The sequence below is a fragment of the Amycolatopsis sp. NPDC004079 genome, assembly GCF_040610415.1.
In the GTDB taxonomy this organism is placed as follows: Bacteria; Actinomycetota; Actinomycetes; order Mycobacteriales; family Pseudonocardiaceae; genus Amycolatopsis; species Amycolatopsis halotolerans.
Genome location: NZ_JBEXMH010000002.1, coordinates 1 through 57671 on the forward strand (window position 1 = coordinate 1; position 57671 = coordinate 57671).

The 57671-nt window shown below is 69.6% G+C and carries 29 protein-coding genes (1 of these 29 running past the window's edge); 13 read left to right on the forward strand and 16 right to left on the reverse strand.

Annotated elements, in window-relative coordinates; all coding sequences use genetic code 11:
• Positions 1 to 169: 169 nt before the first annotated feature.
• The gene (locus tag ABZX37_RS02170; protein ID WP_354735140.1) at positions 170 to 9619 is read right to left on the reverse strand and encodes an SDR family NAD(P)-dependent oxidoreductase; all 9450 of its coding nucleotides are present in this window, start codon (positions 9617 to 9619) and stop codon (positions 170 to 172) included.
• 248 nt (positions 9620 to 9867) lie between these two features.
• Here ABZX37_RS02170 and ABZX37_RS02175 point away from each other — a divergent pair, with 248 nt between their 5' ends.
• The 3 genes from ABZX37_RS02175 to ABZX37_RS02185 all read left to right on the forward strand — a co-directional run bounded on the left by ABZX37_RS02175 (position 9868) and on the right by ABZX37_RS02185 (position 12944).
• A complete protein-coding gene (locus ABZX37_RS02175; RefSeq protein ID WP_354735141.1) occupies positions 9868 to 10551 on the forward strand; it encodes a PIG-L family deacetylase in 684 nt (227 codons plus the stop codon).
• 65 nt (positions 10552 to 10616) lie between these two features.
• Positions 10617 to 11909 (forward strand): nucleotide sugar dehydrogenase, encoded by a 1293-nt coding sequence (locus ABZX37_RS02180; RefSeq protein ID WP_354735142.1) that lies wholly within the window; start codon positions 10617 to 10619, stop codon positions 11907 to 11909.
• A 75-nt stretch (positions 11910 to 11984) separates the two neighbouring features.
• Entirely contained in the window at positions 11985 to 12944 is a 960-nt protein-coding gene (locus ABZX37_RS02185; protein WP_354735143.1) for an NAD-dependent epimerase/dehydratase family protein, read from the forward strand.
• Between the two features lie 71 nt (positions 12945 to 13015).
• Here ABZX37_RS02185 and ABZX37_RS02190 read toward each other — a convergent pair whose 3' ends face one another.
• Positions 13016 to 13159, reverse strand: a complete 144-nt coding sequence (locus ABZX37_RS02190; RefSeq protein ID WP_354735144.1) for a LuxR C-terminal-related transcriptional regulator — start codon at positions 13157 to 13159, stop codon at positions 13016 to 13018.
• 23 nt (positions 13160 to 13182) lie between these two features.
• A complete protein-coding gene (locus ABZX37_RS02195; RefSeq protein WP_354735145.1) occupies positions 13183 to 15771 on the reverse strand; it encodes a LuxR C-terminal-related transcriptional regulator in 2589 nt (862 codons plus the stop codon).
• A 289-nt stretch (positions 15772 to 16060) separates the two neighbouring features.
• Here ABZX37_RS02195 and ABZX37_RS02200 point away from each other — a divergent pair, with 289 nt between their 5' ends.
• The 3 genes from ABZX37_RS02200 to ABZX37_RS02210 all read left to right on the forward strand — a co-directional run bounded on the left by ABZX37_RS02200 (position 16061) and on the right by ABZX37_RS02210 (position 18743).
• Positions 16061 to 17386 (forward strand): DUF222 domain-containing protein, encoded by a 1326-nt coding sequence (locus ABZX37_RS02200; protein ID WP_354735146.1) that lies wholly within the window; start codon positions 16061 to 16063, stop codon positions 17384 to 17386.
• Positions 17387 to 17581: 195 nt separating this feature from the next.
• Entirely contained in the window at positions 17582 to 18364 is a 783-nt protein-coding gene (locus ABZX37_RS02205; RefSeq protein WP_354735147.1) for an alpha/beta fold hydrolase, read from the forward strand.
• A 109-nt stretch (positions 18365 to 18473) separates the two neighbouring features.
• Positions 18474 to 18743, forward strand: coding sequence for a hypothetical protein (locus ABZX37_RS02210; protein ID WP_182891233.1), 270 nt, complete (start codon positions 18474 to 18476; stop codon positions 18741 to 18743).
• A gap of 185 nt (positions 18744 to 18928) precedes the next feature.
• On the opposite strand, the gene ABZX37_RS02215 is transcribed toward ABZX37_RS02210, so the two are convergent.
• Entirely contained in the window at positions 18929 to 19531 is a 603-nt protein-coding gene (locus ABZX37_RS02215; protein ID WP_354735148.1) for a TetR/AcrR family transcriptional regulator, read from the reverse strand.
• A 90-nt stretch (positions 19532 to 19621) separates the two neighbouring features.
• Between ABZX37_RS02215 and ABZX37_RS02220 the strand changes: the two genes are divergently transcribed.
• Genes ABZX37_RS02220 through ABZX37_RS02230 form a run of 3 tightly spaced genes read left to right on the forward strand, consistent with a single transcriptional unit; the run spans position 19622 to position 21803 of the window.
• Positions 19622 to 20443: an MBL fold metallo-hydrolase gene (locus tag ABZX37_RS02220; protein WP_354735149.1), complete on the forward strand. Its 822-nt coding sequence runs from the start codon at positions 19622 to 19624 to the stop codon at positions 20441 to 20443.
• Between the two features lie 8 nt (positions 20444 to 20451).
• A complete protein-coding gene (locus ABZX37_RS02225; RefSeq protein ID WP_354735150.1) occupies positions 20452 to 20781 on the forward strand; it encodes a MerR family transcriptional regulator in 330 nt (109 codons plus the stop codon).
• Between the two features lie 41 nt (positions 20782 to 20822).
• On the forward strand, positions 20823 to 21803 hold the full coding sequence (locus ABZX37_RS02230) for a glycosyltransferase (protein ID WP_354735151.1): 981 nt from the start codon (positions 20823 to 20825) through the stop codon (positions 21801 to 21803).
• A 38-nt stretch (positions 21804 to 21841) separates the two neighbouring features.
• Here the strand turns inward: ABZX37_RS02230 and ABZX37_RS02235 are convergent, their stop codons facing one another.
• From ABZX37_RS02235 to ABZX37_RS02270, 8 genes are all read right to left on the reverse strand, one after another.
• Positions 21842 to 27328: a type I polyketide synthase gene (locus ABZX37_RS02235; protein ID WP_354735152.1), complete on the reverse strand. Its 5487-nt coding sequence runs from the start codon at positions 27326 to 27328 to the stop codon at positions 21842 to 21844.
• Positions 27325 to 43092, reverse strand: a complete 15768-nt coding sequence (locus ABZX37_RS02240) for a type I polyketide synthase (protein WP_354735153.1) — start codon at positions 43090 to 43092, stop codon at positions 27325 to 27327. The genes ABZX37_RS02235 and ABZX37_RS02240 overlap by 4 nt, the downstream gene beginning before the upstream one ends.
• 108 nt (positions 43093 to 43200) lie before the next feature.
• Positions 43201 to 44397, reverse strand: coding sequence for a cytochrome P450 (locus ABZX37_RS02245; RefSeq protein WP_354735154.1), 1197 nt, complete (start codon positions 44395 to 44397; stop codon positions 43201 to 43203).
• Positions 44394 to 45671 carry a methylaspartate mutase gene (locus tag ABZX37_RS02250; protein ID WP_354735155.1) on the reverse strand — a complete coding sequence of 426 codons (1278 nt, stop codon included), beginning with the start codon at positions 45669 to 45671 and terminating at the stop codon, positions 44394 to 44396. Before ABZX37_RS02250 ends, ABZX37_RS02245 begins: the two co-directional genes overlap by 4 nt.
• Entirely contained in the window at positions 45668 to 46144 is a 477-nt protein-coding gene (locus ABZX37_RS02255) for a cobalamin B12-binding domain-containing protein (protein WP_354735156.1), read from the reverse strand. Before ABZX37_RS02255 ends, ABZX37_RS02250 begins: the two co-directional genes overlap by 4 nt.
• A complete protein-coding gene (locus ABZX37_RS02260) occupies positions 46141 to 47355 on the reverse strand; it encodes a type III PLP-dependent enzyme (RefSeq protein ID WP_354735157.1) in 1215 nt (404 codons plus the stop codon). The genes ABZX37_RS02255 and ABZX37_RS02260 overlap by 4 nt, the downstream gene beginning before the upstream one ends.
• A complete protein-coding gene (locus ABZX37_RS02265) occupies positions 47352 to 48821 on the reverse strand; it encodes an AMP-binding protein (RefSeq protein ID WP_354735158.1) in 1470 nt (489 codons plus the stop codon). The genes ABZX37_RS02260 and ABZX37_RS02265 overlap by 4 nt, the downstream gene beginning before the upstream one ends.
• A 175-nt stretch (positions 48822 to 48996) precedes the next feature.
• On the reverse strand, positions 48997 to 50493 hold the full coding sequence (locus ABZX37_RS02270; RefSeq protein ID WP_354735159.1) for an AMP-binding protein: 1497 nt from the start codon (positions 50491 to 50493) through the stop codon (positions 48997 to 48999).
• A gap of 234 nt (positions 50494 to 50727) precedes the next feature.
• Between ABZX37_RS02270 and ABZX37_RS02275 the strand changes: the two genes are divergently transcribed.
• Positions 50728 to 50973 carry a phosphopantetheine-binding protein gene (locus ABZX37_RS02275; RefSeq protein ID WP_101438236.1) on the forward strand — a complete coding sequence of 82 codons (246 nt, stop codon included), beginning with the start codon at positions 50728 to 50730 and terminating at the stop codon, positions 50971 to 50973.
• On the opposite strand, the gene ABZX37_RS02280 is transcribed toward ABZX37_RS02275, so the two are convergent.
• Together ABZX37_RS02280 and ABZX37_RS02285 are read right to left on the reverse strand one after the other, a co-directional pair.
• Positions 50966 to 51925 (reverse strand): ACP S-malonyltransferase, encoded by a 960-nt coding sequence (locus ABZX37_RS02280; protein WP_344272038.1) that lies wholly within the window; start codon positions 51923 to 51925, stop codon positions 50966 to 50968. The two genes, ABZX37_RS02275 and ABZX37_RS02280, sit on opposite strands and share 8 nt — an antisense overlap.
• The gene (locus ABZX37_RS02285; protein WP_354735160.1) at positions 51918 to 52850 is read right to left on the reverse strand and encodes a proline iminopeptidase-family hydrolase; all 933 of its coding nucleotides are present in this window, start codon (positions 52848 to 52850) and stop codon (positions 51918 to 51920) included. The genes ABZX37_RS02280 and ABZX37_RS02285 overlap by 8 nt, the downstream gene beginning before the upstream one ends.
• A gap of 232 nt (positions 52851 to 53082) precedes the next feature.
• On the opposite strand from ABZX37_RS02285, the gene ABZX37_RS02290 reads away from it, so the two are divergent.
• Genes ABZX37_RS02290 through ABZX37_RS02300 form a run of 3 tightly spaced genes read left to right on the forward strand, consistent with a single transcriptional unit; the run spans position 53083 to position 56128 of the window.
• Positions 53083 to 54345 (forward strand): nucleotide disphospho-sugar-binding domain-containing protein, encoded by a 1263-nt coding sequence (locus ABZX37_RS02290; RefSeq protein ID WP_354735161.1) that lies wholly within the window; start codon positions 53083 to 53085, stop codon positions 54343 to 54345.
• Entirely contained in the window at positions 54336 to 55451 is a 1116-nt protein-coding gene (locus ABZX37_RS02295; RefSeq protein WP_354735162.1) for a sensor domain-containing protein, read from the forward strand. Before ABZX37_RS02290 ends, ABZX37_RS02295 begins: the two co-directional genes overlap by 10 nt.
• A 23-nt stretch (positions 55452 to 55474) precedes the next feature.
• The gene (locus tag ABZX37_RS02300; RefSeq protein WP_067580506.1) at positions 55475 to 56128 is read left to right on the forward strand and encodes a response regulator transcription factor; all 654 of its coding nucleotides are present in this window, start codon (positions 55475 to 55477) and stop codon (positions 56126 to 56128) included.
• Between the two features lie 366 nt (positions 56129 to 56494).
• Here ABZX37_RS02300 and ABZX37_RS02305 read toward each other — a convergent pair whose 3' ends face one another.
• Positions 56495 to 57190, reverse strand: a complete 696-nt coding sequence (locus ABZX37_RS02305; RefSeq protein ID WP_354735163.1) for an acyl-CoA carboxylase epsilon subunit — start codon at positions 57188 to 57190, stop codon at positions 56495 to 56497.
• A protein-coding gene (locus tag ABZX37_RS02310; protein ID WP_354735164.1) for an acyl-CoA carboxylase subunit beta crosses the window boundary here: on the reverse strand, positions 57190 to 57671 show its 3' end. The gene runs 1087 nt beyond the window's last position; only the last 482 of its 1569 coding nucleotides appear in the window; the start codon falls outside the window, past its right edge; it ends in the stop codon at positions 57190 to 57192. Before ABZX37_RS02310 ends, ABZX37_RS02305 begins: the two co-directional genes overlap by 1 nt.

Consider the following 57671-nt stretch of genomic DNA (forward strand, 5'->3'; position numbering starts at 1 on the left):
CTTGCGGATACCTCGACGAACCAGACACAAACACATCCTTCCCCAAGCCGAAGCCAAGGATCAGGGTGTCCGGCACACCGGGGGAACCTCACACACTCAAACTTCGGGGTGGTGGCCCGCCGCCCGGGCGCAATGTCGCCGCCAGGCGACGAGCCACCCGAGAGAGAACTCAGAGACTACCCACCCACCCCTCCACAGCCTTAGCCGTAGTCTCCACATCCGCATCAACAATACTGAAATGGTCCCCGGGAACAGTAACCACAACATCCGCCCGGTCCCAGGTAGTCCGCCACGACCCAGGATCCTCCTCAGCCCGATCCGCGGAATCCCCAGCGATGACAAACCGCCGATCCGGCCGAACCAACACCACCGGCGCGGAAACCTCAGGCAACCGAACCCCGTCCAGCAACCCGAGATAATAAGCCATCGCAGTCAACTTATCCCGATCAAACGGCCCGAACTGCTCCTCCCGCTCAACCATCCCCGCGGCCATATCCCGAACGGTGTCCCCGGCATCCCCACCGTCATCCATCGCATAGGTGTCCAGCAGCACAACCCCAGCCGCCCCCACCCGGGAAGCCAGCGCATAAGCAAGAACCCCACCAGACGAATGGCCCACCAAAACAAACGGCCCATCCCCGGAAAGCCGGACACTCTCCGCCAAAACATCCAGCAACGAATCCAGATCGGCAGGCAACAACTCCCCAGCCACAAACCCAGGCGTAGGCAGAGCAGCGACCCCCCGAACCCCCCGGAACCGAGCCGCCAGCTTCGCGTACTGGTAAGCCCCGCCCATCCCAGCCGGAGTAGGAACCGCCAGCAACCTCACCCCAGCAGGCCCCTCAGCCAACTCCACCGGCCGAGGCGCCTCCGAAAGCTCAGCCACACCATGGAAAACCGGCCGCAACTTCGCAGCCGCGCCCAGCAACGCGAGACCATTCTCGACCTGCCCGCCCCGGACAGCCTCGAAGAACATCTCCGTAACCGGATCCCCGCCAGTCTCAACCGCGGGCCCGGTCAACACGCCGAGCAAATGCTTCGCCAACCCCGCCGGCGTCCGATGATCGAACGCAACAGACGCGGGCAACGAAACCCCCGCCACCCCACCGATCCGATTCCGCAACTCAACCGCGGTCAGCGAATCGAACCCGATCTCCAGGAAGTGCGCGTCCTCGTCAAGCTCGGCAGCGTCGGCATACCCCAGCAGCCCAGCGACCTGCTCCAAAACGAACGCCAGCAGTCCCTTCTCGGTGAGCTCCAACTCCGAGACATCGTCAGCCACCGCACGCCGCTTCTTCACCACGGCCTGCCCCGCTGAGGCAGCCTCCGGAGTCATCAGCTCCCGCACCGTCACCGACTCAGCCGCGGCAACCGCCCGCCCAGAACGATCAGCGAACAACACCGCCACCCGATCGTCGGCAACCGGAGTCACCCGAACCCGAAGCTTCACCGCCCCGGTAGCGAACAACCGGAAGTCCCGCCATTCCACCGCATCCCCGCCCACAGCGGACAGCGCGGCGTCAAGCACCACCGGCGACAACCCGAACCGCTCGTCCGGAGCGACTTCGATCTCCCCGAACACCACCCCGTCAACAGTCCAAGCAGCGTCCAGCCGCCCAGCACTCACCGGCTCCGCCCCAGCAGGCGGCCACTGGCCAATGCCCTCCGGCTCACCACCGTCGTCCACTGCCAGCACCCCCTCGGCATGCCGTGTCCACGCACCGTCGTGTCGCGAGTGGACAGTCACCGGACGCTGCCCGGCGTCATCCGGCTCGCCCACCACGATCTGCACGTGCGCAGAAGCCAACGGCGACTCAACGGTCAACCGCACCACGCGTCCGCAGCCGACCTCGTCCCCAGCCCGAGTAGCCAACTCCACAAAGCCCGCTACCGGGAACGCTTCATCGGCAGGCAACGTCCCGCTCAACACCACAGTGGACGATCCAGCGACAGTCAACGCAGGCCCGAACAACGTCGCGAGCCCAGTCCCATCGGCCCGCCGAGCCTCCATGTCCACCGACGGCCAGTACCGAGTGCGGTGGAACGCGTACGGCGGCAAAGGAACCGTAGCCGCGGCTCGGCCGGAGAACATCCGCCGAACATCCAGCCCCGCGCCGAGGACGTGCAGCTGCCCAGCCGCCAGCAGCGTCGAAGCGACCTCACCGCGATTGCGTCGAAGCACCGGAACGAACTCCGCGTCCTCGATCACAGCCTCAGCAGCCGCCGTGAGCACCCCATTCGTACTCAACTCGACAAAACGAGTCGCCCCCGAAGCCTTGACCGCGTCCGCGAACCGAACCGTGTTGCGGCAGTTAGCCACCCAGTGAGCCGGATCGGACAACTCGTCCGTCACCTCAGCACCGGTGACCGTCGAGACCACCGGCACAGTCGGCGTCGCGAACGTCAACTCCTGCGCGATCTCCTCCAGCTCTTCGAGAATCTCGTCCAGCAACGGCGAGTGAACCGCACAATCGATCGCCAGCCGGTTAGTACGCCGGCCAAGCTTCTCGAAGTGCTCAACAATCGCCTGGACGGCACCGTCCACACCGGACACCACCACCGACCGCGGCCCGTTCACCGCAGCCAGCGCAACGTCCTCGCCCAGCAACGGCCGCACCTCGTCCGCACTGGCCTCGACCGCGACCACCGCACCAGTCCGAGTCTCCGCCATCAGCTGACCCCGGTGCGCGACAAGCTTCACCGCGTCGTCCAAAGAGAACACCCCGGCCAGATGCGCGGCCGCGATCTCTCCGACCGAATGCCCGACGAGTACCTCCGGCCGCTGCCCCCACGATTCCAGCAGCCGATACAACGCCACGGAGAACGAGAACACCGCGGCCTGGCTGAACTGAGTCCGGTCGAGCAACTGCGCGTCGACCGATCCAGCCTCAGCGAACATCACCGTGTGCAACGACCGCCCGAGATGCTGATCGAACTTCGCCGCAACCCGCTCCAGTTCATGCGCGAACACCGGGAACGCAGCGGACAGTTCCGCACCCATCCCAGCCCGCTGGCTGCCCTGGCCCGGCAAAAGGTACGCAGTCCGCCCACCAGAGCGAGCACGTCCCGTCACCGCAGAGTCCGAAGTAGACAACGCCGCCAGCGCCGCACGGAGCTCAGCCGCGTCCGAACCGACCACTGCTGCCCGATGCGAGAACAACGGCTGACGATTAGCCTGCGAGTAAACGACATCCAACGACGGATGCGCGTCGAGGTGCGCCAGCAACGCCCTCGCCTGATCCGGAAGCGCCGCCGCAGTGCGAGCCGAGAACACGAGCGGCGGCAACACACCACCGGAATCAACCGTCTCAGCCGCTTCCGCCACCGCCTCCGGAGCCTGCTCCAGAATCACGTGCGCGTTGGTCCCGCTGTACCCGAACGCCGACACCGCAGCACGCCGCGGCCGATCCACCTCGGGCCAGTCCCGAGACTCGTCCAGCAGCCGCACAGTTCCGGCAGCCCAGTCGACATCGCGCGTCGGCTCGGTGACGTGCAAGGTCGACGGCAACACTCCGTGCCGCATCGCCTGCACCATCTTGATCACCCCGGCAACACCCGCCGCCGCCTGAGTGTGCCCGATGTTCGACTTCACCGAGCCAAGCCACAGTGGACGGTCCGCCGACCGCTCCCGACCGTAAGTGGCCAGCAGCGCAGCGGTCTCAATCCGGTCGCCCAGCGGAGTACTCGCGCCATGCCCCTCGATAGCGTCCACATCGGACGCCACCAGGCCAGCCGCCGTCAAAGCCCGCCGGATCAACTTCTCCTGAGCCGGAGCACTGGGCGCGTTGAGACCGTTGGAAGCACCATCCGCGTTGACCGCGCTGGACTTCACCACGGCCAGCACGTCGTGCCCGTTGCGCTGCGCGTCAGACAGCCGCTCGATCACAAGCACCCCGACGCCCTCGCCCCAGCCAAACCCGTCGGCCGCGGCTGAGTACGGCTTGCACCGGCCGTCCCGCGCGACAGCACCGTCAAGGAACTGCGCGAACGGTGCCGGCGAAACGAGCGCCGAGACACCCGCGACCAAGGCGAGCGAGCAGTCCCCACCGCGCAACGCCTGGGTCGCCTGGTGCAGGGCCACCAACGACGACGAGCACGCGGTATCCACCGACACCGCCGGCCCTTCGAGACCGAACGCGTACGCGACCCGCCCGGAGACCACGCTGCTCAGCGCACCGGACCCGCGATATGCCCCGCCGCCCTGTTCGAGCGCGTCGCCCGGGTCGTAGTCGGACTGCATCACGCCGACGAACACCCCGGTCGTGCTTCCCTTGAGCGCCAGCGGATCCACCCCGGCGTTCTCCAGCGCGACCCACGACGACTCCAGCAGCATCCGCTGCTGCGGGTCCATCATCACGGCCTCGTTGGGGCTGATGCCGAAGAACGCCGCGTCGAAGTCGGTGGCGTCCGGCACGAACCCGCCGCGCGGCGTGCCGCCGTCGGGCGCGACCTGCTCGAGCCAGTGGTCCATGTCCCAGGCGCGGTCGGCCGGGAAGTCGCTGGTCCCGTCCTGACCGGCGGCGACCAGCTGCCACAGCTCGTCCGGCGTGGTCACCCCGCCGGGGAACCGGCAGGCCATGCCGACGATCGCGATCGGCTCGTCGCTGCCCACGACGGTGGTCTCCGGCCCGGCCGCGTCCGTGTCCAGGTCGCCGAGCAGCTCGTCGTGAAGGTGCGCGGCGAGGTCGCCGGCGGTCGGGTGGTCGAAGACGAGCGTCGCGGTGAGGCTGAGGCCGGTGACCTCGTTGAGCGTGTTGCGCAGCTCGACCGCGGTCAGCGAGTCGAAGCCGAGGTCCTTGAACGCCCGGTCGGCGTCGATCATGTCCGTCGACGTGTGCCCCAGCACCGCCGCCGCGTGCTCGATGACCAGGTCGCGCAGGTGGTCAAGCCGCTTGTCGGCGGGAAGGCGGACCAGCTTGCCCAGCAACGAGTCCGTCCCGGCCTCCCGGTCGGCGACGGTACGCCGAGCCGCCGGGACCAGACCGCGCAGCAGGTCCGGCACCGCGCCAGCCTCGCGCCACGCGGGCAGGTCGAGCTTCACCGGCACGAAGACCGTGCCCGTCGAGCTGACCGCGGTGTCGAACAGCGCCAGCCCCTCCGCCGCGCTGAACGCGCCGAGCCCGCGCTTGCCGTTCGTTTCGCCAGCCATCCCGGCCGCCGATTCCCACATGCCCCAAGCCAGCGAGTGCGCCGGTTTGCCTTCGGCGCGGCGGTGCGCGGCGAGAGCGTCGAGGAAAGCGTTTGCGGCGGCGTAGTTCGCCTGGCCAGGAGCACCGAGCACGCCAGCGGCCGACGAGAAGGTGACGAACGCCGAGACATCGCCAGCCAGTTCGTGCAGGTGCCAGGCGGCGAGTGCCTTCGGGTTGAAGACTCCGTCGATCCGCTCCGGCGTCATCGACGGCAGCACACCGTCGTCCAACACACCGGCAGCGTGCACCACCGCGGCGACCGGGTGCTTCTTCAGCAGCCGCGTCACCGCCCGGCGATCGGTGAGGTCGCACGCGGCGACGGTCGTCTCCGCGCCGAGTTCGGTCAGTTCCGCGACGAGTTCCGCAGTGCCCGGTGCCTGGTCGCCACGACGGCTGACCAGCAGCAACCGCTTTGCGCCCTGCTTCGCGAGGTGCGTGGCGACGATCCGGCCGAGCGCCCCGGTACCGCCAGTGAGCAGCACGGTCCCGGCCGACCAGTCGACCGGCTCCCCCAGCTCCGGCGTCGCCCGGACAAGACGCGGCACGCGCACCTCGGCGCCGGACACCCGGACCGCCGATTCGTCCGCCGCCGCGATGGCCGCGAGCTGCTCGTCGCTGGCGTCGCCTTCGACGAGCACGATCCGGCCCGGATTCTCGACCTGCGCGGACCGGACGAGGCCAGCCACCGCAGCCCCGGCGAGGTCGTTGCCGGTCACTACGAGAAGCTTTTCTTTGCCGTCCGACTGCAGTTTGGACAGTGCACTGTGGACGGCCTTTTTCGCCTTCGCCGCGTCATTCCCGGCCTTCGCCCGGTAGACCTCGTAGGCCTCCTGCGCGTCCGGCAGAGTCGTCGGCACCCAGTCCACTTCGTACAGTTCGTCCGAACCAGTCGGAGCCGCAGCTGCCAGCTGTTCCTCGCTGATCTGCCGCAACTTCAACGCACCGACCCGCGCGACCGGCGCGCCCGCGCTGTCGGCAAGACGCAGCTCGACAGCCTGCTCACCGGTCGGTCGCACGTGGACTCGCAGCGAAGACGCACCGGTCGCGAGAAGCTCCACTTCGGACCAGGCGTACGGCAGCGTCGTCCCTTCCCCGGCCGCCGCGCTGAGCCCCACGGCGTGCAGAGTCGCGTCGAACACCGCCGGGTGCAGGCCGAACGCCTCGGCCCCGATCCGTTCCTGCTCAGGCAGCGCGACCTCGGCGTACACGTCCTCGCCGCGCTGCCACGCCGCCTGCAGCCCCTGGAACACCGGCCCGTACGCCATTCCGTGCTCGGCCAGCAGGTCGTACATCCCCTCGACGTCCACCGTCTCGGCACCGGCCGGCGGCCATTCGCTGAGGTCGAAGTTCGTCCCGGAAGCAGCGGACGCGAGCGTCCCGTCCGCGTGCCGGGTCCAGCCGACAGCGGTGGCAAGATCGTCGGGTCGCGAGTGGACACTGATCGGCCGGGACCCATCCGCAGCCGGAGTTCCGATGCGCACCTGGATCCGCGCCGCACCCTTCGCGGGCAGCACGAGGGGCGCGTGCAGCGTCAACTCCTGGACGCGACCGCAGCCGACCTCGTCACCGGCGCGCACGGCAAGTTCCACAAACGCCGTGCCGGGCAACAAGATCGAGCCGCCGACGGCATGGTCGGCCAGCCACGGATGCGTCGCCGTGGACACGCGACCGGACAGCACCACGCCGTCCGCGTCGGCGAGCAACGTCGCCGCGCCGAGGAGCGGGTGGTCGACCGGGTCGAGGCCCATCGACGAGACATCCCCGGATTCGGACGACACCTCCAGCCAGTAACGCTGGTGCTGGAAGCCGTACGTCGGCAGGTCAGCCCGGCTCGCACCCCGCGAGGCGAAGTGCGCGGCCCAGTTCGGCACCACGCCGCGGACGTGCAGCGTCGCCAACGCGGTCAGCAGCGCCACGTCCTCGGGAACGTCACGACGCTGGCCCGGCACGGCGACCGCGTCACCGGCGGACTGCGGGACCACGGCGGTCAGCGGCGCGTCCGGACCCAGCTCGAGGAACCGGTTGACCCCTTCGGCAGCAAGCGTGCGGACAGCATCAGCGAAACGGACCGGCTCGCGGACATTGCGCACCCAATACTCGGGGTCGGTCAGCTCGGCGTAGACCTCTTCGCCGGTCACGCTGGAGATCACCGAAATGGTCGGCTGCGCGTAAGCGATGCTCTGCGCAACCGCCCGGAACTCGGCAAGCATCGGCTCCATCAGTCGTGAGTGGAACGCGTGCGAGACCTTGAGCTGCGTCGTCCGCCGCCCGGCGTCGCTGAACTTCGCGGCCACCGCTACGACGGCGTCCTCAGCACCGGACACCACCACGGAACGCGGCCCGTTCACCGCGGCGACATCGACCGTCCCTTGTGGATCGTGCTCCGCGACCTCCTCCGGAGTTCCTTCGACGGCCACCATCGCGCCGCCCTTCGGCAACGCCTGCATCAACCGTCCGCGAGCGGCGACCAGCTTTGCCGCGTCAGCCAACGAGAACACGCCCGCACAGTGTGCGGCAGCAAGCTCGCCGATGGAGTGTCCACACAAGGCAGCCGGAGTAAGGCCCCACGATTCAACCAGCCGGAACAGCGCGACCTCGAACGCGAACAGCGCGGCTTGGGTGTTCGCGGTCTGCGCCAGCACGTCCGCGGCACCGTCGATCACTTCACGGATCGGCCGGTCGAGATGCCGGTCCAGCTCCGCGCACGCCGCCGCGTAAGCCTCAGCGAAGACCGGGAAGACCTCCAGCTGACCGCCCATCCCGACCCGCTGAGATCCCTGGCCGGAGAACAGGAACGCCAGCGACGCCTCGCCGCGCGCCAGGCCGCTCACCGCGCCCAGCTCACCGTTCGCGAGCGCGTTCAACGCGGGCAGAACGTCCTCAATGGACTTCCCGATCACCGCAGCCCGGTGGTCGAGATGCGTCCGCGACGCGCCCAAGGTGGCGGCGACGTCGAGCAGGTCCAGTTCCGGTTGTGCCGCAAGGTGTTCAGCCAGTCGCGCTGCCTGCGCCCGCAATGCCTGCGGCGTCCGACCGGAAACGACCACCGGAATCGCCGCCTCGTCGCGCGGACTTTCCACCGCATCTGGCGCCGGTGCTTCCTCGATAATGATGTGCGCGTTGGTCCCGCTGAGCCCGAAGCACGACACCGCACCGCGCCGAGGCTGTTCCCCGCGCTCCCACGGCCGGGCCTCGGTCAGCAGCTCGACCTTGCCCGAGGCCCAGTCCACGTGCCGAGTCGGCTTGTCGACATGCAGCGTCTTCGGCAGCAGGTCGTTGTTCAGCGCCAGCACGATCTTCAGCACGCCAGCAACGCCGGACGCGGCCTGTGTGTGTCCCACGTTCGACTTGATCGACCCCAGCCACAGGGACTCTTCGCGCTCCTGGCCGTACGTCGCGAGCAGCGCCTGCGCTTCGATCGGGTCGCCCAATTTGGTCGCGGTACCGTGCGCCTCGACGACGTCGATCTCGTCCGGCCGCAGCCGCGCGTTCGCCAGCGCCTGCCGGATCACGCGCTGCTGCGCGGGCCCGTTCGGCGCGGTCATGCCGTTGGACGCGCCGTCCTGGTTGATCGCGGTGCCGCGGACGATCGCCAGCACCGGGTGCCCGTTGCGCCGCGCGTCGGACAGCCGCTCGACCAGCAGCATGCCGCAACCCTCGGACCAGCCGGTACCGTCCGCCGAGTCGGCGAAGGTACGGCAGCGGGCACTGCGGGCGAGCGTGCCGTCGAGGGAGAACTCGACGAACGTGCGCGGCGTCGACATCACCGAGACCCCGCCGGCGAGCGCGAGCGTGCATTCACCGTTGCGCAGCGCCTGCACCGCCAAGTGCAGCGCGACGAGCGAGGACGAGCACGCGGTGTCGATGGTCACCGCGGGTCCTTCGAGCCCGAAAGTGTAGGCGAGGCGGCCGGAAATGACGCCGGAAGAACCGTAGCTGCCCTGATAGTTGTGGTACATCGTGCCCGCGAAAACGCCGGTCGGACTGCCCTTCACCGAATGCGGCGCGATCCCCGCGCGCTCGAACGCCTCCCAGGACGTTTCGAGCAGCAGCCGCTGTTGCGGGTCCATCAGCAGCGCCTCGCGCGGGCTGATGCCGAACAGGTCGGCGTCAAAATCGAGCGCGTCGTGCAGGAATCCGCCCTCGCGCACATAACTCGAACCCGGCCGCTGCCCGGTCGGGTCGTAAAGCCGTTCGAGGTCCCAGCCCCGGTTCGACGGGAACTCGCCGATCGCGTCGACGCCCCCGGACAGCAGTTCCCACAACGCTTCCGGGGTGCCCGCGCCGCCGGGAAGCCGGCAGGCCATCCCGACGATCGCGATCGGCTCCCGTGCGGCTTCGGTGAGCTTGCGGTTCTTCTCGCGCAACCGCTCGGTTTCCTTCACCGAAGCCCGGAGCGCACCGACCAGCTTCTCCTCGGAGTTGCCCACGTGCCCACGTTCCTTCCGCGTCGCATGCTCGCCCGACGTCGTGACGATACGAGCGCGCCCGCGCGGCGACCCACCCCTAACGGCCCCTGCCGCGCCCGTCCGCCCGCCCGGCCAAGGTCCGCTTTAGACGGTCTTTAGGGGTTGTCGCCCGCACCGGCGGATGTCAGATTTTGCTGGCGTTCCAAGCCATTTCGCACGGCTCGTTTCCGCTGGGGGTTTCACCGCCCGGACAAGGACTGGGGAATCGTATGCACACGTTGACACGCAGGCTGCTGGTGGTGGGAGCCCACGGCGACGACGAAACGCTCGGCGCGGGCGGGACTATCGCCCGGCTCGCCGACGAGGGCGTCACCGTTTCGCTTTGCATTCTCACCAACGACGACGGTTCGCGTTCGGCCGCCGGCGCCGAGGTCACCAATCGCGCCGACGCGATCGAACTGGCCGCGAAAACGCTCGGCATCGAGCGCGTGCGAGTCCACGAATTCGGCGACAACCGGCTCGACACGGTCAGCCACCTCGAACTGAACCAGGTCGTCGAGCGCGAGGTCCGCGAATTCGAGCCGGACACCATTTTCGCCACGAGCATGTGCGACCTGAGCACCGACCACGCGCTGGTCAGCCGCGCCGCGCGGGTCGCCGGACGGCCGGGCAAGGGCCCGGTGCGCGAGGTCCGCACCTTCGAGATCCGCTCCGCCACCGACGTCGGAGAGGCCTCCGGGCTGCCGGTCACGTTCCGGCCGAACTGCTGGCAGATCCTCGACGAAAGCCACCTCGAACGCAAAATCGAAGCGCTGCGCGCCTACGGCAAGGAACTCGAGCCGTGGCCGAATCCGCGCAGCGAACGCGGCGTCCGCGCCCTGGCCGAATACCGCGGCTCGCAGGTCAGCGCCGGCCTCGCCGAGGCCTTCGAAATCGTCCGTTCGGTCCGATGACCGCGTTTTCCTCCGCTTTTTCCACTCACTTTTCCCACAGCCCATCCAGAAACGGGTGACCAGGAATGACCAGTACTGTCGCTGAATTCGAGACCATCGCCGAACGGAACGAACTGACGTCGGTCGCGGTGATCGGGATGGGCTACGTCGGCCTGCCGACCGCGCTCGGCCTGCACGCCGGCGGCGTCGGCGTGATCGGCATCGACCTTTCGCAGAACCGGCTCGACTCGATCCGCACCGGCGAGGTCGACCTCATCGAGGCCGACCACCGCAGGCTCGAGAAAGCCGTGCACCAGGAGGACTTCCAGCTCACCACGGACTCGGCGCGGATGGCGGAGGCGGACGCGGTGCTGGTGTGCGTGCCGACCGGGCTCGACGAGTACCTGATGCCGGACCTCGGCCCGCTCGAGGCGGCGTGCGCGGCACTGGTCGCGAACGCCCGCCGCGGCCAGACGTTCATCCTGACCTCAACCAGCTACGTCGGCACCTCCAACCGGCTGCTGGTGAAACCGCTGGTGGCCAAGGGATTCACGATCGGCCGCGACCTGTTCGTGGCGTCCAGCCCGGAGCGGATCGACCCCGGCAACGTCACGCACACCCAGTCCGAGACGCCGCGCGTGCTGGGCGGCGTGACCCCGGTGTGCACCGCGATGGCGCAGCGCGTGATCAACGTGCTCACCCCGAGCGTGCACTGCGTCAGCTCGCCGGAAGCGGCGGAGATGACCAAGCTGTACGAAAACACGTTCCGCGCGGTGAACATCGCGCTGGCCAACGAGTTTGCCGAGATCAGCGACGGCTTCGCGATCGACCCGATCGAGGTCATCGACGCGGCGGCCAGCAAACCCTACGGCTTCATGGCCTTCCACCCCGGCCCCGGTGTCGGCGGCCACTGCATCCCCTGCGACCCGCACTACCTGCTGTGGCAGCTGCGCGCGACGCAGAGCAACGCACCGCTGGTGACCCAGGCGATGCACGCCATCGCGGAGCGGCCGAAGCAGGTTGTCGACCGCGTACTGAACACACTGTCGCGCGAAGGCAAGGGCATGGCGGGTACGCGCGTGCTGGTGGTAGGCGTGACGTACAAGCCCGGTGTGCAGGACGTGCGTTCTTCGTCCGCGCTCGACATCCTCGACCTTCTCGCCGCGAAGGGCGCGAAGGTCGGCTACTACGACCCGCTGGTCCCGAACGTCCGGGTCACCGGCGGTTCGCTCGACACTGTCCCTGAGCCGGAAGGCCAGGACTGGGACGTCGCGCTCATCCACACCGTCCAGCCGGGCCACGACTACGAATGGCTCGCCGACTGCCCGACTGTCATCGACGCCACTTACCGCTTCGACCGCGCGCTCTTCGCGAACTGATTCTTTGCGGGGGTTCCGGGTGGCGGAGCCCCCGGCCTGGGGCGCAGCCCCACATGACACTGAAAGGAAATCGCTGTGCGTTACCTCATCACCGGAGGCGCCGGGTTCATCGGCTCCCACCTCACCGAGCACCTGCTGGCCCGCGGCGACGAGGTCGTCGCACTCGACAACCTCAGCACCGGCACCCTGGACAACCTCACCGGCTTCGCCGGACACCCCGGATTCCGCTTCGTGCGCGGCTCGATCACCGACCCGAACGCGGTCGAATCGTGCATGGCGGGCATCGACGCGATCTTCCACCTCGCCGCCGCGGTGGGCGTGTTCACCATCCTCGACAAGACCATGGACAGCCTGCGCACCAACCTGCACGGCACGGAGAACATGCTCGACGCGGCATTGCGGCACGACGTGCCCATCCTCGTCGCGTCCACGAGCGAGATCTACGGCAAGAACACCGCCGACGGGCTGCGCGAGGACGACGACCGGATCATCGGGTCGCCGCTGAAGAACCGCTGGTCCTACGCCGAGGCGAAGGCGCTGGACGAGACGTTCGCCCATCTGTACGCGGTGGAACACGGCCTGCGCACGGTGATCGTGCGGCCGTTCAACACCGTCGGCCCGCGCCAGACCGGGCGCTACGGCATGGTCATCCCGCGCTTCGTGACGCAGGCGCTGGCCGGCGAGCCGATCACGGTCTTCGGCGACGGACAGCAGACCCGCTGCTTCTGCCACGTGCAGGACGTCGTGCCCGCGCTGGCGGACCTGCTCGCCGACGAATCCGCGTACGGCAAGGTGTTCAACCTCGGCAGCAACGAGCAGACCACCATCTCGCAGCTGGCCGAGCGCGTGATCGGCGCGACCGGTTCGAGCAGCACCATCACGAAGGTGCCGTACGAGGAGGCGTACGGCGACGGGTACGAGGACATGCAGCGTCGCATTCCCGACTGCACCCGCGCGTACAACCAGATCGGCTTCGTGCCGACGCGTTCGCTGGACGACATCATCGAAGCGGTGGTTGCTGACCGCCGATCCTGAGCTGTTGCCGGTTCTGGTTCCTGCTCCGGTTCCGGTGAAGGGCCTCTCGCGGAGTTCGCGCGGGAGGCCCTTCACACGTTTCGGAGCTTGACGTAGACGGCTGTCAGGTGGCTGGCGGCGGTGTTCGCGGACACTCCCAGTACCTCCGCGATCACCGCCACCGGCGTGCCCTGCGCGGCGAGCTCCGCGACTCGCAGCTCTACGTCGGTCAGCACCCTTGCTCCCGTGAGTTTTTCCATCACTGCCCGGCACCGGCCAGCTCTCCGGCTAGCGCACTCCGCCCCGCCACGCCGAGTTTCCGGTACACCCTGGTCAGGTGTTGCTCCACAGTGGACACCGTGATGTACAGCGTTTCGGCGATCTGGCGGTTGGTCCGCCCGTGCGCCGCGAGCTCCGCGACGCGCAGTTCGGCCTCGCTGAGCGCGGTCGCCGCCACTCCCTCCGGATCCGCGCGAGGCGGCTCGGGTCTCGACGCGACCGGACGAGGCGCGAGCGGACGCATCGGCTGCCGCGGCACCTGCACCGGTTTCACCAGGCCCGCCGAGCGTTCCGCGCGCTGGCCGAGCTGGTTGATCGCGCGGACCGTGCGGGCCAGCTCGAGCCGGTCGCCGGATTCCTTGAACGCCTCCGCCGCCCGGTTCAGCAGACCGGACCGCGCACCGGTGTCCCCGGCGAACGCCAGCACCCGCAGCGCCACTGCCTGCGAGAACGCGTCCGTCGTGTCCGCCAGCTGCTGCTTCGCCAGCTCGACCGCCAGGGTCGGGTTGCGCAGCCGCAGATTCGCCTCGGCGAGGTCGGTCCGCCACGGTGCCACCGCGGGCAGGTCGAGGTTGCGGTCACGAAGAATGCGTTGGCATTGCTGGAAATCGCTCACCGCGGAGAGCCCGCGGTTCGTGGCCAGGTGGAACTGCCCGCGCGCCCTGAGGAACCGTACGCCGCCGAGTGTCGTGTACACCGTTTCAGGCAGAGCGTGTCGCAACACCGCTGCTGCGGCCTTGAACGCGCCTGCCGCGGTGTACGCGGTCAGCATCGTCGCCAGCGGGTACGTGATCGCGACGCCCCAGTTCGGTTCGTCAAGCAGCGCGAGCGCACGGCTCGCCGCTTCAGCCGCTTCGGCCGGTTCGCCGCGACGCAGCAGCAGACTCGCGCCGATAGCGTCGAGCATCGCCTTCCACGTCACCGCGCCGCGATACTCGGCCTCCTCGGCCAGCGAAGAGCACCAGCCTTCCGCGCGGTCCGCCTTGCCGTCGTACGCGAGCGCGAGAATGGCCGTGGCCAACGCTTCCAGCGAAGTGTCCGAGAGTCGGCAGTTCTGCAGAATCCGCTCCGCGCACACCGAAGTCTCTTCGCTGCCGCCCACCTGCCATACCGACGCGAGCGTGGTGGCCGTGCGCATCCAGGGATCCGACGCGTCGACCGACAGCTGCGGTGCCGTGCCGTAATGCCAATGCGCGGCGAGAGTCAGTTCGGCGGCTGTGCGCGGGTGCAGCGGTTCGAGGTCGTCGCCCAACCGGACCAGCGCGGACTCGAACGTTTCCCGGTCACCGAACCACAATGACTGGCGCACCAGCGCGATCCGGTCCGACTGATCGAGCGAACCAGCGTCGCGCAACGCTGCGAGATGCGGTGCGGCCGCCGCCGGGTTGACCCGCCAGGTGATCTTGGCCAGCAGCTGCGAAATCATCTGCTGCTCCCAGGACGCGGTGGTCGTCGATGCCGCGAGATGCAGGCAGCGGGTGGCGAAGTCGACGTCGTCGCCGAGCATCACCTGCTCCGCCGCCGCGACCAGCACCGGCAACGCCCACTCCGCCTGAGCTTCGCCCGCCGCCACAAGGTGCCGCGCGACCTCCGGAGCCGACAACCCGCGTGCGTGCTTCACCTCGGCGGCCCGGATGTGCAGCTGCACCTTCTCGGACCCGCGCAACCCGCCGACGACCGCCGCCGCGGCCGGCTGCTGCCGGAAGCGCACCCCGTCGACCAGCCCAGTCTCCACGAGCAGCCCCGCGGAAGCCTCCGCCTCGACCGGGTCGACGCCCGCGACCGTCGCCACCGCGTCCGTGGTCACGTCGGTGTCCAGCACCGCGATCGCCGTCGCCACTTCCCGCAGCGGCGAACCGTAGCGACGCAGAAGCCGTTGCACCGCATCGGAGTACACCGCGCCGTCGTCCACCGAGCTACGACATGCGTCGACCAATGCGCTGACCAGCAACGGATTCCCCGCGCTCAGCCCGTGGATCCGCTCGGCGTCGCCGTGGTCCGCGACCAGCTGCGCGATCGCCTCCACCGTGAACGGCGTGAGATGCACATACCGATGCGGCTGCGCGGCGAATTCGACGCCCTCGCCCGAGTACCAGCCGTCCGGCTGCGTCAGCACCAGCAACATCGCGGCCGACCGCGCCCGCCGCTGCAGCCGCAGCAACAACCGCGCCGACGTCTCGTCCACGTGCTGCAAATCGTCGACCGCGATCAGCAGCGACCGCTCCCGCGCCAGCCGGTGCAACGCACTGCACAACGCAGCGATCCGGTCCTCGCCGTCGGCCGCAGCCAACACTTCGCGCGGCAACGCCGGACTGGCCAGCAACTGGTCGAGCACACCGCCGTCGACGTCGCGCTCGTCGGCCGCCCCCGCCGCGGTGAGCGTCAAAACGCCCAGTTCACGGGCTCGCGCCACCACTTGGTTCTGTACCTGTGTTTTCCCGCTGGCCGGTCCTCCGCCGACCAATACCGTGTCTCCTGCCCCCGCATCGCATTCGATCAGCAGGCCCTCAAGGAGGGACACTGCTTCGTTCGGCTCGGTGCGGCGGTTCTGCCCCCAGTTCACGCCCATCGCAAGCTCCTCGACCCAACGGTCATCTTCCTGCGTGTGCCACAGTCGCAGCCGCCCCCTAAGCACAGCCAACCGCGATCTAAAGTCACTCAATCAGGTGATCACGACTACTTTGCGTTTTTGGCGGCCAGGTTTTTCTTGCGGCGCCTGCTGCGCGCGAGGGGCGGCTTTTCTGGGGTGAGCTTGCGTTTTGGCTCCGGACAGTGATCTTGCTTCGCTTGCTTCCACAGTTGGGGTTGACCAATTCGAGCGATGGCGTAATCGAACGTGCGTTCGAGAAAATAGAGAGGTGTCCACGACTACGACGCTCCCGGCCTGGCAACTGTCAGACCAGGACCTGACCACCAGACTCCTGACCACCCAAAGACAGCAGAACACCGCGTATGCCGCGCAACTGGAGACAATCCGGGAAGTGGAATCCCGCGGTGCCATACCCGAGGGCTATTCCTCGACCGCGGCCTACCTGGCGACGATCCTGCACGTGACGCCCCGCGAGGCCCGCGCTCGGCTCGCCCAAGCCACCGGCTCTCTGCCGCTGACCTGGAAAGCCTTGACCGAGGGCGAAATCACCGCCCAGCACGCAGCCGTGATCGCCGAGTTCCTGGCCGACGCACCGAGATGGCTGACCCCCGAGGACTACACCGTCGCCGAAGACACCCTGGTGACCCTCGCCGCACAGGCCAACCCCGGCACGGTCCGCCGAGCCGCGACCCGCCTGAAGATCTACTGGGACAACGATCCTGCCGAGATGCCCGGCTCTTCACCCGCGCCCGGTTTGGACCCGGACGCGGACGCGGGCTCGGATGCGGCCTCCGCGCGCCCGTGGCGAGAATTCCGCTGGCACTGGACCCGAACCGGCCGCTTCCGCTTCACCGGCAACGTAGACCAGGAAACCGGCACGTTGATCGAGCAACTGCTGGTCCCCCTGGCCGCACCAGACCCCGCGACCACGCCGGACACCCCCGACCCCCGCACCCCAGCAGAACGCCACGGCGACGCCATCGCCGCGATCGTCGACCTGGCCGCCCGCACTCCCGACCTGCCGTCCAAAGCCGGCGAACGAGCAGTCGCCACCGTGACCGTCGACCTGAAAACCCTGCAAAGCAGAGCCAAAGCGGTCTTCACCGACGACGAATCCGTCCTGCCCGCCTCCCACCTGCGCCGCATCCTGTGCGACGCCAAGGTCTACCCCGCCGTCCTGGGCACCGAAGGCCAAGTCTTAGACCTAGGCCGCTCAGCCCGCACCGCCACGAACGCCCAACGACGGGCCCTGGCAATCCGGGACCGCGGCTGCACCTTCCCCGGCTGCGACCGCAGTCCAAAGTGGACAACCCCGCACCACATCGTCCACTGGGCCAACGGAGGCGCGACAGACCTTGACAACCTCGCCTCATGCTGCGAACGCCACCACCGCCTCCTGCACCACAGCGGCTGGCAAATCCTCCTCCGCGACGGCGTCGTGTACTGGATCCCGCCGTCCATCCTCGACCCCGAGCAAAAACCTCTGCGCAACACCGCCCACAACCCACCACCCACCCCGCTGGGCCACTCACGACGGCAAGCCGCGACACCACGCCCGGCTGCCGCTCCACACCCGTCGGCCGCAGCCTCATGACCGCCACACCCGACGCCACCTGTACCCGGACTCGCACCCGCCCCAGCGAGTCCGGGCGATGGCCCCTGCCTGGGCGCGCTCAAACCCGACGCTCAGTGCACCTTCGCCAACGCCACCCCTCCTCAGCCCAGCCCCAGGCCACTAGGGGTTGTCCCACGCTGCCCCGCCCCGAACACTCCTGGTTTTGTGACTGCAGTGGACGAAACACCCGCGAACGCACGCACAAGCCGGTGGATCCGCCGTTTCCACCCGACCGACCAGGCACGGGTGCGTCTGGTGTGCCTCCCGCACGCCGGCGGCTCGGCGACCGCCTACTTCCCGCTCTCCGCAACCGCAGCGGGGCAGGACTTCGAGGTGGTCGCCGTCCAGTACCCCGGCCGCCAGGACCGGCGCACCGAACCATGCCTGGACACAGTCGCCGCCATCGCCGACGCGATCACCGACGACCTGTCCGACTGGTCCGACCTGCCAGTGGCCCTGTTCGGCCACAGCATGGGCGCCACCGTCGGCTACGAGGTGGCCCGCCGGCTGGAGGCGCAAGGCCATCCGCCGCTAGGGCTCTTCGCCTCCGCCTGCCGGGCCCCGTCCGCGCAACGGATCGAGTTCATCCACCAACGCGACGACGACGGCCTGATCGCCGCGCTCAAGCAACTCAGCGGCACCGACGCCGGCGTCCTGGGCGACGACGAGTTGCTGCGCATGGTCCTGCCCGCAATCCGGGGCGACTACACCGCCGTCGAAACCTACCGGCATGAACCAGGTCTGGAGCCAAGCTGCCCGATCCAAGTCCTCGTCGGCGACGCGGACCCGGTAACCGACCTGGACGAGGCCGGTGCCTGGCGCGACCACACCACCGGCGCCTGCCAGGTCAAGATCTTCCCCGGCGGCCACTTTTACCTGAACGACCAGCTCAACGCCGTCCTGAAGACGATCACCACAACCCTGGCCGGATGGCAACCGGGAATCTGCCGGGGATAAGGGTGGGGAAACCCCAGGGAAGCTTCAGGAGCACACCCCATGGTTCCGGCCCGCCGGTTCCGAGAAACTAGGTACATCAAGGAAACACCCCCTCAACCAGGAGGCCATCATGATGGCGATCACCACCGCCCCCGGCGTCACCCAGCGCATGCTCGCCAACGGCCACCTGGAGCTGACCTGCCGCACGACCAACCGCCACATCGAATGCGAGCCGGTGGCCGCCGCGATGTGGATCGCCCTGAAGCAGCACAACGGCGACGTCGACCAGGCCGCCACCACCCTCTCCGCCCTGTGGGAAACGAACGAAGACGACACCCGCTACGACCTGATCGCCCTGGCCGGTTCGCTGTGCTCGCTGGGCATGGCCACCGAGTCGTAACCGGAATCGGCTCAAGGCCAGCGGACAGCGGGCCAACCGCAGCGGTTCACAGCCGAACTTCGCTGCTGCGCCGCAATAAGACGCGCACCGCGGAACCCCAGCCCTGCGCGGGAGACACCGGCAGCCGCTGCCCAAACGCGGTCTCGCCCTCCAGAAGGATCAAGCGTCCCCGCCAAACCCAGGCCTCAGGACTGCTCCAAAGCCCGCTCGATCGCCCGACGAGCCCGCCCCGCGGCCGCCCGGTCATGCTGCAGCTGCATAGCCGCGTTCAGCGCCAGCCCTGCCGCGATGATCTCGAACAACGCCTGCTCGACGTCGAATCCAGCAGGCAACTCCCCGTTCTCCACCGCCGCCGCCAAGTCGGCCCGCAGCTGCTCCCGCCAGCGCGACCACACCTCGGCTACTGCATCGCGGACCCGCCCGGGGCGGCCGTCGTACTCGGTGAGCGCCGCGGTCATCAGGCAGCCGCCGGGGAGCAGCGGCGTTTCCAGGTAGTCCACGGAGTTGGCGCACACCGCGCGCAGCCGCCGCAGTCCTGGCGGTTCGGGCAGCGCGGGCTCCACCACCCGGTGCCAGAAGTCCACGAATGCCTTGTCCAGCGTGGAGATCTGCAGCGTCTCTTTGGTGCCGAAGTGCTTGTGCACCCCGGACTTGCTCATCTCCAGCTCGTCGGCGAGCCGGCCGATCGTGATCCCGTCCAGCCCTTCCTCGGAGGCGATCTCGGCCGCGCGCTCGAGAATCCGACCCCTGGTGGCCTGCGCTTCGGCCGCTGAACGTCGCGGTGACATGCGCCAAGGATAGCGTACGGACGTTCACTATTGATTAGCGAACGTCCGTACGCTAAATTTCCGGTGACCACCGAGACCAAGGAGCATGAGATGCGGTTGCGACGACTGGGCTGGGCCGGGCTGGAGATCGAGGCGGGCGACGGGCGCCTGGTGATCGACTACGTCCGGGACCTGTCACCGCTGTTCACCGGATGGAAGTCCGGCGAAGGACTGGCGGCGCCGAGCGGGAAAGTCACTGCCGCGCTGGTCTCCCATCTGCACCGCGACCACACCGACGCCGCCGCACTCGCGGACGTGCTGGCACCCGCAGCGCCAGTGCTCCGACCAGCACCCGGCCACGGCGACGACGTGGACAACGTCACCACCCTGCCCGCCGAACACGAGCTGACCCTGCACCGATTAGCCGCCGAAGTCGTGGATCCCTGGTCCACTCGCGAGATCGGACCGTTCCGCGCCACCGCGGTCCCCGCCGTCGACGGACTGGGCGACCCGCAACTGAACTGGGTCGTCGAGGCCGACGGGCAGCGCGTTTTCCACGGCGGAGACACGATGTTCCACGGCTACTGGTGGCTCATCGCGCGCCGCTTCAGCCCCTTCGACGCGGCATTCCTCCCTGCCAACGGCGCAGTGGTCGACGCGCCGCACCTCCAGCCGCCGAGTCCGCTGCCCGCCGCGATGGACCCCAGGCAAGCCGCAGCGGCCGCGGAAATCCTCGACGCTCGGTACGCGGTCCCGATGCACTACGAGGCCGAGCAGCCGGACAAGATCGCGGGCTACGTCGAGGTTTCCGACCCGGAGGCCGAGTTCCGCCTGCATGCCGGACGGCGCTCACGGGTGCTGCCCGTCGGGGAATGGCTGGACCTGGCGGACACGGCCGGTCCATCGGGGACTTCTCCCGCGCAACCCATCTGACCGTCAAAATGCTGCGCCACTACCACCAGGCCGGGCTGCTCGAACCGGCCGACGTGGATCCGGACACCGGTTACCGGCGCTACACCGCCGACCAGTTGCCTGCCGCCCAGGTCATCCGCCGGTTCCGCGAACTGGGCATGCCGCTGGAGGAGATCCGCGCGGTGCTGGCCGCGCAACATCTGAACCACACTGGTCCCGCTGGCGGGATCTACGCCGACGAGACCCAGTGGCAAACGGAGGCCAGCCGGTCTTCCTTACCGGTCCCGGCGACGCGGCTCGCTGAAAGAGGCTGGCCACGCGGACTGCGAGCAGGCTACTATCCTTTCAGATGTTCATAACATCTGATTGTGGCATCGGACTCGAAGGGAGTCGGTCAGCGGTGCGCGTGCTCTTTGCCAGCCTCGCGTCGGTAGGTCACACCTACCCGCTCATCCCGCTCGCGGTCGCCGTCAAGGAGGCCGGGCACGAGGTGCATTTCGCAGCAGGTGAGAACGTCCACGCGTCCTTGCGCCGCAACGGGTTACGGCCTTTCCGGCCCGCGGATTCGTTCTACGAGATCTACGCCGAGGACCTCGAACCCGACCTGGCGCGGCTGCGGCCCGACCTCGTCGTCCACGAATGGGGGCAGCCGGGTCCGGCGATCGCGGCGCAACGGGCGGGGATTCCCGGTCTCTGGCACGGGTTCGGCCGCCTGTTTCCCGACGGGATCGGGCTGGAGCGGCCTGCTCTGGATCGGCGGCATCTCGACATTTGTCCGCCGTCCTTGCAGGACAAGGACTTTCTCGCGACCGCTGAGCGGATTGAGCTGCGGCCGGTTGCCTATTCCGAACCGCTGCCGGGGTGGCGCGTCGGGAGAACGTCTCGGCCGCTGGTCTATCTGACGCTCGGCACTGCATTCGGCACGGCGGAAGTGCTCACCACCGCTGTCCAGGGCTTGGCGACGCTCGGCATCGACGTGGTGGTCGCGGCGGGGAACGTCCAACTCGGGGCGATGCCGAAAGATGTCACGGTCCATCGTTGGGTGCCGCAGGCGGAGTTGTTGCCGCATGTCGACGCGGTCGTGCATCACGGCGGTAGCGGTACGACGCTCGGCGCGCTCGCGGTCGGGGTGCCGCAACTGGTTCTGCCGCAGGGAGCGGACCAGTTCGCTAATGCGGAGGCCCTCAGCGTTACGGGAGCTGCGTTGAGCATTCTGCCCGGAGAACTGAATGCGGACGGCGTTGCCGAGGGCGTACGGAAACTGCTGTCGCGGCGCAGCGGGCACCGGGACGCGGCGCGGGCGATCGCCGAGGAGATCGCGCGCATGCCGTCGCCAGGAGAGGTTGCCCGCGATCTGCCGCGGTGGGCGGAGGACAGGTAGCGGCCGCCCGCGCGGGTCGGCGGGCGGCCCCCAAAGGACTACCTGGCTTCCAGTTCCTCGTCCAGCAGTGCGAACAGCTCGTCCGCGCTGGCTCCTTCCACTTCCTCGTCCGGGATCAGCGACGCCAGCACTGCCTTCAACCTCGTCACGACTCCGGAGACCTCGTCCGGTTCCAGGGCTCGCACGACGTTTTCCAGCGCGTCCAACTGGATCTCGACTGCCGACGGAGCGCCGTCCGCGACGAGGTGTTCTCCCAGGACCTGCACGGACGGGTAGTCGAAGATCAGCGTCGCGGGCAGGCGCATGCCGGTGAGGACGTCCAGGCGGTTGCGCAGTTCGATCGCGGTCAGGGAATCGAAGCCCAGTTCGATGAAACCCTTTCGCGGGTCTACCGCGTCCCGTCGTTCGTGGCCCAGGACTACGGCGGCGGTGCCGCAGACCAGGTCGACGGCGGCCCGTACGCGTTCGGCACCGGACAGGCGCAGTACCTGGTTCCAGGAATCGTCGACGACCTCGACGCGGCGGCGGCCTCGGATCAGGCCGCGCAGCATCGCGGGGACGCTGTGGGCGTCGGCGCGGAGGCCGGACATGTCCAGCCGCACCGGTACCAGCGACGGCTGGCCGGCGGCGACTGTCGCGTCGAACAGTTCCAAGCCGTCGGCGAAGGACAGGCCGAAGACGCCGGACCTGGCCATGCGGATCAGGTCGGTGTCGGCCAGATCGTTGGACATGCCGCCTTCGGACCACAGGCCCCAGGCGAGCGACACGGCTGGCAAGCCTTGTGCCGCACGGTGGTGCGCGAGGGCGTCCAGGAAGACGTTCGCCGCGGAGTAGTTGGCTTGGCCTGCCGCGCCGAGGGTTCCGCCCGCCGAGGAGTACAGCACGAAGGCGGCCAGGTCCAGGGACGCGGTCAGTTCGTGCAGATGCCACGCGGCGTCGACCTTCGGGCGGAGTACGGCGTCCATCCGTTCCGGGGTCAGCGACAGCAGCACGCCGTCGTCGACGACACCGGCGGTGTGGATTACCGCGGTCAACGGGTGGTCGGACGGAACGTCGGCGATGAGGTCTGCGACGGCATCTCGGGAGGCCAGGTCACAGGCCACCAGCGAGACTGACGCGCCCAGTTCGGTCAGGGAGGCGACGAACTCGTCGGCTCCGGGAGCGGCGGGGCCGCGGCGGCTCGTGATGAGCAGGTTGCGGACGCCGTGTTCGGTGACCAGGTGCCGGGCGATCAGCTGGCCGAGCACGCCGGTGCCGCCGGTGACCAGGACGGTGCCGTCCGGGTCGAAGCTGACGGTGCCGGACGGGACGTACTTCGCCAGGCGGTGCACCAAAACCGCGCCGTCCCGGACTGCGACGCCAGGTTCGTCGGCGTACATCGCGCCGAGCACTGAGCCGATCGGGAGCGGGCCGTTGTCGAGGTCTACCACCATGAATCGGTCTGGGTACTCGAGTTGCGCGGTGCGAATCACGCCCCACAGCGCGGCGTGGGTGAGGTCGGGCGGGCCCTCGTCGGGACGAGTGGCGATCGCGCCGGAGGCGACGACGACCAGACGCGAAGCGGCCAGGACATCCTCGGCAACCCAGGATTGGGTTAGGGAAAGGAGGTTGTGGACGGCTGCGCGAGCGGCTTCCGGAGTTCCTGTCTCCGGGGCGGCGAAGGGCACGTAGACGACGTCCGGCACCAAGGCGCCGTTGTGGATAGCGCCCAGCAGTGCGTTGAGGTCCACATAGGACTCTCCGCCGAGGTTGAAGGGGTCGTTGCCCAGGATCGCGGTGGTGACTGCGGTGACGTCGTCGCCCTGCCACGGGATCCAGTCGACGCGGAACAGCGAATCGTCCACCGCCGAACGCTCGACCGAGGCGAACGCGTCGTCCGCGATGGGGCGCAGCGCCAGCGAGTCCACGCGCAGCACGGGTGCGCCGGACGCGTCCGTCGCGGTGAGCGAGACGGTGTTCTCGACGTCCGACGAGATCAGCACGCGCAGGGTCGCCGCGCCGCCGGCGTAGAGCGAGACGCCGGACCACGCGAACGGCAGGACCGGCTTGTCCTCGGTCGGCCCGGCGAGGCCGATCGTGTGCAGGGCCGCGTCCAGCAACGCCGGGTGCAGGCCGAACGCGCTGCCGTCGGCGTGCTCGGGCAGCGCGACCTCGACGGCCAGCACGTCGCCCGCCTGCCAGGCTCGACGCAGGCCCGCGAAAACCGGGCCGTAGTCGAAGCCTTGCGCGGCCAGCTCGTCGTACCGGGAGGTCACGTCGATCTCCGTGGCTCCGGCCGGCGGCCACGCCGCGGCGACCGCGGACGGCTCACTGGCTGGGGAGAGCCGGCCGCTGCCGTGCTGGACCCACTCGTCGGCGTCCTCGGCCTGGGAGAAGATCCCGAGCGCGCGGGTGCCGTCGTCTTCCTCGGTGCCGACGGTCACCTGCAGCCGCACCGCGCCCTGTTCGGGCAGGATCAGCGGGGCGGCCAGAGTGAGTTCGTCGACCCGGCCGCAGCCGACCTCGTCGCCCGCTCGCACGGCCAGCTCGACGAACGCCGTGCCGGGGAACAGCGCGTTGCCCTGGACGACGTGGTCAGCCAGCCATGGCTGCGCGGCCAGCGAGAGCAGTCCGGTGAGGACGACGCCGCCGGAGTCCGCAGTGCCGACCACCGCGCCGAGGAGCGGGTGCGCCGCTTCGCGCTGCCCGACCTCGGCCACGCCGCGAGCCCGCGCGCCGGTGGGGTTGTCCAGCCAGTAGCGCTTGCGCTGGAAGGCGTAGGTCGGGAGTTCGACCACGTGCGCGCCGGAGTAGAACGCGTCCCAGTCGACGGTCCCGCCGAGCGTGAACAGAGTCGCGACCGCAGCGGCGGCCGACTCCGCTTCGGCTCGGTCCTTGCGCAGGACGGGGACGAAGGTGGCGTTGGCGAGTGCCGGGCCGTTGGCGAGTGCGGTCGCGTTGGCGAGCGCCGTGCCGCTGGCGAGCGCCGTGCCGTTGGCGAGTGCGGTGGCGTTGGCGAGGCTGGCGGTGTCGGCGAGGCTCGTGGCGTCGGCGGAACCACCGGCGGGCCCGCCCTCCCCTCCCACCACAGCACCAGCGCCATCGACACAGCTCTGCCCCATCGCGGTCAGCACCGCGCTCGGGCCGACTTCGACGAAGGTGTTCGCTCCGGCCTCGGCCAGCGCCCGGACGCCGTCTGCGAAGCGCACTGCTGAACGGACCTGGCGCACCCAGTAGTCCGGCGTCGCCACATTCGCCGCAATGTCCACTGTGGACATAATTGGCACCGATGGCTCAGAGTACGTCAGCGTGCGCGCCACCGCGGCGAACTCGTCCAGCATCGGGTCCATGAGCGGCGAATGGAACGCGTGCGACACCCGCAACCGCGAAGTTCGATCAAATTTCCCAGCAACCGCAAGTACTTCTTCTTCTATCCCCGACACTACCACCGACCGAGGGCCGTTCACGGCGGCGATTCCTACACCGTCGGTTAGTAGCGGAAGCACCTCGTCCTCGGTAGCCTGCACCGCGACCATCGCCCCGCCGGTGGGCAGCGCTTGCATCAGCCGAGCGCGGGCGACTACCAGTTTTCCGGCGTCCGCAAGGGAAAGCACCCCGGCGACGTGAGCGGCGGCGATTTCTCCGACGGAATGTCCCAGCAGGTAAGCAGGCTGGATGCCCCACGACTCCAGGAGCCGGTACAGGGCGACTTCGACCGCGAACAGAGCGGGTTGCGTGTAGCCGGTCTGGTCGAGTCGGTCTGCGTCGGCTAGCAAGGTACGCAACGGAATATCTAGGTCCAGTGCGGCACCGACCTCGTCCAGGGCGGCGGCGAAGACCGGGTACGCGGCGGCGAGGTCTAGGCCCATGCCAGCCCGTTGCGCGCCTTGGCCAGTGAAGAGGAAGGCCACGCGAGGAGCAGAAGCCACGCCTTCGACCACCGAGGAAGGAGCGCGGCCTGCTGCATAATCTCCCAGAGCGCGCGCCGCAGCTTCCCGATCAGCGGCCACCACCCCGGCCCGGCGTTCGCTGAGGGTTCGCGTCGTGGCAAGGGAAAGTCCGACGTCCGCGGCGGAGCCCGAAGGAGCAGAACCAGCCAGCTGGGAAGCCTGCGCCCGCAAAGCTTCCGGGGAAGAAGCCGAGAGCAACCAGGTAACCGGCCCCGAAGAAGAGGAAGGCGCAGAAACCGGATCGCCTTCCTCAACGATCACGTGCGCGTTCGTTCCGCTGATGCCGAACGACGACACCGCGGCCCGCCGGGGGCGGTCGGTCGACGGCCAAGGTGTCGATTCGTTCAGCAGCGCGACGGTGCCATCCGCCCAGTCAACGTGCGGCGAGGGCTCATCCGCGTGCAGCGTCGGCGGAAGGACGCCCCGCCGGAGGGCCTCGACCATCTTGATGACCCCGCCGACCCCGGCGGCAGCCTGGGTATGTCCGACGTTCGACTTGAAAGAACCGACATACAAGGGGCGTGAAGGGGTGGCGACCTTGCCGTAGGTGGAGATCAGGGCCTGAGCCTCGATCGGGTCGCCCAGCTTGGTGCCGGTGCCGTGCGCTTCCACGGCGTCCACATCGGACAGTTCCAGTGCGGCATCGGCCAGAGCGGCACGGATTACCCGCTGCTGAGCTGGACCGTTGGGCACAGTGATCCCGCTCGAAGCACCGTCCGAGTTCACCGCGCTGCCGCGCAGCACCGCGAGCACGTGGTGGCCGTTGCGTCGAGCGTCCGAAAGCCGTTCCAGCAGAAGCATTCCGGCACCTTCAGAACACCCGACGCCGTCCGCGCCGCTGCCGAAGGCCTTGCACCGGCCGTCCGAGGACAGGCCGTGTTGTTCGCTGAAGTACACGAACATGTCCGGCGTGACCATCACCGTCACGCCGCCCGCCAAGGCCAGCGAGCATTCCCCGCGCCGAAGTGCTTGTGCGGCAAGATGCATCGCGACCAGCGAGGACGAGCAGGCGGTATCAACCGACACGGACGGGCCTTCGAGGCCGAGCGTGTACGAGACGCGCCCGGAGATCAGGCTGCCGTCGCTGCTGCCCGCGCCGTAGTCGTGGTACATGACGCCGGTGAACACCCCGGTCGCGCTGCCCTTCAGCGTGGACGGCACGATCCCGGCGCGTTCGACGGCTTCCCACGCGGTCTCGAGCAGCAACCGCTGCTGCGGGTCCAGCGTGACCGCCTCGCGCGGGCTGATGCCGAAGAACTCCGGCTCGAAATCGGCGGCGTCGTAAAGGAAACCGCCTTCGTTCGAGTAGGTCGTGCCGGGCCGGGCGCCGGTCGGGTCGTGCAGGGCGGCGGTGTCCCAGCCGCGGTCGGCCGGGAACTCGCCGATCGCGTCGACGCCGCCGGCCACCAGGTCCCACAGCTGCGCGGGCGTGGTCACCCCGCCGGGGTACCGGCAGCCCATGCCGATGATCGCGATCGGCTCGGACTGCCGCGCGGCCAGCCGCTGGTTGTCCGCACGGAGCCGTTCGTTGTCCGTCATGGACTGCCGCAGCGCGGCGACGATCTGCTCGGTCGAAGGAGCGGACTTGTCGGTCACTGGGATTCACCCCGTTCGTCGGTGCCGCCCATCGCGGAGCGGACCAGGTCGGCCAGGTCCATCGAGGCGACTGCCGCCGCCGCGTCGTCGGTGCCGTTCAGTTCTTCCGCGGAAACCTCAGGCTCGGCAGGTGCCAGTTCCGCCAGCAGGTGCCGGGCCAAGGGCAGCGGGCTCGGGTAGTCGAAGATCAGCGTCGCGGGCAGCCGCAGCCCGGTCGCGGCGCCGAGCCGGTTGCGCAGTTCCAGCGCGGCGAGCGAATCGATGCCCAGGTCGGTGAAGCCCTTTTCGACCCCGACCGCCGACGCCTCGTCATAGCCGAGAACTGCCGCCGTGTGCTCGCACACCAGGTTCAGCGCCGCCGAGTCCCGCTCGTCCGCCGGGAGCGTGGCGAGCTTGTCGGCGAACCCGGCCTCCGGTGCTGCGGCCGACGACGAGGCAACAGCGGCCCGTCGCGGTCCGGCAGTGACGAGACCCTTCAGCAGCGCCGACGCGCGGTCGGCGTCCTTGAGGTCGAGCTTCACCGGCACCAACGCCGCCGCCGAAGCAGCCAGCGCCGCATCGAACAGCTCCAACCCCTCAGCCGCAGTCAATTCCGCGACGCCGGACCGAGCGATGTGCGCCAGGTCCACCTCGCCGTCGGTGCCTTCCCACGGACCCCACGCGAGCGAGGTCGCCGGGAGGCCAAGCGAAGAGCGGTGCTCGGCCAGCGCGTCCAGGAACACGTTCCCGGCCGCGTAGTTCGCCTGCCCCGCCGCGAGCAGCAGGCCGCCCGCCGAGGAGTAGAGGACGAACGCCTTCAGGTCCCGAGCAGCCGTCAGCTCGTGCAGGTTCCAGGCCGCGTCCACCTTGGGCCGCAACACATTCTCGACCTGCTCCGGCGTCAGAGCACTCAGCACCGCACTGTCCATCTGCCCGGCCGCGTGCACCACGGCGGTCAGCCGCGGCAGCGTGTCGAGCAGCTTCGCCAGCGCGTCCCGGTCGGTGACGTCGCACGCGGCGACAGTCACCTTCGCGCCCTCGCCGGCCAGTTCGTCGACCAGTTCCCGCGCTCCCGCCGCGTCGAGACCGCGACGGCTGGTCAGGACCAGGTCACGGGCACCGCGAGCGACCAGGTGCCGCGCCAGCAGCCCGCCGAGCAGACCCGCGCCGCCGGTGATCAGCACCGTGCCGTCCGGATCCCACTCGACCGTCTCGCCGACCTCGGTGACCCGGGTCAGCCGCGGCACGCGCACCTCGCCGTTCCGCACCCGGGCCTCCGGTTCGCCGGAAGCGACGACCGCGGGCAGCGCCCGGGCCGACTCGGCCGAAGCGTCGAGGTCCACGACCTGGATCCGGCCGGGATTCTCCGCCTGCGCGGCCCGCACCAGACCCCAGACCGGAGCCTGCGCCAGCTCGTCGCGAGTGACCACGATCAGCTTGCCGTCCCCAGTGGACAGCCAGTTCTGCAAGTGCCGCAACGTTTCCTGGACAACCTCGTGCACCCGAGAAGGCACCGAGCCAGCACCCGAACCGACCGGCAGCACCAGCACATCCGCATCGACCGGCTCAGCCTTCAACGGCACCCCGAGACCGAGGTCGTCGGTGCCGAGCACGGCCCAACCGTCCAGCGAAGGCACCAGCCGCACGCCCGAAGCGGGCTGCCATTCGATCCGGTACAGCGAGTCCGGCACCTTCGCGCCGAGCTGGCCTTCCGACACTGGCCGCGTGACCAGCGAAGCGATCTGTGCCACTGGAGCACCAGCGGCGTCCGCCAGGTCGAGCGACGAGCCGCTGTCGGTCTTCCGGACCCGGACCCGCAGCGCGGTCGCACCGCTGGCCTGCAGCGACACCGAGTTCCACGCGAACGGGATGGTCGTCTCGGTCAACGCCTTCGGACCGCCCGGGATCAGGAAGTCCGTCGCGCCGAGCGCCGAGTCGAGCAGGCCCGGGTGCAGGCCGAACTCGTTCGCCGCAGTGCCTTCCGGCAGTGCGACCTCGGCGTACACCTCGCCTTCGCACAGCCAGATCGCCCGCAGGTTGCGGAACGTCGGGCCGTAGCCGAAGCCGAGCCCGGCCAGGTCGTCGTACAACCCGGTCAGATCAACCTGTTCCGCACCGGCTGGCGGCCACTCGCTCAGCGAGAAGTCCGCGGCCGCACCGTTGGCCAGCGTGCCCGCGGCGTGCTGGACCCAGCCGGACTCGGTCCGCGAGTGCACCGACAGCTCCCGGCGACCGCTGCCGTCCGGCGCGCTGATGACCACGCGCAGGTCGACCCCGTCGTCGGTCAGCAGCAGCGGCGCTTGCTGCGTCAACTCCTCCAGGAGGTTGCACCCGACCTGGTCGCCGGCGTGAATCGCCAGCTCGACGTACGCGGTGCCGGGCAGCATCGTCCGCCCCATCACCACGTGGTCGGCCAGCCACGGCTGCGTCGCGACCGACAGCCGTCCGGTCAGTACCGCGCCGCCGTCGGGCAGTTCCACCAGCGCACCCAGCAGCGGGTGTCCGGCGGACTGTGCGCCCAAAGTGCTGACGTCGCCAGTCGGCTTCGTCGCATCAAGCCAGTACGACTTGTTCTGGAACGCGTAGGTCGGCAGGTCCACAGTGGACGCACCCTGGCCGGCGAACAGCGCCTTCCAGTCGATCTTCGCGCCCCGGGAGAACAGCGTCGCCAGCGCGGTGAACACGGTCGGCACCTCGGCCCGGCCGCGCCGCATCGCGGGCACCTGGACGACCCGGTCCGGCCGGTCGGCCACCGCGGTGTCGCATTCGCGCGCCATCCCGGTGAGCACCGCGTCCGGCCCGAGCTCCACGAAGCGCGTCACGCCCGCGGCGAGCAAAGTGCTGACTCCGTCGGCGAACCGGACGGCCTCCCGCACGTGGCCCACCCAGTACTGCTGCGAGCACAGTTCGGCGGCGGTCGCGATCTTGCCGGTCACGTTCGACACCACCGGGATCGACGGCGCGGAGTAGGTCAGTTTCTCCGCCACCACCGCGAACTCGGCCAGCATCGGCTCCATCAGCGACGAGTGGAACGCGTGCGACACGACCAGCTGCTTCGTCCGGCGACCGGCTTCCTTGAAGGCCGCCATCGCCGCCTGCACCGCCTCTTCCGGACCCGAGATGACCACCGACCGCGGCCCGTTCACCGCCGCGACGTCCACCCCGTCCGGAAGCGAGGCTCGCACCTCGTCCTCGGTGGCCGCGATCGCCGCCATCGTGCCGCCGGTCGGCAGCGCCTGCATCAACCGCCCGCGAGCGGCGACCAACGAGCAGGCGTCAGCCAGCGAGAACACTCCGGAGACGTGCGCCGCGGCGAGTTCGCCGATGGAGTGCCCGGCGACGTAATCCGGCGTGACGCCCCAGGATTCGACCAGCCGATACAGCGCGACCTCGATCGCGAACAGCGCGCATTGCGTGTACGCGGTCTGGTTGAGCAGCGGCGAGTCTTCCCAGATGACCTGCTTGAGCGTGGTTTCCAGCTCGGTGTCGAAGAGTCCGCAAATCTCGTCGAACGCTCCGGCGAAGGCCGGGAACGCCTCGTACAGTCCGCGTCCCATGCCCGGCTGCTGCGCGCCCTGTCCGGTGAACAGGAACGCCGTCAGGTCGGCCGCGCTGACCGTGCCCGCCACAGTGCCCGCCGGGGTCCGGCCTTCGGCCAGTCCGTCGAGCGCCTTCAGCGCTGCTTCACGGTCAGCCGCCAGGACCACCGCGCGGTGGTCAAGCGCGGCGCGACCGGTGGCCAGCGAGTAGCCGATGTCGGTCAGGCTGACGTCCGGGTTGGCCCGCAGGTGCGCGGCCAGCCGGGCGGCCTGGTCGGCGAGCGCCGACGCGACCGAACCGGCCAGCGGCAACGGGATTGCCGGGAGTTCCGGTGCGGTGCGCCGGGTTTCGGTGGCCGGAGCGGGCGGTGCCTCCTCGATGATGATGTGTGCGTTGGTGCCGCTGATGCCGAACGACGAGACACCAGCGCGACGCGGGTGCCCGTTCGGCAGCCACGGCCGCGGCTCGGTGAGCAGCTCGATGTTGCCCGTGGTCCAGTCGACGACCGGCGACGGCGCGTCGACGTGCATCGTCTTCGGCAACATGTTGTGCCGCAACGCTTGCACGACCTTCATCACGCCAGCCGCACCACCGGACGCCTGCGCGTGCCCGATGTTCGACTTCACCGAACCCAAGTACAGGGGCCGCTCGCGGTCCTGGCCGTAGGTGGCCAGCAGTGCCTGCGCCTCGATCGGGTCTCCGAGCTTCGTGCCCGAACCGTGCGCCTCGACAGCGTCCACATCGGACGGTTGCAGCCCTCCAGCCGCGAGGGCCGCGTGGATCACGCGTTCCTGCGACGGGCCGTTCGGGGCGGTCAGGCCGTTGGACGCACCGTCCTGGTTGACCGCGCTCGACCGGACCACCGCGAGCACCTCGTGGCCGTTGCGCTGCGCGTCGGACAGCCGCTCCAACAGGAGCAGACCCGCGCCCTCGGCCCAGCCGACGCCGTCCGAAGCCGCGGAGAACGACTTCGACCGGCCGTTGGGCGAAAGCACGCCCTGGCGGCTGGAGTCGACGAACAGATCCGACTGCGACAGCACTGTGACACCGCCGGCCAGCGCCAGCCCGCACTCCCCCGCCCGCAGCGCCTGCACCGCGAGGTGCAGCGTGACCAGCGAGGACGAGCACGCGGTGTCCACCGTCATGCTCGGGCCCTCGAGGCCGAGCAGGTAGGAGATGCGGCCGGAGACGACCGCGCCGGAGCTCCCGTTCGGGATGTAGGCGGCGACGTCGGCCGGGGCGCCGGGAGCGCGGCTGCCGTAGTCGTCGTACATCGCGCCGGTGAAGACGCCGGTCAGGCTGCCGCGCAGCACGGTCGGGTCGATCCCGGCGCGCTCGATGGCCTCCCACGCGGTCTCCAGCAGGAGCCGCTGCTGCGGGTCCATCGCCATCGCCTCGCGCGGGCCGATGCCGAAGAACGCCGGGTCGAACTCCGCCGCGTCGTGCAGGAAGCCGCCCTGGTTGGCGTAGGTCTTGCCGCGTTTGCCACGTTCCGGGTCGTAGATGCCTTCGGTGTCCCAGCCGCGGTTGGTCGGGAAGCCGGACACCGCGTCGACCTCGTCGACCAGCAGCCGCCACAGGTCCTCCGGCGACCGGACGCCGCCCGGGTAGCGGCAGGCCATGCCGACGATCGCGATCGGTTCCTGCATCGACGCGTTCGTCCGGGCCGCCGTCGCCGGGGTCTTCGCGACCGCGCCGAGCAGCTTGCCCTTCACGAAGTCCGCGACGGCCTTGGCGGTCGGGTGGTCGAAGATCAGCGTCGCGGGCAGCGTCAGGCCGGTCGCGGTGCCGAGGAGGTTGCGGAGTTCGACCGCGGCCAGCGAGTCGAAGCCCAGCTCCTTGAACGCCCGCGTTCCGTCCACTTCGGACTTGTCCGCGTAGCCGAGCACGGTGGCCACCTGCGTGCGGACGAGGTCGAGCAGCACCCGGTCCCGTTCGCTTTCGACCAATGCGGCCAGTTCGTCGGCGAGCGCGTTGTCCGCCGCCTTGGCCGCCTTCGCCACGCGACGCGCCTTCGGCGGCACGAAACCACGCAGCAGTGCGGGCAGTTCGTCGGTGCGTGCCCGCAGGGCCGGGACGTCCACGCGAAGTGGCGCGATGACCGCGTCTTCCGTGGCGACGGCGGCGTCGAACAGGGCCAGGCCCTGCTCGGCGGTCACCGCGGGCAGGCCCAGGCGGGCCATCCGGGCGAGGTCGGCTTCGGCGAGGTCGCCGCCGAGTCCGGTGTTCTCCGCCCACAGACCCCAGGCCAGCGCGGTTGCCGGAAGCCCGGCCGCGCGCCGGTGTTCGGCGAGTCCGTCGAGGAAGGCGTTGGCCGCCGCGTAGTTCGCCTGTCCGGCGGGCAGCACCTGGCCGCCAGCCGAGGAGAACATGACGAACGCGGACAGCTGCCGGTCGGCGGTCAGTTCGTGCAGGTGCCAGGCTGCGTCAACCTTCGGCCGCAGGACCTTGTCAAGCTGTTCTGCGGTGAGGGAATCGAAGACGCCGCTGTCGGCGGTACCGGCGGCATGCACCACCGCGCCGAGGTCCGGCAGACCGTTGACCAGCTGCTCGACCGCCTCGCGGTCCGAGACGTCGCAAGCCGCCACCTGGACCGTCGCGCCCAGGTCAGTCAGCTCTTCGACCAACTGCGCGGCGCCCGGTGCGTCGAGGCCGCGGCGGCTGGTGAGCACCAGGCTCTGCACGCCGTGCTCGGCCACCAGGTAACGCGCCAGCAGGCTGCCGAGACCGCCGGTGCCGCCGGTGATCAGGACGGTGCCGTCCCACGAGGTCGTGCCGGTCGATTCGGTGCGGGTGTAGCGCGGGGCGAGCACCGAACCGGCGCGGATCGCCGCTTCCGGCTCACCCGAGGCGACCACCGCGGCGATCGTCTCGACCTTGGTATCCGTGTCGGCGTCGATCAGGAACACGCGGCCGGGGTGCTCGGCTTGCGCCGCCCGGGCGAGGCCCCACAGCAGACCCTGCGTGACGTCCACAGTGGACTCGCCAGCCGGGACCGCCGACTGCGTGACGATGGCGAGTTTCGTCTCGGTCAGCCGCGATTCGGCCAGCCACGCCTGGATCTCGGCAAGCAGCCAGGTCACGTTGGCCCGCGCCGCTTCTGGCACCGTGCCATCCGCGGCAGGCACCGAGAGCGTCACGAGACCGGGCACCGGCTCGCCGCGGTCCACCGCACCGAGCAGGTCCGCGAACCCGCTGTAGGTGGCGGCCACGCCGACTCGGCCACGGCCGATCGCGACGACATCGCCCGGCTCCGCGGCCGGGACCGGCACGGACTGCCAGCCGATCTTGAGCAGCGAACCGTCCGTGGTTTCCGCCTGCGCGGCCAACTCAGTCCGCACCGGCCGCGAGACCAGTGACTCGACCGAAGCGACCGGATTGCCCTCACCGTCCGCGACCTCGATGGAGGACAGCTCGTCGCCGTCGATCCGCACGATCCGCACTCGCAGCACGGAAGCGCCGACCGCGTGCAGCGTGACGCCGTTCCACACGAACGGAAGCAGCGTCGAACCGCTCGGGTCTCCGAGAAGGTCGGCGTGCATCGCAGTGTCGAGAAGCGCCGGGTGCAGGCCGTAGGAACCCGCCGTGGACGCGGCCGGCTCCGGCAGCGCGACCTCGGCGAACACCTCGTTGCCTCGCCGCCACGCGGCCTGGAGGCCTTGGAACGCCGGGCCGTAGCCGTAGCCACGTTCGTTGAGCAGTTCGTACGCGCCCTCGACCGGGATCGGGGTCGCGCCCGCCGGCGGCCATTCGGTGAGACCAGCCGGTTCCGGCCGCGCGGCGGCGGACAGGGTGCCCAGCGCGTGCTGGGTCCAGTCGCCGTCCGATTCGACCGGGCGGGAGAACACGGTGACCGGGCGGCGGTCGCCGTTCGCGGGGCCGACCACGACCTGGAGCGCGACCGCGCCGTCCGGCGGCAGGATGAGCGGCGCTTGCAGCGTCAACTCCTCGACCACCGGGTGGCCGACTTGGTCACCAGCCGCGACGGCCAGCTCGACGAACCCGGTGCCGGGCACCAGGATCGCGCCCTTCACCACGTGGTCGGCCACCCACGGCACCGACGAGGCGGACAACCGTCCAGTGAGGACAGTGGTGTCCGAACCGGACAGTGCCACGACCGCGCCCAGCATCGGGTGTGCCAGCGGCTGCTGGCCGACCGAAGCGACATCGCTGGACGGGGTCGCGTCGAGCCAGTAACGCTTGTGCTGGAAGGCATACGTCGGCAGGTCAAGCCGGACCGGACCGTCGCCGAGCAGCGGGCCGAGCTTCGCCGCGCCGCGGATGTGCAGACGACCGGCCGCGGTGAGCGCGGTGCGCACCTCGTCCTGGTCGCGCCGTCCGAACGGGACGAACTCCGCTTCGACGCTCTGCGGGCCGAGCGCGGACAGCACGCTGTCCGGGCCGATCTCCAGGAACGTCTGGACGCCGCTCTCCGCCAGGGTCGTAACCGCAGCGCCGAACCGGACCGTCTCGCGGACATGGGTGACCCAGTACTCCGGCGAACGCAGCTCGTCGTCGGTGGCGAGTTTCCCAGTGACCGTCGAGACGATCGGGATCTTCGGTGCGTCGTACTTCAAACCAGCGGCGATCTCGCGGAACTCGTCGAGCATCGGCGTCATCAGCGGCGAGTGGAACGCGTGGCTCACGCGCAACCGTCGCGTTTGGACATCGCCAGCCGACCGCTCGATCTCGGCGACCACGTCCGCGCCACCCGAGACGACCACGGCGGCCGGGCCGTTCACCGCTGCGATGCTGACCGCGTCCTCGTGGCCCTGCAGCAGTTCTCGAACCGTCTCTTCGGTCGCGGCGAACGAAACCATCGCGCCGCGACGATCGTTCAGCGCACCCATCAACCGGCCGCGCGCGGCGACCAGCTTTGCCGCGTCCTCCAGGGAAAGCACGCCCGCGACGTGAGCCGCGGCGAGCTCGCCGATCGAGTGCCCGGCGAGCGCGTCGGGCCGGAAGCCCCACGACTCGGCGAGCCGGAACAGCGCGACCTCGACCGCGAACAGCCCGGTCTGGGTGTACTGCGTCTGGTCCAGCAGGCCGCGGTCGGCGAGTTCGGTGGTGCCGAACACGACGTCCCGCAGCGGCACGTCGACCAGCGGGTCGATCGCCGCGCACACCGCGTCGAACGCCGTCGCGAAGGCCGGGTACGCGTCGTACAGCTCGCGTCCCATGCCAACCCGCTGCGCGCCCTGGCCCGAGAACAGGAACGCGAGCTTCCCGTCCACGACCTGGCCCGTCGGCGCATCGCCGCTCGCCAGCGCGTCGAGTCCGTCGGCAAGTTCGGCCGCGGTCTCGGCGACAACCACCGCGCGATGTTCGAGAGAGGCCCGCGTCGCAGCCAGCGAACGCGCGATCTCCGCGACGGAAACGCCCTCAGCCAGCCAAGAACGCAGCCGCGCCGCCTGTCCGCGCACCGCGGCGGCGGACCGGCCGGACAGTGCGACCGGAACGATCGTCTGGGTCTCGGAAGGCCGCTCGACCGGGATCGCCGGAGCCTGTTCCAGGATGACGTGCGCGTTCGTGCCGCTGATGCCGAACGACGACACCGCGGCGCGGCGCGGCCGGTCCGGCGACCAGTCCCGTGCTTCGGTCAGCAGCCGGACCGCTCCGGTCTCCCAATCGACCACAGTGGACGGACGATCGACGTGCAGCGTCTGCGGCAACTGGCCGTGCCGCATCGCCATGACCATCTTGATGATGCCCGCGACACCCGCCGCGGCCTGGGTGTGGCCGATGTTCGACTTGATCGACCCGAGCCACAACGGCTGGTCCTCGGAACGGTCCTGGCCGTAGGTGGCCAGCAACGCCTGCGCCTCGATCGGGTCGCCCAGCGTGGTGCCGGTGCCGTGCCCCTCGACAGCGTCCACTTCGGACGGCTGCAGACCAGCGTCGGCCAGCGCCTTGGCGATCACCCGCTGCTGCGAAGGACCGTTCGGCGCGGTAAGGCCGTTCGACGCGCCGTCGTGGTTCACCGCCGAGCCGCGGAGGACCGCGAGCACCGGGTGCCCGTTGCGGCGAGCGTCGGACAGCCGCTCGACGAGCAGCATGCCCGCGCCCTCGCCCCAGCCGGTGCCGTCCGCCGCTTCGGCGAAGGCCTTGCACCGGCCGTCGGCGGAAAGCCCGCGCTGCCGGCTGAAGTCGATAAAAGTGTCCGGAGTGGACATGACGGTGACACCGCCGGCCAGCGCCAGCGTGCACTCGCCGCGACGCAGCGCCTGCACCGCCCAGTGCAGCGCGACCAGCGACGATGAGCACGCAGTGTCCACAGTGACCGTCGGGCCTTCGAGACCCAGCGCGTACGACACACGGCCGGACACGACGCTGGCGAGGCTGCCGTTGCCGAGATAGCCCGCGATGTCGTCGGAGACCGTGCCGAGGCGGGTGCCCCAGTCGTGGTACATCACACCGGCGAACACCCCGGTCGCGCTGCCGCGCAAAGCAACCGGGTCAATTCCGGCGCGCTCGAACGCTTCCCAGGACACCTCCAGCAACAGCCGCTGCTGCGGGTCCATCGCCGCCGCCTCGCGCGGGCTGATCTCGAAGAAGTCCGCGTCGAACTCGGCCGCGTCGTGCAGGAAGGCGCCGTGCTTGACGTAGGAGTGGCCGGGCTTGCCGGGCTCCGGGTCATACAGCGAGTCGACGTTCCAGCCGCGGTCGACCGGGAAGCCGGACAGCGCTTCCTCGCCCTCGGACACCAGTCGCCACAGGTCTTCCGGCGTCGCGACGCCACCCGGGTACCGGCAAGCGATGCCGACGATGGCGATCGGCTCCTCCGGGTCCACAGTGGTCACCGGGGCAACGAGACGCGCAGGAGCCAGCCCGGCCAGCCGCGACGCCAGGTACTCGGCGAGCGCGCGCGGCGTCGGGTAGTCGAACACCAGCGTGGCGGGCAGCCGCATGCCGGTGACCGAGTCGAGGATGTTGCGCAGTTCCACCGCGGCCAGCGAGTCGAATCCGATCTCGCCGAACGGGCGGGCCGGGCTGATCGCGTCCGCGCTGTCGTGGCCGAGAACAGCCGCGACGTGCGTGCGCACCAGGTCGAGCAGCGCGCGGTCTCGGTCGGCCTCGGCGAGGTGCGCGAACCGCTCGGCGAACTGCTGCTCGGGCGTTACTTCCCCGCTGGCGACGGCGATCCGGCGACGACCGGCGGGAACGAGCCCACGCAGCACGGCCGGAACGTCCTCGCCGCGCGACCGCAGTGCCGCTCGGTCGACGCGGGTCGGGACGACCGTCGGGACGCCGGTACCGAGCGCAGCGTCAAGAGCGGCAAGGCTTTCCGACACGGTCAGCGGAGCCAGACCCAGCCGCGCGATGCGGTTTCGGTCCACTTCGGACAGTGTCGCGCCCATGCCGATCGCCTGCCCGGCGTCCGGGGCCCAGAGACCCCAGGCCAGCGACGTCGCGGGCAGGCCAGCGGCGTGCCGGTGCTCGGCGAGTGCGTCGAGGAAGGTGTTGCCCGCGGCATAGTTCGCTTGTCCGGCACCGTCGGCGAGGCCCGCAGAGGAGGAGAACAGGACGAACGCCGACAGGTCGATCTCCGCAGTCAGCTCATGCAGCGCCCACGCCGCGTCGAGCTTCGGAGCCAGGACTGCGTCGAGTTGCTCGGCGGTCAGCGAGCCGATCATCGCGTTGTCCAGCACGCCAGCGGTGTGCACGACGGCGGACAGTGGGTGCTCGGCCTTCTTGATGGCCGCCGACAGCGAACGCTTCTTGCTGACGTCCGAGGCGACCACCTTCGCGGTCGCTCCCAGCTCTGCCAGCTCGTCGACCAGTTCGGCCGCACCCGGTGCGTTGAGACCGCGACGGCTCAGCAGCAGCAGGCTACGAACGCCGTGCTTCGTGACCAGGTGCTTCGCGACCTGGGCACCGAGACCGCCGGTGCCGCCGGTGATCAGCACAGTGCCGTCGGCGCGCCAGGTCGGCTCCCCGCTTTCGGCCGCCAACCGGACCATCCGACCGGCGGAGACCGTGTCACCGTCGATGCGCAGCTCCGGCTCGCCCGAGCCCAGCGCGGTGGCCAGGGTCGCCGTGGTGGCAGCGCCCTCGACCAGGACCACGCGACCCGGGTGCTCGGCCTGGGCCGAACGCACGAGACCGCGGACGGCGGAGTCGGCCAGCGAGCCGCGCGTCAGCACGACCAGCCGCGACGAGGCGTAGCGGTCGCCTTCAAGCCACTGCTGCAGCACCGTCCGCACGCGGTGCGCGGTCTGCTTGGCAGCGGCGGCGATGTTCTTGCCCGGCACGGAAACCGGCAGCAGCACGACCTCGGGCACGTCGACCAGCGACACGAGCGAGTCGACCACTGGAACGTCGAAGCCGCTGACCGAGCCCAGCGAAGCCAGCGTCGGCAGCGCGGATTCGCTGGTGACCGGCGTCCATTCGACGGTGTACAGCAGATCGCGCGCCTGCGTGCCAAGGTCGGCCTCGCGGACCGGCCGCGAGCGGAACGACTCGACGGACAGCACCGGCGTACCAGCCACGTCCGTCACGTCGATCGAGACGCCACCGGTGGCCGGGGACGTGATCCGCACCCGGACCTCGGTCGCGCCGGAAGCGTGCAGTCGCACGCCAGTCCACGCGAACGGCAGCCGGATCTCGTCCGGCTCCCGTGCCTCGCCAGGGGCGAAGTCGGTGGCGTGCAGGACCGCGTCGAGCAGCGCCGGGTGGACGCCGAACGCCGCGTCGCGACCGGTCGCAGGCAGCGCGACCTCGGCGAACACGACGTCATCGCGCTTCCACGCGGTGCGCAGGCCCTGGAACAGCGGGCCGTAGCCGTAACCCTGCGCGGCCAGTTCGGTGTACAGCTCGCTCGTCGCGACCACTTCGGCACCGGCGGGCGGCCATTCGCCGCGCGGGGCGGGCTCGACGACCGGGCCAGCGGCGAGGACACCGATGGCGTGCCGGGTCCAGGCCGCGTCGGCGTCGTTGTCGGGACGGGAGTGGAACTCGATGGTGCGGCGGCCGTCGACGTCCGGGCCGACCAGCGTCTGCAGCGCGACGCCACCGGTCTCCGGCAGCGCGAGCGGGGCCTGCAGCGTCAGCTCGTCGACCACGCCGTAGCCGACCTGGGCGGCGGCGTGCAAAGCCATCTCGACGAACGCGGTACCCGGCAGCACCGGGGTGCCCGCGATCGCGTGGTCGGCCAGCCATGGGTGCGTCCGCAGCGCGACGCGGCCGGTGAGGACCAGGCCGTCGTCGCCGGCCAGGCCGATCTCGGCGGCGAGCAGCGGGTGCCCGGAAGCCAGCTGGCCGAAGTCCGCCGCGTCGCCGTGTCCGGTCGGCGCGGTGAGCCAGTAGTGCTTGTGCTGGAAGGCATACGTCGGCAAGTCGACAACCTGTGCCGGACCGAAGAAGGCCGTCCAGTCGATCGCCACGCCACGGGTGTGCAGGCGGCCGAGCGCGGCGGCGAGGGTGGTGACCTCGGGCCGGTCGCGACGCTGTGCGGGGGTGAACGCGATGGCGTCGCTCGTGCCGGCGGCCATCGCCGACAGCACGGCGTCCGGGCCGACCTCGATCGCCGTGGTCACACCGGCGTCGACCAGCGCCTGGACGCCGTCGGCGAACCGCACCGCGCGGCGGACGTGCCACAGCCAGTACCCGGGCGAGCAGAGTTCTTCGGCGGTCGCGATCCGGCCGGTCACGTTCGAGACGACCGGGATCGCCGGGGCCGCGTAGTCGACCACCTCGAGGATCTCGCGGAACTCGGCCAGCATCGGCTCCATCAGCGGCGAGTGGAACGCGTGCGAGACGCGCAGCTCGCTGATCTTGCGGCCCTGCATGCGGAACACCGACACGACGGCTTCCACCGCTTCGCGCTCGCCGGAAACGACGACCGACGTCGGACCGTTCACCGCGGCCAGGCTGACCTGGTCGTCCAGCAGCGCCTGGACCTCGTCCTCGGTCGCCGCGATGGCGACCATCGCGCCTCCTTCCGGAAGCGCCTGCATGAGCCGTCCGCGAGCGGCGACGACCAGGCACGCGTCGGCGAGCGACCACACGCCCGCGATGTGCGCGGCGGCGAGCTCGCCGATCGAGTGGCCGAGCAGGATGTCCGGCCGCACGCCCCACGATTCGAGCAGCCGTGCCAGCGCGACCTCGACCGCGAACAGGGCGCACTGGGTGTACTGCGTCTCGTTCAGCTCCGCGGCGTCGTCGCCGAAGAGGACGTCGCGCAGCGGGGTCTCCATCTGCACGTCGAGGTGGTCGAGGGCCTCGTCGAAGACCTCGGCGAACTTCGGGTACGCCAGATACAGCTCACGCCCCATCGCGAGGCGCTGCGAACCCTGGCCGGTGAACAACATCGCGAGCTTGCCCGGCGTGCGCTCGCCGAGCACGACGTTCGGGTCCTGCTCCCCCGCTGCCAGCGCCTGCAGCCCGCGCACCGCGTCGGCAACGTTCTCCGCGACAACCACGGCGCGCTGGTCGTGCGCGGCGCGTGTGGTGGCGAGGGAGAAACCGAGGTCAGTCAGCGGCTGGGATTCCACAGTGGACGCCAGCGCGGCGGCCTGTGCCTTCAGCGCTTCCTCGCTGCGCGCCGAGACAACGAGCGGAACGACCGGCAGCTCGTCACTCGTGGTTTCCGTGGTTTCGACGGCCGGAGCCTGCTCGATGATGACGTGCGCGTTGGTGCCGCTCACGCCGAACGACGAAATACCAGCGCGGCGCGGACGTTCGCCCTCCGGCCATTCCCGCTGCTCGGTCAGCAGCTCGACGGTGCCCGTCGTCCAGTCGACGTGCGGCGTCGGCTCGTCCACGTGCAGCGTCTTCGGGAGCACGCCGTGCCGGATCGCCTCGACCATCTTGATGATGCCCGCGACACCCGCCGCAGCCTGCGTGTGACCGATGTTCGACTTGATCGACCCGAGGAGCAGCGGCGTCTCGCGGTCCTGCCCGTAGGTGGACAGCAGCGCCTGCGCCTCGATTGGGTCACCGAGCCGAGTACCGGTGCCGTGCGCCTCAACAGCGTCCACATCGGACGCTTCCAGCCCAGCGTCCGCCAGCGCGCGCTTGATCACGCGCTGCTGCGACGGACCGTTCGGCGCGGTAAGGCCGTTCGACGCACCGTCGGAGTTGATCGCCGAGCCGCGGACCACGGCGAGTACCGTGTGTCCATTCGCGACTGCGTCGGAAAGCCGCTCCAGCACCAGGACACCGACACCCTCGGCGAACCCAGTGCCGTCCGCAGCCGCCGCGAACGCCTTGCAGCGACCGTCTTCCGCGAGACCACGCTGACGGCTGAAGGCAGTGAACGTGCCCGGCGCACCCATCACCGCGACGCCACCAGCGAGCGCGAGCTGGGTTTCCCCACGCCGCAACGCCTGCACCGCCAAGTGCAGCGCGACCAGCGAGCCGGAGCAAGCGGTGTCAACGGTCAGCGTCGGTCCTTCGAGACCGAGCGCGTAAGCGACCCGACCGGAGACGACGCTGGGCGCGTTGCCGGTGAGAAGGTAGCCGTCGAGACCGTCGGGAGCTTCGTGCAGCCGCGGGCCGTACTCCTGCGCCTCAGCGCCGATGAACACGCCGCCCGGAGTGCCGCGCAGCGTGGACGGGTCGATCTTGGCCCGCTCCAACGCTTCCCACGCGGTCTCGAGAACGAGCCGCTGCTGCGGGTCCATCGCGGACGCTTCGCGCGGCGCGATGCCGAAGAACCCGGCGTCGAATTCCCCGGCGCCGGGCAGGAATCCGCCCGAGGTGACGTAGCTGCTGCCCGGCTTGTCGGGGTCCGGGTCATAGAGGCTGTCGAGGTCCCAGCCGCGGTCCTCCGGGAAGCCGGAGATGGTGTGCACCTCGTCGGCGACCAGCTGCCACAACGCTTCCGGCGACACCGCGCCGCCCGGGTAGCGGCAGCCGATGCCGACGATCGCGACCGGCTCGTCGTTCGCTCCGCCGGCGGCCAGCGCCGCGACAGTTTCCTCCGCGCCGAACACCTCGGCGTGCAGGAAACGCGCGACCGCGGCCGGGGTCGGATAGTCGAAGGCCAGCGTCACCGGCAGTTCCAGCCCGGTCGCGTCGGTGAGCCGCGCGTGCAGCTCCACCGCCGCGAGCGAGTCGAAACCGTGGTCGGAGAACGCTTTCTCCGGGTCGAGGACGGCCGGAACCTCGGGCAGCGCGGCCTGCAGCGCCGCCCGCGTCGCGTCGTGGACCACGCCGGCGAGGAACCCCGCGCGGTCCGCCGGCGGCAGAAGCGTCAGCCGCTCCGCGAAGCCGGATTCCCGATTCTTCTCACTCTCACGCATTGCGCACTCCACCGCGGTAGCCAGGCAGCATTCATGGGTCGTCGGTCGGATCGTAAGGCGGGCTCGCGCCGCGCCGGATCCCCAGAAAACGTCGTTAGGGGCGGGAAATCACCAGGCGACGCGCAGCAGCGACGGGCCGCGCACGATCACCCCGTACTCCCATTTCACGCCGTCGCGCCCGTCCGCGAGCCGCAATTCCGGGAACCGCTCCAGAATCGCTTTCAGCGCCTCCTGCAGTTCCAGCCGGGCCAGCTGCGCCCCGATGCAGTGGTGCGGGCCGTGCCCGAACGCGACGTGCGGGTTCGGGCTGCGGGTGAGGTCGATGACGTCCGGGTTCGCGAACACCTCCGGGTCGCGGTTCGCCGCGTGCAGCGCGGGCAGCACCGGATCGCCCGCCCGCACCACGACGTCGCCGATCCGGATGTCCTCGCGGGCATAGCGGGCGAACATCGCCGCGGTGTTGATCGGCACCCACCGCAGCAGTTCCTCCACCGCGGTCGGCAGGATCTCCGGCTGCGCCCGCAGTTGCGCGAGCAGCTCCGGCTGCGTCAGCAGGGTGAAGACGAAGCTCGGCAGGGCCGAGGAAACCGTCTCCACGCCACCGGTGAGCAGGCCCGCGCCGGCGATCGAGATGAGCTCGTTCTCGGAGAGCTTGTCACCCGCGTCGCGGGCGTAGACGAGCGCGCCGAGGAGGTCGTCGGTCGGGTCCTCGCGGCGCTGCGCGACCAGTTGGGCCACGTAGTTGTCCAGCTGATCGCCGTAGACGTCGAGCACGTCTCCCTTCGCCGTGGCGTCGCTGACCAGCGCCTGGGTCCACTCGCGGAAGATCGTGTGGTCTTCCTTCGGCACGCCGAGCAGATTGCAGATCACTGTAACCGGCAGCGGCCGCGCGAGATCCTCGACGAGGTCGCCGGGCGCGCCGTTCTCGATCATCGCGTCGATCAGCTCGTGCGTCAGCGTGCGGACGCTCTCGCGCATCGCCTCCAGCCGGCGCGCGGTGAACGCCTTCATCACCAGGCGGCGCAGGCGGGTGTGGTCCGGCGGGTCCATGCCCATGATGCCGTCGCCCATCTGCTGACGGCGCATCCGCGGCTGGTCGAGCCCCTGGGCCAGCTCGCGGCTGAACCTCGGGTCGGCGCTGACCAGCTTGACGTCGGCGTACTTCGTCGCCAGCCAAGCCTGCTCGCCGAAGGGCAACTGCACCCGGCTCATCGGCTCGTCGCGCTGCAACTGGTGGTAGGTCTCGGAAACGGACGTCTCGTGCATGTCGAACGGATACGCCCGGACAGTCCGGCGAGTGCTCATCGCGGTTCCCCTCCGATCGCGGTCATCGGCTGCTCCAATGCCTGGGTGTCATGGGTGTGCTGGACGTACGAGAGCGCCGACATCAGCGTCGACGAGGTGATCCGGCCGCTCGGCGCGCGTTCGGCGATCCCGCGCAACGGCAGCGAACCGAGCTCGGACCACCCGAGCCGGCCGTCCGCGTCGAGCGTGCTGCGCGCCTGCCCGGCGTTGTCCGGATGCAGGCAGTACGGCACGTCGAGCAGACCGCGTTTGAAGGCGACCACGAGCGCGCGGTCGAGATCGGCGTGGCTGTTGAGGACCGCGTCGACCAGGGCGTAGGCCTCGCGGTAGACCTGGTTGTCCTCGTCCACAATGGTCTTGCCGGCCTTGCTGCCTTTCGCCGAGGCTGCCGCGTGTTCGAGCGCGGTCACGTTCTCGGCGACAGTCGGGATACGGTGGGCTTCGGCGGCGGTCTTGACGATCAGCCGCTCCGAACCGGTGCTCATCGCCAGCTCGGCGGCCTTGCCCAGCAACAACATCGCACCGTCGGGCGTGCGCGGGAAGAGGCCCATGTACGCGTAAATCACCACGTGCCAGGTCGCTTCCGGCAGGAACTCGGCGCACAACCGGCGCAGCGCGGCGACGGCTTCGCGGTCCTGCTGCAGGTTCGTCTGCTGCGCGTAGCTCACCGAAATGCTGCGCACACCCTTGCGGTAGAAGAACAACGCTTCCAGCACGCTGATCGCGACCAGCTCGCTCGGCGGACACAGCTGTCCGAGCATGCAGCCGCCGAACGTCTCCAGATGCGGACGGCCGCCCGGATGTTCCGCGTCGACCAGCAGATCGCAGCAATACGCCCAATTTCGCACGGATTCGTCGAGCGGCGTGCGGCTGTAGGGCAGGCAGTAGGAAATCGGGCCGCCTTCGGTGGCGTGCAGACCGGCGGCGATCATCGCGCGGAAGATGTCCACCGGCCGGGCCGAACCGTGCCGGACCTGCACCGGGAAATCCGGGCCTTCGAGGCCGTCGAGCATCGCCCGGGTCACCTCGGGCGGATGGTTGACGATCGGGTAGCCGTTGAGCGGAATTCCGTTGCGCAGCGCGTGTTCCGCGGAATCGGTGTCGCGGACGCGGGTGTAGCTGTCGAGCGTGAGCGTGCCGACGGTCGCGGCGTTCGCGAGCTTGGTCGCGACCAGCCCGGCGCGCATCGCGGCCGGACTGTCGAAGCCCATGCGCGGCTGCACGACCAGTTCCCCGGCCGCGTGCCGCTGCGCTACGAACCGCTCGAAGCTCACGCTCCCTCCAACTGGCTGACCCCGCCGGGAAGCGTGGCCGCGAAGTGCCGGAAGGCGGCGGCGTTCTGCTCGTCGAAGACTCCGTCGAACCCGGCGAACAGCAGTTCCGCGGTCTGTTCGTCGGACAGCGGGCCGCCGGTGCCGAGCTTTCCGCCGATGACGATCGGCAACCGGCGCAGCTCGGGGATCGCTCGAAGCCGCTGCACGACCCGGAGCCCGTCTTGGTAGCCGTGTCCGTTGACGCTGCTCAGCACCAGCATCGCCGGACGGCGGCTGACGCATTCGGACTCCAGCAGTTCGTCCGGCACGCACGCGCCGAGGTTCACTACGTCGAAACCGATTTCCCCCACGAGAAGTTCGAGGTAGACGAGATTCCAGGTGTGCGAGTCCGACGCCATGCTGCTCACGATCACCGTGCGCCCGCTGGGTTCTTCGACGATGCTGCCGCCGTAAGCGCGGACTTCCTCGCTCATAGCGACACCTCGTAGGCCCGCTGATAGTCCAACCGGGACACCGAGATGACTTCGTTGCCGCGGACCACCACTTCGGTAGGCGCGGGACGGCCGAGGAAGCTGATCAGACTCGCGGTGACGCCGTACGCACCCACGTTCGGCACAGTCAGCAGGCCTCCGGCGGCCAACTCGGGCAGCTTCGCGGCCTTCGAGAGCGAGTCGCCGGGAGTGCACAGTGGACCGACGAGTTGCCCCGGGTTGTCGCCGACCTGCTCGACCCCGACGGCGGCGGGCAGCAGGCGTCCAATACCGGAAAGGCCGCCGACCACGTTGATCCCGGCGTCGAGAATGACAAATCGGTGACCGCGGCTCTCCTTCACGTTCACGACGCTGGCCAGCAGCGTCCCGCAAGTACCGGAGAGATACCGGCCGGATTCGCACGCCAGCTCGACCTCGCCGCTGCGCCACTCGGGCAGGTAGAGGTCGAGAAGCTGCTCCAAACCGTTGCGCAGCTTCGGGTAGTCGGTGCGCTCGCCGGGAACCGCGTACGGCGACGAGAACCCGCCGCCGATGTCGAGCAGTTCCAGCGGCAGGCCCACTTCCTGGCGCAGCTGCGCGGCCGACTGCAGCACGAACTCGTACTCGCCGAGCAGCGCGTCCTCGTCCTGGGCGTTGCTCATGGTGAAGAAGTGCGCGCCGACGATCTTGGCCCCGGTAACCGCCTTGAACAGCGGCATCAGCTCGGGCAACGTCTCGGCGTCGACGCCGAACTGCGACGGACGGCCCATCATCCGGATCCCGGTCGACGCACTTCCCTGCGTGGTGTTCACCCGCAGAAGGCAACGCGCGACGGTGTCCTGCCGCTCCGCCGCAGCACCGACGTGTTGCAGGTCAGTCAGCGATTCGACGGAGAACAACCGGACGCCCGCGGTGATCGCCGCGTCCAGCTCGCCGTCCGTCTTGCCCGGGCCGGTGTAGAGGATGTCTTCGGGCGCGAACCCGGCGGTGAGCGCGTTGGCCAGTTCGCCGGTCGAGCTGATCTCCGCGCGGCACCCGCCCTCGCGGAGTTCGCGGGCGATCTCCGGATGCGGGTTGGCCTTCAGCGCGTAGTAGACCGCGAACCCCTCGGGCAGCAGGCTGAACAGCTGATCGCGCGACTGGGCGGTCACGTCAAGGTCGTACACGTAAGCCGGCGTGCCGAACCGTGCGGCCAGCTCGTCGTACTTGCTCATTTGCGGGCACCTTCCACCAGCAGGGCGAGTTCCTTCGTCGCGTTCTTGCCGTGCGCGGTGAGCGGGAACTCGTCCACGACGTGGCACAGCGCGGGCACCTTCTGCGGCTCGAGCCGCTGCGCCAGTTCCTTGAGCACCGTGGTCGGCGGCAGGTCGCTTTCCACGCAGATCGCCAGGTCGCGCGTCTCGCTCGGCGGGATCGCGCCCGCCGCGCGCACGCCCGGGATGTCCATCGCGGCGGCCTCGATCTCCAAAGTGGACATCCGGATTCCCTTGCGCTTGAACATGTCGTCGCGGCGGCCCTCGAAATAGAGGTAGCCGTCCTCGTCGAGGCGGCCGTAGTCGCCGGTGTGCAGCCGGAGCTCGCCGGTGGCCTCGTCGCGGCGGAACGCTCGCGCGGAGAGCTCCGGGGCGCGCCAGTAACCGGGCATCACGTGCGGTCCGGCGGCCACGATCTCGCCGATTTCGCCCGCGGGCAACGGAGTCCCGTCGGCGGCGAGGATGTGCACGGTCGTGCCGGGCAGCGGAAGGCCCGACGAACCCGGGCGTTCGGCGTCTTCCTCGGGCGGCATCACGGTGATCCGCTTGCACTCGGTCTGGCCGAACTGCCGGACCACGCGGACGCCCGGGAAAGCGTTGCGGAGCTTCTCGATGGTCGAATCCGGCAGCGCCGCACCGGTGTTGGTGAACAGCCGCACCGGAGCCGGTTCGCCTTGGTCGCGCTCGGCCAGCGTGGCGATCATCGTCGCGAGCGAAGGCACGATCGGCACGACCGTCGCGCCGACCTCGCGCATCCGTTGCAGGAGGCGAAGATCGGACTCGGCGTCGGCGAGCACGATCTCGCTGCGGCCGAGCGTCGAGAGAAGGACCTTGTACAGGCCGTAGTCCCAGGACATCGGGAACCGGCAGAAAACGACGTCGTCCTGGCGGTATCCCAGCACCGCCTGGATCGCGCCTGCCGCGAAGGTGACTTGCCGGTGCGGCCCGATGACGCCCTTGGGCGCGGCCGTGCTGCCGGAGGTGTAGACGAGAACCGCGACGTCGTCCAGGTCGACGTCAGTGGACTCGACGCGCGTCTTCTCGCAGTATGCCTCTTCGACTTCCGTCCACAGTGGAGCGAACTCGGCCGGCTGGACGATCAGCACCGGTTCGGCGTTCTCGACGACGGAGTCGAAGTGGAACTGCTTCATCGCCGGGTTGATCGGCACGAACACCGCGCCGCGCCGCGATGTGCCGTGGAAGAGCGCGACCAGCGCCCGGTCCGTCGGCAACTGCACCACCACGCGATCGCCGCGCCGCACCCCGCGCCGTGCGAGGACCGCCTCCACCGCGTGACTCCAAGCGGCCAGCTCGGCATACGTCCACACCCCCGCCCGGTCGCGCACCGCGGCGGCGTCCGGCGCACTGGCCACCGCCGCGTCGAGCAGGGCATGGACGAGAGAACCGGATTCGTTCACGACTGCCACTCCCGAAAGGATTCGTAGAATCACCGTGCCTGCGCGGGATAGCTCCCCGACGTCCGGAAAGTTATCCGCGCGCAGGCGGTGATCCACACCCCTAACGGCCCCTAGCTGGCAGTCTGCCGGTCCGTGAAGGGCTCCTTCCGGGAATCTGATTCCCCCAAGGAGCCCTTCACGGACCTTAAGCGGGGACGGGGCTGAGAATCTCCGCGGCGCGCGCGGCGAGCGTCTTCCGGTCGATCTTGCGGTTCGAATTCAGCGGGAACTCCTCGACGTGCTCGTACCGCCGCGGGATCACGCCCTCGGGCAGCACCGCCCGCAACGCCCGCACCAGTTCGATCACCGGCCGCCGCGGCCCGGTGTAGAAGACGAACAGCTCGGTCCCGCCGTCCCCTTGGACGCCGAGCGCCACCGCCTGCACCCCGCACGCCTCCAGCGCGTGCTCCACCTCGGTGAGCTCCACGCGCCAGCCGAGCACCTGCACCTGCGAATCGAGCCGCCCGAGGTACGCCAGATCGTCGCCGCCGAGCCGGCGCACCCGATCGCCGGTGCGGTAGAAGCGCTGCCCGTCGCGGTCGAGGAACCGGCCCTTCTCGTCGGCCGGGTCGAGGTAGCCCGGCGTCAGCTGCGGTCCGGCGATGGCGAGTTCGCCCTCCCCCGCCTCGTTCTCGTCGATGAGCACGTATTCATGGCCTTCGTGCACGGCACCGATCGGCACTACGCCGTTCACCGCGACGCGCGGGGTTTCCTCGTCGTCCCACCGGTACCCGGCGACGGTGATGGTGAGTTCCGTGGGGCCGTAGAGGTTCTCCGTCACGGAATAGCCCGCCGCCGCCCGCCAATCCGCGGTGTCGCGGACGGTCAGCGCTTCCCCGGCGAAGAAGCTCCACCGCAGGCCGGGCATCGCGCCCGGGGCGAGCCGTCCGGTGCGGCGCACCAGATCGATCGCGCTCGGCGTGGAGAACCACACGGTGAGGCCGCGCTCCGCCACGAACGCAGGCACGTTCCGGTACGCCGCTCCCGGCAGGACCACCGCTTCCGCGCCCGCGCCCCAGGCGCAGAAGAGGTCGAACATCGCGCAGTCGAAGTTCAGGTCGAACGTCTGGGAGAAGACGTCGTCCGGGGTGAAGTCGTACCGCGCGTCGAGCAGGCCGAAGTAATGCTCGGTGGAGCCGTGGCCGATCCGGACTCCCTTCGGCCGTCCCGTGGAGCCCGAGGTGAACAGCACGTACGCGGAGTCCTCAGGGCGCACGTCCTTGGGCTCGCTGAGGGCTTGGGCCGCTTTCAGTCCTTTCTGGTCAACCTCCGGAGCCAGGAGCGTCTTCACCGACGGAGCGACCGTCAGACCGCGTTCGTCGGCGATGAGCGCGTCCACCTCCGCGGCCTCGACCATCTGCTCGGTCCGGGCCGCCGGGAAGTCCGGCCGCAGCGGGACGACCGTCGCCCCCGCGTACAGCCCGGCCAGAATCCCGGCGTAGGCAGTGACGCCCTTCCCGGCCAGCACCCCTACCGTGCTCGCGCCGGACTCCGCCAGCGCGCCGCCCCACAGCAACGCACGCTCGTGCAGCTCGCCGTAGGTGAACGTCTCCCCGCCGACGCTGACCGCCGGCCGGGACTCGGAACGGGCCAGCCCGCGCAGAAACCGCGCGTGCAGTCCCGAGGTGGTCGTCGTGTCCATCGTGGTCCTCCGCCTACTGTGTCGATCGCTGCTGACCCGCCCACAGTCACCGCCTCATGGCTTGGCAGCAACGGTTGCGTTCCGGGTCGGGGGGTCGGCCTGCTTTTGGCCGGATTGGCAATAGGGGTGCCGGCTCGTCGCCCGGGAGCGGCGGCGCGGGGTAAAGTTCAAAACCGAACCGGGCGGTCGGTTTCCCCGCCTGGTGAAGTGCCCGACCCAGCCACCGGAGTAGCCATGTGGGACAGCTCTTTCGACGAAGCCCTCCGCCCGTACCTCCCGTTCCTGCCCGCTGACGAGGCGCTGACCGCCGAGACCCCGCTCAAGGAGTACGGCCTCGACTCGCTCGCCACGGTGGAACTGCTGGCGGTCCTGGAGGAGAAGTACAACGTCCGGTTCTCCGACGACGCGCTGAACCTGGAGACGTTCGAGAACCCCGGACGCCTCTGGGCGACGCTGTCGCAACTGCAGCCGGCTAGCTGACCCGCGAGGGACCCGCGCCGCGCCGCCGCGGCTGCAGCGCGAGCCGCGGGTTCACCGTGGTCACCTCGAACCGGCTGGTGGTGGCTCGGACCCGGCCGAACAGCGTGTCCGGCCCGGCCACCCACAGCTTGCGTACGCCGAGCTGCTCGAGCGACGAGACGACGTCCGGCCAGCGCAGCGGCTCGACGATGCTGTCCAGCAGCATCGTGCGGACCTGCTCGCCGGACCGCAGCACCGAACCGTCCTGGTCAGCGATGATCGGAAGGAGGGGATCATGGAAGTCGAGGCCGCCGAGCACCTCGTCCTCGGCCTTGCGCCGCAACGCGCCGAACGCGCGCGAGTGCAGCGGAGGACGCATCGTGTACAGCGACAGCCCGCCCATGCTCCGCACGGTCTGCTTGAGCCAGTCGAGGTTCCGCTCCCGCACCGAGACCATGTAGAAGTCGTGGTCGATGTAGCAGGAGATGTCGGCCCACTCGCCGCGCCCGTCGAGTTCCGTCAGCGCGTCGCGCAGTTTCTCTTCCGGGGTGCGGACGAACGAGTGCGTGACGACGTCGGTGTGCTCGGTCGCGAAGAACTCGTCGAGGCATTGCGCGAGCTTCGCGGTCATCCACACCGCGTCCGGGAAAGTCAGCGAACCGGCGTACACGCTGGCCGGTTTCTCGCCGAAACTCGGGCCGGTGCAGTAGTCCGGGCTCATCCCGTACTCCTGTTCGGCCCACTCGGCGAGCGCGACGCAGGTGAGCATGAACCCGACCTGGGCGTACTCGGAGTAGTCGCCCTCGGCCTCGCGGAAGCGGTCGACCAGCGAGTAGCCCAGCCGGTCGTCGGCGTCCTTGATGAGCCTGCGCGCGAACGGGTTGATGAGCAGGAACTTGCCGAAGTCGACGAACCGGCACGGGCTCATCCCGGGGAACACGACCGCCGATCCGGCCTGGCTGGCCTCATCCATGACTGGCGACCTCTCTTTCGGCGGGGGAATGGACTTCCTGCAGGAATCCCAGCAGGATTTCGCGGAACCGTTCCGGTTCCTCGAGATGGGGGACGTGGCTCGATTCCGGGAGGATCTCCCAGCGCACGTCGTGGATCCGGTCGTAGTACGGCTGCACGGTGGCCGGGGTGGCCTCGTCGTGCGCGCCGGAGATGAGCAGGGTCGGCACCTCGATGTCGTCGAGGCGGTCGATCACCGAATAGTCGGCGAGCGTGCCGGTGACGGTGAACTCGCTGGGGCCGTTCATCACCGAGTAGACGGTGTTGTTGTCGGCCATCTCCATGAACGAGGCGACATAGTCGGGCGGCCACGGCAGCACGCGGCAGACGTGCCGGTCGTAGAAGACGCGCATGAGGTCGAAGTACTCCTGCGTATCCGTGGTGCCCGCCGTTTCGTGCGCCCGCAGGCCCTCGTCGACGCCCGGCGGGAGCAGCGCGCGCAGCCGGTCCATCTCGCCGCGCCACAGCTCGTACGACGCCGGCGAGTTGGCGATCACCAGCCCGCGCAGGCCGTCCGGACGCTCGGCGGCGTGCCGCGCGACGACCAGGCCGCCCCACGACTGTCCATAGAGGACATAGTTGTCCTCGATGCCGAGCCGGTGCACCAGGTTGTCCAGCTCGTCGCCGAACAGCTCCGGGTTCCAGAACCCGGGATCGGCGTCCGGCAGCCGGCTCGACCCGCCGCTGCCGAGCTGGTCGTAGTGCACGACCGGGAATCCGTGCCCGGCGAGCTCGGTCAGGCTCAGCAGGTAGTCGTGCGTGCTGCCCGGCCCGCCGTGCACCACGACCACAGCGGGCGCCGCTCCTCCCGGTTGCCCGGTGACCCGGTACCAGGTGCGGTGCTCGCCGAACGGGACCCAGCCTTTCGCGGTGGGCGCCACGGCCATGCTCATCACCTCGTTCGCCTCCCTCGTCCGTCTCCGGCGCAGAACGGCCGGATCCGATTACCTGTCTATCTGCCGCGGCCCGCGCGCCATAGCCCCTAAGGGGCATCTAAAGCCGAGCCAAATCCTCCTTGCCCGTGCCGGATTCAGGGGCCCCCTACCGGGTGGGCCCGGGCCTGACGCGGCCCTACCGTTTTCCTTGTTCTCCCATGACTACGAACCTGGAGCTGCCGCGATGCGCGTGATGCTGATGGTCTTCCCGACGAGGACGCACGTTTACAGCATGGCTCCGGTGGGCTGGGCGCTGGCCGCGGCCGGGCACGAGGTGCGCTTCGTCGGGCAGCGCAACCCGCGCGAGGTCGAGCCGTTCACCGAAACCGGGCTGGACGCCATGTGGTTCGGCGACGAACTCGACATCGCCCGCCACCGGCAGCAGCAGGTCGACGGCAACAACGCGATGCACGGCGAATTCCGGCTCTCGGAAAGCCGTCCCGAGCGCTACACCGACGAATACGTGCGCAACGTGTACGAGCATTGGGTCGACGTGTACCGCTGGACCACGCCGGATCTGCTGCTCGACGAACTCATCCGCTTCGCCCGGCAGTGGCAGCCGGACCTCGTGGTGTGGGACCCGCTGATCTACGCCGCGCCGATCGTCGCGCACGCCATGGGGGTGCCGCACCTGCGGATGATGTACGCCGCCGACCAGACCGCCCGCCTCGGCGCGCAGTACCGCGACCTCAGAGCGAGCCGCCCCGAGGACAGCTCGCCGGACCCGTTCGTGACGTGGATGTCCGCCAAGGTCGCCCGGTTCGGAGCCGACTACGACGAAGCCCTCCGCTACGGCGTGCGGACCATCGACTGTCATCCGTCGTATCTGCGTTACGACGGCGTGGACGTCGACTACCTCCCGGCCCGGTTCGTGCCGCAGAACAAGCCGATGGCGATCCCGTCCTGGGTGCTGGAGCGGCCGGAGCGGCCTCGGGTGATGCTCACCCTTGGCATTTCCAACCGGCAGACGCTCGGCGTCGAGGAGACCTCAGTCGGGGACCTGCTGGACGGGCTCTCCGACCTCGACATCGAAGTGATCGCCACGCTCAACGCGGAACAGCTCGCGTCCGTGCGCGCGATCCCGGACAACGTCCGCGCGGTCGATTTCGTGCCGATGAACGAACTCCTCGCCTCGTGCTCCGCGATCGTGCACCAGGGCGGCGGCGCGACGATCGGCAACGCGGTGGTGAACGGCGTCCCGCAACTGGTCATCCCGGGCACCACGTGGAGCGAACGCGGCTCCGCGGTGGCTCAGGTGAAGCGCGGCAACGGGTTGCTGGTGGACCTCGAGGACGTGACGCCCGCGAGCGTCCGCGACGGGGTGTGCCGGCTGCTGGAGGAACCGTCCTTTCGGGAGTGTGCGCTCGAGGTGCGCGACGAGATGCTGGCGACGCCCGCTCTCGACGACCTCGTGCCGGAACTGGAACGGATCGCGCGATGCCCGTGACGCGGCCGCCGACCATGCGCACGATCGGGTTTCTCGTGCTGAGCCTCCCGATCCGGCTCGCCGCGTTCGTGCTGATCCTGGTGACCATGCTGGTCGGCGTCGGGACGACGATGCTGTGGGTCGGCATCCCGATCCTGCTGGTCGCGACCTCGCTGATGCGGTCGTACTGTGCGTTCGAACGACGCTGGGCGCACCAGATGCTCGGCGCCGCGATCGCCGAACCGGTCCGCCGCCGTCCGGCGGGCCCCGGCATGCTCACGGTGTGGCAGGCGCGGCTGCTCGACCCCGCCACCTGGCGCGAGTTCGCGTTCGTGCTGATCGCTTTTCCGCTGGGCATCGTGGAATTCGTGGCGGGCGTCGTGTCCACCGCGGTACCTCCTTTCGGAATTTTCGTGGCGCCGCGCATCGGGGCGATGCACGGCGAACTGGCGGCGTCGTTCCTCGGCCCGAACCGCACCGCGCAACTGGAAGCGCGCACGGTGCAGCTGCGGAACTCGCGAGCACGCGGAGTCGACGCGGTGGAGGCCGAACGCCGCCGGATCGAACGCGACCTGCACGACGGCGCACAGCAGCGGCTGGTGTCCGTCGCGATGAGCCTGGGCCGCGCCCAGCTCAAACTCGACCTCGACGACCCGACCGCGGTCCGCGAACTCATCGGAGCCGCGCACGCCGACGCGAAGCTCGCTGTCTCGGAGTTGCGCGACCTGGCGCGCGGGATCTATCCGCCGGTGCTCCAGGATCGGGGCCTGGACGCCGCGTTGTCTTCTCTTACCGCAAGAATGCCTATCCCTATTGAGGTCGAGGTTACCGTACAACCCCGTCCGCCCGCACCTGTCGAAACGACGACGTACTTCATCGTGAGCGAAACGCTCACCAACGTGACCAAACATTCCGGCGCCGACCGCGCGTCCGTGCGAGTGACCCGCGACGACGACACCGTGGTCGTGGAAATCACCGACAACGGCCACGGCGGCGCCTCGATGCGCCCCGGCGGCGGCCTGGCCGGATTGGCCGACCGCGCCGCCACGATCGACGGCGTGCTCACCGTCGTAAGCCCCGTCGGCGGCCCCACCGTCGTGCGGGCCGATCTGCCCGTCCGCTGGTGAATCCTGTTGTGGAGGCAAGGAAAATGCGCGTCGTGATCGCGGAAGACTCGGTGCTTTTGCGCGCCGGGGTACAAAGCCTGCTGGCGGACGTCGGCATCGAAACCGCCGCCGCGGTCGACAACGGCGATGATCTGCTGGTGGCCATCCGAGACCACCGCCCAGACCTGGTGATCGCCGACGTCCGCATGCCCCCGACCTTCACCGACGAGGGCCTGCGCGCCGCTTTGGCCGCCCGCAAGGAAATCCCCGGCCTGCCGGTGCTTGTCGTGTCGCAGTATGTCGAAGGAAGTTATGCGGTAGACCTGATCGCTGAAGGCACTTCCGGCGTCGGCTACCTGCTGAAGGAACGGGTCGCCGACGTCGCGGACTTCCTGGAAGCAGTCCGCCGCGTCGCCGGCGGCGGGTCAGCCATTGATCCGGACGTGGTCGCACAGATGCTTTCCCGCAGCCGGGATCCGTTGGAGGCGTTGACGGCGCGGGAGACGGAGGTGCTGGCGCAGATGGCCCAGGGCCTGTCGAACACGGCCATCGCGAAGGCGCTTGTGGTGACTCAGGGAGCGGTGGAGAACCACATCAGCAACATCTTCGCGAAACTCGGCTTGGAGGCCAGCCGGGATCAGAACCGTCGGATCCGTGCTGTGCTTACGTATCTGGACAGTACCGCGGTGCACGCCTGACCCTCAGACCGCCTCATCCCGCGCCGTCCGACGCTGCCCGGACCGCACCATCGCACCTGATTCACCGGATCGATACCGTGCAGATGTTCGACTGGCGCCGGTAGCTTGGAGATATGGATCTTGGACCTGTCCCCCTGTCGTCCATTGTAGACGACGTCGTTGTTCTCTTGTGGCGCAACACTTCTGCCACCCGCAGCCGCTCGCCGCGACCTCTATTGCCCTTGAGACCTGTACTTCGAGCAACGCGGCGATCTCGAAGACCGGCATTCCGCGCGGCCGCCCGCGCCGCAACTGCCGCACTGCGGAAGGCCCGCATCGCCCTGCGCCGACGCGGGCCCCGCTCCTCCGCTTCATTCGCGGACGAAGTTACCGTGCCCGCCAGCTCGTCGCCGGAACAAACCTTGTCGACGGTTGCCGAGGTGACGGCACAGCAATTTCCTCGCGCCCAGACTCCGCAACCTGACCGATTGCGGCCAACGCCACCAACAGCGCAGCCACTTCCACGTCATCCGGATTCCCACGCACCACACGTACTGCGGGCGCTACCGCCGCAGCACGCTGTTCACCGCGCACACCAGCAGCTTCGAGTCCAGCCGAATCCCCCTGCACCGCAGGAAACTCCACCGTGGTCGCGCCTGGACACGCCGCTGTCGCAGCACCCTGTCCATCATGCGCCCCATCAGATTCACCGTCAGCCAAATCCCGCATCGCAGGAGGCTCCGCACTGGCCGCACCTACAGACGCGGCAATCTCATCCCGCCGTTCACGGTGCATCCCCACGGGATCCCGGCGAGCAAACTCCACACTCCCCGCAGGGCCCGCCGCCGAACCGCCCGGATCTTCGGGAGATTCCGCAGGTGAGGCAAGCGAATGCACCCTGGCCGCACCTGCAGGTGCGGCCAGCACGCTTCCCCGCTCGCCAGACTGCCCGGGAGCAGCGGACAACTCCACCCCGCCCGGCTCACCGCCCGAGGCAAGAACCTCCGCGCCCAGCCTCGGATCCACCGCCCCAGCCGACCCCACCACATCCCCCGTTCCTCGACGCGCAGCCCGGACCGCCATCACATCGGCGGGTTCCCGTGCTTGCGCGCCGGAACGTCGGCGTGCTTGGCCCGCAACATCGCCAGCGACCGGATCAGCATCTCGCGCGTCCGGCCGGGCTCGATCACGTCGTCGACCAGCCCTCGTTCGGCCGCGTAGTAGGGATGCATCAGCTCGGTCTTGTACTCCTTGATCTTCTGCCGCCGGACCGCCTCCGGGTCGTCGGCAGCGTTGATCTCACGCCGGAAGATCACGTTCGCCGCGCCCTCGGCGCCCATCACCGCGATCTCGTTCGTCGGCCACGCCAGCGAAACGTCCGCGCCGATCGACCGCGAGTCCATCACGATGTACGCGCCGCCATAGGCCTTTCGCAGGATCATCTGCACCCGCGGCACCGTCGCGTTGCAGTAGGAGTACAGCAGCTTCGCACCATGCCGGATGATGCCGCCGTGCTCCTGGTCCACCCCGGGCAGGAAGCCCGGCACATCGACCAGCGTCACCA

Excerpts from the sequence above, each read along its gene's own strand:
- ABZX37_RS02175 (WP_354735141.1), top strand. The coding sequence starts at position 9,868 with ATGCACACGTTGACACGCAGGCTGCTGGTGGTGGGAGCCCACGGCGAC.
- ABZX37_RS02180 (WP_354735142.1), top strand. The coding sequence starts at position 10,617 with ATGACCAGTACTGTCGCTGAATTCGAGACCATCGCCGAACGGAACGAA.
- ABZX37_RS02195 (WP_354735145.1), bottom strand. The coding sequence starts at position 15,771 with ATGGGCGTGAACTGGGGGCAGAACCGCCGCACCGAGCCGAACGAAGCA.
- ABZX37_RS02210 (WP_182891233.1), top strand. The coding sequence starts at position 18,474 with ATGATGGCGATCACCACCGCCCCCGGCGTCACCCAGCGCATGCTCGCC.
- ABZX37_RS02215 (WP_354735148.1), bottom strand. The coding sequence starts at position 19,531 with ATGTCACCGCGACGTTCAGCGGCCGAAGCGCAGGCCACCAGGGGTCGG.
- ABZX37_RS02220 (WP_354735149.1), top strand. The coding sequence starts at position 19,622 with ATGCGGTTGCGACGACTGGGCTGGGCCGGGCTGGAGATCGAGGCGGGC.
- ABZX37_RS02225 (WP_354735150.1), top strand. The coding sequence starts at position 20,452 with ATGCTGCGCCACTACCACCAGGCCGGGCTGCTCGAACCGGCCGACGTG.
- ABZX37_RS02240 (WP_354735153.1), bottom strand. The coding sequence starts at position 43,092 with ATGCGTGAGAGTGAGAAGAATCGGGAATCCGGCTTCGCGGAGCGGCTG.
- ABZX37_RS02245 (WP_354735154.1), bottom strand. The coding sequence starts at position 44,397 with ATGAGCACTCGCCGGACTGTCCGGGCGTATCCGTTCGACATGCACGAG.
- ABZX37_RS02255 (WP_354735156.1), bottom strand. The coding sequence starts at position 46,144 with ATGAGCGAGGAAGTCCGCGCTTACGGCGGCAGCATCGTCGAAGAACCC.
- ABZX37_RS02260 (WP_354735157.1), bottom strand. The coding sequence starts at position 47,355 with ATGAGCAAGTACGACGAGCTGGCCGCACGGTTCGGCACGCCGGCTTAC.
- ABZX37_RS02270 (WP_354735159.1), bottom strand. The coding sequence starts at position 50,493 with ATGGACACGACGACCACCTCGGGACTGCACGCGCGGTTTCTGCGCGGG.
- ABZX37_RS02275 (WP_101438236.1), top strand. The coding sequence starts at position 50,728 with ATGTGGGACAGCTCTTTCGACGAAGCCCTCCGCCCGTACCTCCCGTTC.
- ABZX37_RS02280 (WP_344272038.1), bottom strand. The coding sequence starts at position 51,925 with ATGGATGAGGCCAGCCAGGCCGGATCGGCGGTCGTGTTCCCCGGGATG.
- ABZX37_RS02285 (WP_354735160.1), bottom strand. The coding sequence starts at position 52,850 with ATGGCCGTGGCGCCCACCGCGAAAGGCTGGGTCCCGTTCGGCGAGCAC.
- ABZX37_RS02290 (WP_354735161.1), top strand. The coding sequence starts at position 53,083 with ATGCGCGTGATGCTGATGGTCTTCCCGACGAGGACGCACGTTTACAGC.
- ABZX37_RS02295 (WP_354735162.1), top strand. The coding sequence starts at position 54,336 with ATGCCCGTGACGCGGCCGCCGACCATGCGCACGATCGGGTTTCTCGTG.
- ABZX37_RS02300 (WP_067580506.1), top strand. The coding sequence starts at position 55,475 with ATGCGCGTCGTGATCGCGGAAGACTCGGTGCTTTTGCGCGCCGGGGTA.
- ABZX37_RS02305 (WP_354735163.1), bottom strand. The coding sequence starts at position 57,190 with ATGGCGGTCCGGGCTGCGCGTCGAGGAACGGGGGATGTGGTGGGGTCG.